Source organism: Lentzea sp. NPDC042327, assembly GCF_040647275.1.
Classification (GTDB): Bacteria; Actinomycetota; Actinomycetes; order Mycobacteriales; family Pseudonocardiaceae; genus Lentzea.
On sequence record NZ_JBEZBX010000010.1, the window covers coordinates 171661 to 227983 of the forward strand.

The window sequence follows — 56323 nt, forward strand, 5'->3', positions numbered from 1 at the left end:
CTCCGACGGCGTGCCGGACCGCGTCGACGACCGGCACCTGCGCGACACCTACGGCGCCGGCATGGACCTCTTCGCGCCGCACCCGACCGAGGAGTTCGCCCAGGTCGAGGACGACCTGCCGGAGCAGGACGAGCAGGAGCCCGTCGCCGTCGTCGAGCCGGACGACGAGCCCGAGGTGCCGACCGCGGGACCCGACGAGCCCGCGCTCTTCACGCACCAGCAGGAGGACGAGCCGGAGCTGTTCACGCACCACCGCGAGGAGGAGCGCACCGACAGCTTCGTGCCGGAGGCCGAGGACCGCCCGCGCGACGCCATGCAGGACACGATGGCGTGGAGCCCGGTCCCGGACGAACCGCTGGAGCACGCCACCGAGGTCACCGAGGAGCACCCGGTCGTCGCGGTCGAGGCCGACGAGCCCGACCTCGCCGAGGAGGAGCTGCGCACGACCGCGGAGCTCGACTCGCGCGACCTCCACCTCCCCGAGCGCCTTCCCGAACACCAACCCCAACACCAGACCCAGCACCAACCCGAGCGCCTTCCCGAGCCCGCGCCGGTGGTGCCGCCCGCACCGGTCAAGCCCGCCGTGCCGGTCGTCGAGGAGACCGCCCAGTTCGACGCGGCCCTCTTCGCCGACGACGAGCCGGAACCCGAGCCGGAGCCGGAGCCCCACCCGCGCCAGGTCACGCCGGAGGAGGACCGCGAGCTCGCGGGCACCCGCCGCGCGCTGGACGACCTGAACGTGCCGCACGGCGTCTACCGCATCGGCGGCGAACCCGCCGACCGCACCTGGAACCTGCGCCTCGACGGCGACAGCTGGGAGGTGTGCTGGTTCGACCACGGCCCGAAGAACCCGGTGCGGTTCGAGAAGGTCGAGGACGCCTCGGCGTACCTGGTCGGCCGGCTCGTGATGGGCAACTTCCGCACCATCCCGCCCCGCGGCCAGACCCCGCCCGCACCGCAGCGGCCCATCGCCAACGGCTTCCGCGAGGAACCGCGCCGCCCCGTGCCCCCGCAGCGCCCGCCGATGCAGGCCCCGCCGCTCCCGGCCCCGCTGCCCCCGGCCCCCACGGCCGTGGTCCCGGCACCCGCCCCCGCACCGGCACCCGTCGCCGTGCAGCAGGACGACCCGGCCAAGCGGAAGTTCCCGATCACCCCGCTGGCCGGCGAGCCGCCGCTGACGTTGTTCCGCCACAAGCAGATGTTCGAGCTGCCGGCGGGCACCGAGGTCGACCGCTACGGTGACCAGAGCGGCAACCTCGTGTACGTGGCGGGAACGCCGTTCCCGGAACGCAGCCTCGTGCCGTCGTGGATCAACCGCCCGTACCGGGTCTACCGCCTGCGCCGGCCGCTCGAGGTGCTGACCGGCGTGGCGGTGCCGTGGTTCGAGCAGCCCGGCGGCGGAACCGCCTACCTGCTGCCGAAGGCGGTCGAGGAGATGATCGCCGAGGGTGTGCTCGTGGAGATCACGGGCTCAGGAGACAACTAGGCCGTAGGCAGCCGCGAACGAGACCGCGGTGTCGATGTCGATCAGGGCTCCGGCGAGCTTCGCTTGCCGGAGCCCGTTCGCGTCGATCTGCGCCCCGCGCAGGTCCGCCCCGTCGAGCTTCGCGTCGAGCAGCCGCGCGCCCATCAGGTCCGCCCGGCTGAGGTCGGTGTTGCGCAGGTCCGCCTCGCTGAGGTTCGTCTCGCGGAACCGCTGACCGCCCAGCTTCAAGCCGTGCAGCGGTGCCTTCACGAACGACGCCAGCGTGAAGTCGACCTCGGTGAACGTGACCGGGCGCAGCACGCAGTCCGCGAAGTTCGACCCCAGCAGGCTGCACGAGGTGAAGCTGGAGCGCGTGAGCACCGTGCGGTCGAACGTGCACTGCCGGAACGCCGTCGCGTGGTGCCTCGACTCGCCCAGGTCGGTCCGGGTGAAGTCGCACCGGGTGAACGTGCACCCCGTCGTCACCAGCTCGCGGAGGTCCGCCTCGGTGAAGTCGCAGTCCGTGAAGGACCGCTTCTCCCAGTGCTGGTTCGGCATGTTCGCGTCGGCGTAGTCCTCGCCGACCTCTTCGACCGGGCCGGTTTCTTCGACGGGGTTGTCCACGGCCCCTAGTGTGCCGGAGCGTCGCTCACCTGTTCGACCGGTGCGGCCTTCTCCGACTCGCGCCGCGTCAGCACCAGGGGAGCGTCCTCGGTGATCGCGACGGTGTGCTCGGAGTGCGCGGTGCGGGAACCGTCGGCCGAGCGGATGGTCCAGCCGTCCGGGTCGTAGACGATCTTGTCGGTGGTGCGGGCGAGCCACGGTTCGAGCGCGAGCGTCAGGCCCGGCTTCAGGGTCATGCCGCGGCCGGCGTGGCCCTTGTTCGACACGTGCGGGTCCTCGTGCATGGTGCGGCCGATGCCGTGGCCGCCGAACTCGGTGTTGACCGGGTAGCCGTACGAGCGCGCCACCTGGTAGATCGCCGCCGACAGGTCGCCCAGCCGGTTGCCGGGGCGGGCCACCGCGATCGCCGCCTCCAGCGCCTCCTCGGTGGCGCGGACGATCCGCTGGTCCTCCTCCGCGGGCGTGCCGACGATGACGGTGCGCGCGGAGTCGGCGACCCAGCCGTCGATGCCCACGGCGATGTCGGCGGTGAGCACGTCGCCGTCGCGCAGCACGTAGTCGTGCGGCAGGCCGTGCAGCACGGCGTCGTTGACCGACAGGCAGATGACGTTGCGGAACGGGCCCTTGCCGAACGACGGCGCGTAGTCCCAGTAGCAGGACTCGGCACCGCGGTCGGAGATCATCCCGCGGACGTGGTGCTCCAGGTCCATGAGGTTGACGCCCACGTCGGCGAGCCGGCCCACCTCGGTGAGGACCTCGGCCACGAAGCGCCCGGTCACGTGCATGCGGTCGATCTCCGCAGGCGACTTCAGTTCAATCACGAGCTACCTCACTGGCTTGGTATAGTTATACCGGCACCCTAACACTTGTCGGTATAGTAATACCAACCTATCCTGGTGGCATGGTCCGCCAACCGCTCACGCCAGAGCAGATCGAAGCCGGCCGCCGACTCGGCGCCCTGCTGCGGCGCGCACGGGCGGGGCGGGACCTCGTGGAGGTCGCGCAGTCGGCCGGCATCTCGCCGGAGACCCTGCGCAAGATCGAGACGGGCCGTCTCCCGACGCCCGGCTTCGGCACGATCATCTGCCTCGGCGAGGCCCTCGGCGTGCCGGTGCAGGAGCTCGCGGACACCTGGCGCGGCGCCGACCAGCCGCTCGACGCCGTGTCCTAGCACCTCGGCGTGGTTGTCCACTCTCACACCCTCGGTCGCTCCCCGTGTTGGTAACGTGCGGGACGCCGGGCGACCTGCCCGACGTCAACGAGGACCGTCATTCGGGAAGGCTCATGACCCGCACGCCCGTGAACGTCACTGTCACCGGTGCCGCCGGCCAGATCGGCTACGCACTGCTGTTCCGCATCGCCTCCGGCCACCTGCTGGGCCCGGACACCCCGGTCAACCTGCGGCTGCTGGAGATCACCCCGGCGCTGAAGGCCGCGGAGGGCACCGCGATGGAGCTCGACGACTGCGCCTTCCCGCTGCTCAAGGGCATCACGATCACCGACGACGCGAAGACCGCGTTCGACGGCGTGAACGTCGCCCTGCTCGTCGGCGCCCGCCCCCGCACCAAGGGCATGGAGCGCGGCGACCTGCTGGAGGCCAACGGCGGCATCTTCAAGCCGCAGGGCGAGGCGATCAACGCCGGTGCCGCGGACGACGTGAAGGTGCTCGTGGTCGGCAACCCGGCCAACACCAACGCCCTCATCGCCCAGCAGCACGCGCCGGACGTCCCGCGCGAGCGCTTCACCGCGATGACGCGCCTGGACCACAACCGCGCCCTGTCGCAGCTCGCCAAGAAGCTGGGCGTCGCGGTCACCGACATCAAGAACATGACGATCTGGGGCAACCACTCGGCCACCCAGTACCCGGACCTGTTCCACGCCGAGGTGGGTGGCAAGACCGCCGCCGAGGCCGTGAACGACCAGGCGTGGCTGGAGAACGACTTCATCCCGACCGTCGCCAAGCGCGGTGCGGCGATCATCGAGGCCCGTGGCGCGTCTTCGGCCGCCTCGGCCGCCAACGCCGCCATCGACCACATCCACGACTGGGTCAACGGCACCGAGTGGACCTCGATGGCCATCCCGTCGGACGGCTCGTACGGCGTGCCCGAGGGCATCATCTCGTCGTTCCCGGTCAAGTGCTCCGGTGGTTCGTACGAGATCATCCAGGGCCTGGAGATCGACGAGTTCTCCCGCGCCCGCATCGACGCCTCCGTGGCCGAGCTGGTCGAGGAGCGCGACGCGGTCAAGGGCCTCGGCCTGATCTGATCCGCGGCGCGGATTTCGTGGCACTGTGGGGCACGTGCTGATTCCCTGGCCCGTGCCCCAGCCGCAGATCTCCGACGACGTGCACCCCGCGCTCGCTGACGCCGCCCGTGCGGCGTCGGCGGCGTACGGGCGTGCCCGTTCCGCGCACACCCGGCTCGAGCTCCGCGAGGAGGTCGCCGACGGTGCGGACGGAACACCGACGATGCGCGTCGACCGCATCGTCGAGGACGCGATCCTGGAGTCGATCCACCGCAGTCGCGTGAACCTCCTGTCCGAGGAAGCCGGGTTCGTCGACAACGGCTCGGCGGTCACCCTCGTCATCGACCCGGTCGACGGGTCCGCGAACGCCGCGTTCGGCGTTCCGCTCTCCTGCTTCGCCGGTGCCGTTGTCATTGACGACACGGCTACCGAAGCTTTGACCACATGGTTCGACACGGGCCGTGCGTGGCATGCGCGCGCGGGTGTCGACACGCCGTTCCGCACGACGGGGCGCACGTCGTTGGACGGTGCGTCGATCTGCCTGATGCGGCCCAAGACCGGCACCCAGGACGCGTGGCTGCGCATCGCGAACCGCGCCGACCGCATCCGGGTGCTGTGCACGACGTGCCTGGAGACCATGCTCGTGGCCGAGGGGACCGTCGACGGCTTCATCGATCCCGGAACCGATACACACCGGATCATGGACCTGGCCACGGCGCTGGTCACCGTGCCGGCCGCCGGTGGGGTGCTGGTCGACCTGCACGGCCGGCCGTTCACCTTCGACCCGGACCTGTCCCGCCGGTGGTCCGGTGTGGCGGCGGCGACTCCCCAGCTGGCCGAGGAGCTGATCGCGACCGCGCTGGCTTAGACGGTTCCGCGCGGCTCGACGACGCAGTCGGGTCCGGGGAACACGAGGCCCTCGTGGCCGTCGTTGAAGCGGACCAGGTAGGGCGGGGCACCGTCGGTGCCGCGGACCTCGAGGATCTCGCCGAGGCGTTCCTCGAGACCGATGGAGCGGCTGTGGACGTGGAGCCTGTCACCAACTGTTGCTTGCATGGCGCTGCGACACCTCCGGGAGCGGCGTGAGGTCAGGCGTCAAAGCCTAGGCCGCTTCCGGAGGTGCGCAACAGGGACTCGAGTGCTCATCCACCGCACGCGGCGGAGACCTTGGCGACCATGTCAGCCTTCTGCGTGACCCAGTCCGCCGCGGAACCGACGTTCTGCATGCCGTTCGCGGCCTCCTCGAGCGCCTTCTTCACCTGCTCGTCGGGTGCGGAGTTGGCCAGGTTCTCGAGGTCGGTCGCCTTGGCCTTGGTGTCCTCCAGCGCCTTCTGCGGGTCGCTCAGGTCCGGTGAGAACCCGACCAGCTGGATCGCGTCGGCGCACAGCTTCACCTTGTCCGCGGTGTCGCTGACTCCCTGGATCGTGTCGCAGGCCGTCAAGCTGCCCAACGCGATGACGGCTGCCGCCAGCGGTCCGATAAGGCGCATTCGCTCTCCCTCTGCCCGAAGTGTCCGTTTGTGTTGTCCCCGACTCTACCGACCTGCGGTTACCGGTGGGCGTGTTCTTCGACCTGGCGCTGGTAGAGCTTCCTGATGACGTCGTCGATCTGCGGCTCCACGACGGCGAGGTCGTGCACCTCCACCTGCGCGACGACCCTGGTGATCAGCTCGGCCGCCGTCGTCTCCGCTCTCCTGAACGTCAGGTGGTGGCGCGTCCCGCTCGCCTCGCTGCGCACGGCCGTCACTCCTGGGACGTCCGGCGCGGGGCCGGGTTCCCTGAGGTCGATGACCAGCTCGCGCTCCGGCGTGACCTCCTCGCGCAGCGCGTCGAGCGCCCCGTCGGCGAGCACCCGGCCGTGGTCGATCACCATCAGCCGCGGGCAGAGCCGTTCGATGTCGTCGAGGTCGTGCGTGGTGAGCAGGAGCGTGGTGCCGCGGCGGGCGTTGAGGTCCTTGAGGAACTCCCGCAGCCGTTCCTTCGACTCCAGGTCCAGGCCGATCGTCGGTTCGTCGAGGACCAGCAGCTCCGGCGCGTGCAGCAGGGCGGCGGTGATCTCACCGCGCATCCGCTGCCCGAGCGAGAGCTGCCGCACCGGCGTGAGCAGGAACTCCCGCAGGCCCAGCAGCTCGACGCACTCGTCGAGCCGGGTCCGGTAGTCCGGCGGCGGCACCCGGTAGATCGACCGGAGCAGGTCGAAGCTGTCGCGCAGCGGCAGGTCCCACCACAGCTGGCTGCGCTGGCCGAACACCACGCCGATCCGCTTGGCGAGGTCCCGCCGCTGCTTGGCCGGGTCGACCCCGCTGACCTGGACCCGGCCGCTGCTCGGCACCAGGATGCCGGTCAGCATCTTGATCGTCGTGGACTTGCCGGCCCCGTTCGGGCCGACGTACCCGACGGCCTCGCCCGCCGCCACGTCGAAGCTGACCCCGTCCACCGCGGTGACGGTCTTGTACTTGCGCCGCAGGCCCTTGGTGGTGGCGACCTTGAACTCCCTGCGGAGCTCCCTGACCTCGATCATGATCCCGTTCCCCGGTATCTCCCGACCGCGAACCGCCACACCAGCCCGGCGACCACGGCCGCCAGTGCCGCGACGAGCGGTGATGTCCAACCGACCCAGCCCGGCAGTCCGAGCGGGTCCTGCCTCCCGAGCAGCGCGAGGCTCGGGTAGTACGCGACGAACGCCCCCGGCACGACGAACGCCATGAACCAGCGCAGCGGCCGGGAGTAGACGTTGATCGGGTACGAGGTGAAGGCGCCGCTGCCGTAGGTGACCGCGTTCGCGAACTCGCGGCCGTCGACGATCCAGAAGCAGATCGAGCACGCGACCACCCACACCGCGCTGTAGATGACCGCGCCCGCCACCGGGGTCAGGACCACCAGCGCGACCTTCGCCGGCGACCAGTCGACCGCGACCCGGTTGAGCGCGTAGACCATGACCGCGACCGCGCCGAAGATCCGCCCGATCCGCCGCAACCGGATGTCGGACACCATGATCTGCGGCAACGTGCCGAGCGGGCGCATCAGCAGCACGTCGAAGCTGCCGGTGCGGATGTAGGTCGGCAGGTTGTCGAGCTGCCCCGCGAACAGGTCCGCGGCGCCGAACGCGGCGCCAGCGAACGCGTACATGAGCAGCACCTCGTCCCTGCTGAACCCGCCCAGCGCGTTGACCTGGCCGAACAGCACCAGGATCACGAGCAGCTCGTACCACTGCGCGATCACCTGCGTGACGAAGTCCAGCGCGAACGACGCCCGGTAGGACAGCTGGCTGCGCAGCCGCGCGCCGATGAGCCGCGGGTAGATGACGTCAGCCACCCTGCACCACCACCCTGCGCACCGCGCGCCGCAACGCGAAGTGGCCGAGCGCCAGCACCACGACGGCCCAGAACAGTTGGTACAGCAGGAGTCTCACGACACTGCCGTGGCCGAGGAACACGTCGATCGGCGCCTGCAGCAACGCCGGGAACGGGCTCATCCACAGCAGGTCCCGCGCCCACTGCGGGAAGAACGCGATCGGCACGGTCAACCCGCACAGCAGGCCGGACGTGACGTTCCAGAACCCGTACAGCCCGCGGTTGTCGAGCAGCCAGAACGCGCTGACCTCCACGAGGAACCGCACCCCGAAGCTGCACACCAGCGCGATGAGCGCGCTCACCAGGAACAGCGGCCACCGGAGGGGGCTGTCCGGGAACTGGAAGGGGAACAACAGCATGCCGAACAACGCGGGCGGCAGCAGCCGCACGAGGAACGCGTACCCGCCGCGCCCGACGTCCTGTGCGAGCAAGGCGCTCAACAGGTGCCAAGGCCGGTACAGGTCCACCACGACGTCACCGGATCGCACTCGCTCGGCGAGCTCGTTCGGTCCCCACAGCAGGACGAACCCGAGCAGCCCCTGCCCGATCCAGACGTACGTGTTTGTCGCGGCGATGTCGTAGTCGGCGATCTCGCCGTTCGCCGCCTTGAGGGCGGCGACGAGGACCGCGACCCTGAGCAGGCCGAAGACCACGTTCGTGGTCATCCCGGCCAGCATCGCCTGTCGGTAGGTCGAATACCTTCGGAACCCAGCAATGATCAAATCGGCGTGAACACGCACAGCGGTCCACGTTACGACCCGTCGCAAGTGGATTTGTTCAACTGCCGAAAGCGGCCGTGACCGTCTCACCCACGTCCGGCGGCGACCCGAGGCACAGGTAGTAGCTCCGCTCGCCGTCCTTGAAGCCGACGGCGACGATGTCCCAGCCGGTCGTGTCGACCCCGGCCTTCGTGTTCGCCTTCATCACCTCGGGTGAACAGGTCTTGGCGAGCTCCGGCGCCTTCGCCAGGTCCTCCGGGTCGGTCGTGGGGATCGGCCCCGACAGCCACCCGCCGGAGAACGCCTCCCAGAAGTGGTCCTCCGAGCAACTGCCGGTCCGCCGCGCCGTGGCCGCCGCACCACCGGCCTGCACGGTGCCGCGGAAGCACGTGGAGCTGTCGACGCAGAAACCGCTGTCGCACACCTTCAGGAACGGTGGCACGGACTCCAGCGCGACCTCGTTCGTCCTCTGCTGCCGGGGGTCCTGCGTGCTCGCCTGCGTCTTGTCACCATTGGAGCTCCACACCAGCACCCCGGCCGTGACCGCCACGACCGCCACGGCCGCCGCGACGAGCGGCCACCTCTTCGCGGCCTTGGGCTGCTGGGGCGTCAAGCTCCGCAGCTCGTCGCGCAGCTGCGCCGCAGTCGCCGTGCGCTGCGTCGTGTCCGGGTGCAACGCGCGGGCGATCGTGTCGTGCAACGCCGACGGCACCCCGTCGACCGTCGGCACCGGCTTCCGCAGCACCTCACCGAGGTGGTCGAAGCTGGTGATGGGCCACGGCACCGGTCGCGGCGGCTTCCCGGCCAGCAACGTGTAGAGCGTGGCGGCGAGCGAGTACACGTCCGCCTGCGGCGTCGGCGGCGCCATGGCGAACGCCTCCGGCGGCGCGAAGCTGGGGCTCAGCGCGTCCCTGGTGACCGTGCTCCCGCCCTGCGCGTCCAGCAGCGCGGCCAACCCGAAGTCGGCGAGCTTCGGCGTCCCGTACCGGTCGACGAGGATGTTGCCCGGCTTGATGTCCCGGTGCAGCACACCCTCCCTGTGCGCGGCGGCGAGCGCGTCCGCGAGCTTGATCCCCAGATCCCTGACCTGCTCGGCCGGCAACCGCCCCTGCTTCTCCAGCCGGTCAGCCAGCGACCCGCCGTCGCACAGCTCCATCACCAGGTAGGGCGTGCCGTTCTGCGTGATGTTCGCGTCGTGCACCCCGACGACGTGCGGGTGCCCGCTCAGCTTGGCCGCCGCGTGCGCCTCCCGCACGAACCTCCTGCGATCCCGCTCGTCGGCCAGCACGCGGTTGTCGATCTTGACGGCGACGTCGCGGTCGAGCTGGGCCTGGTGGGCGCGGTAGACGGTGGCGAAACCGCCGGAGCCGAGGGGTCTCAGGAGGGTGAGGCCGGGGATGTGGGGTGCGGTCACGGGCGGCACTTTAGGCGACGCCACCGACAATCCGGACCAGGTGGGGCGAGCACGACGAAGGCCGGGGACGCGCGTCCCCGGCCTTCACGACGTGGATCAGCTGCGGTGGGCCCGGTGCACCGCCAGCACCGCCTCGATCACCGCCCGCCGGTCCTCGATGTCCGGTCCGTCGTGGTCCGGTTTCGTGGGCATCAACCAGGGTTCGGGACTGACGAGCGCGATCCCGTCCCGGTCGTCGACCGTGCAGGAGAACTCGAGACGAGTTCCACCCGCGAGGAACGCGAGCTCGTAGCGGTTGCCCGGCATCGCGGTGATCTGGACCAGTTGCGCCTTGCTCATCGGAAGACCGCTCCCAACACGTGCCTGCGAACCCAGTCGGAGTCGACGGTGTAGGTCACGCCCGGATCCGGGTCCCGGATCAGCACCTTGCCGTCACCCAGGCCTTCGCCGACCACGAAGTGGCTGGTCGGGTGGCCCTTCGCGATCAGCTGGAGAATCGTCGAAGGGGCGTTGGTCGCGACCAGCACCGCATTGTCCTCGGACAGACCGCCACCTCTCCACTGCGGGTCGGCACCGCGGTTGTTCAACGCTCTCGTCAACGAGTCGATGTCGGTCCACTCGCCGAGCTCGTCGAGGAACTCGCTCTCCTTGACGGCGCCGTTCGTCACCATCTCACCGCATGCGGATCCGCACGAACCAGACTTGCTCTGACTCACCGCTCCGCCCGGTGTCACCCCGTGGTCGGGTACCCAGGGCCCGGACTTGCCGCCGGAACCCGCGGGGATCGACAGGGGCCTCAGCTCCGACGCGGCGTCGATGCCCTTCTTGAGCAGCTTCCCGCCGGTCGCCGCCATCCCGGCCAGCGGAACCAGCGCCGCCGCCGACAACCCTGCTTCGAGCCACTTCCCCTCGGCCGCGTACCACAGCGCGTTGATGCCGTCCGCGATCTCACCGAACCCCGGGATCAGTCCCAGCACGTCCAGCGCCGCGTGCCCGACGCCGTTCAGGAACCCGTTCGGGTCGGCCTTGAAGTCCTCCCACGTCTTCTTCAGCTGGGCCTGGAACAGGTCCCCGTCCGGCCGGTTCGGTTCGTTCAGCTCCAGCGAGCTGCCGAGCGCCACGACGTCCTTCATCAGCAGGACCTCGGCGCGCGTGATCGACTGCTCGATCTTCTGGTACGTCATCGCCACGCCGTCGACCGGGTCGACCTGGTCGGCGAACTGGTGTGACGGCGTCTGCGGCGACGACGAGACCGGCGGGTCGAAGCTGTCGCCGTAGAGCGGCTGGCCCAGTGCCGACGGGATCGGCATCGGGTTGTTCATCGCCGCGCGGCGGTTCTCCGCGCGGGCCGCGATCGCGGGGTCCGGCGGCGGTGGCGGCGCGTAGTTGTAGCCGTTGGGCTTGTTCGGGTTGCGGCCGCCGGGTTCGGTGTCGCCGTCACCGGAGCCGTTGACGCACGAGCTCCCGCCGCCGAACGACACCAGCAGGCTGGGGTCGCGGCCGGCGCCGTTGCACGGCGTGTCGCACCCGCCGCCGGAGAACGCCTTGCGGGCCGTGCAGTCGTCACCGCCCTGGCTGCTCGGCGGGTTGATCTTGTCGAACATCCCGGGAGAGGGCTTGCCCTCCGCGTGGTCGTTCTCGTAGCAGTACGGGTAGGGGCGCGGGTAGTCGCAGGTGACGTCGCGCGGCCTCATGCCGTTCGGGTCGACGAAGTTCGTCGGCGCGCCCGCACCGTAGTTGTAGCGGTGCGCGAACGACGACGGGTTCGCCGGCAGCGCGGCCGAGTCGCGGCTGGAGAACGCGCCGCGGGACGGGTCGTACCAGCGGGCCGACATGTTGACCTGGTCGGTCTCCTGGTCGGTCCAGTCGCCCTGGTAGCCCAGCGGGCGCTTGGTGCCGCCCACGACCTTGCCGAACGGGTCGTACGAGGTCGTGTCCGTCAGCGTGCCGGAGGCCGGGTCGAGGGACCCGATCACGTCGGAACGGCCGTTGGCCACCGCGAGCCGCTTGGTGCCGTTCTGCTGCACCGCCAGCAGGTCGGCGCCGGGACCGCGGCTGAACGTCGACGAGCCGTCGGAGGCCAGGTCGTTGCCCGTGCCGGAGTAGGCGAAGGTGGTCGAGTTGCGCTTGACCACCCGGTCGAGCCCGTCGTACGAGTACGTGGCCGCGCCCTGGGACGCCAGGCGGTTGAACGCGTCGAACTTGGACTGCTGCGCGCCCTTCGACACCGTGGTGCCGCGCGGGGAGTGGACGTAGGAGTCGGTTCCGTCGTTCAGCAGGCGGTTGCGTTCGTCGAACGTCGCCGTCTTGCCGGCCGCCGAGGTGCGGTTGCCCGCCGCGTCCCAGCCGTACGCGGTCTCGACCCCGTCGGACTTCCACGAGGTCAGCCGGCCGAGCGCGTCGTAGCCGTACTCCTGCAGCGCGGGGCCCGCGAAGCCGGCCGAGGTGGCCGTCTTGAGCTGGTTCCCGTTGTCGTAGGTGTACGTCTTCGAGGCGCCGCCGACCTTGTCGGCCTTGAGCCGCGCGAGGTCGTCGTACTCGAACTCCCGCTTGCGGCCTCCGCCGTACTCCATCGCCTTGACCTGGCCGACCTCGTTGTACGAGGCGACCTGCAGCGTGCCCGTCAGCGCGTCCTGCACGCTGCTCAGACGGCCGTTGAGGTAGGCGTAGGTCGAGGCACCGGAGGCGTCCGAACGCGTGGTCACGCGGCCGTCGGAGTCGTAGCCGAACGACGACGTGCCGGACGGGCCGTCGGCGGTCAGCAGCTGGCCGCGGTCGTTGTGCGTGAACGTGTTCGTGCCGCCGGGAGCCGACGCGGAGGTCAGCCTGCCGAGCACGTCGTAGGCCATGACCCGCTCGACGGTCGGGGCCTCGGCACCGGACCCGGTCTCGCGCGTCAGCTGCCCGCGCAGGTCGAACGTCCGCTCCCGCGCCACGCCACCGGGGGCGACCGCGCGAACCGGCAGCCCACCGGTGTCGTAGGAGGTCACCCACGTCCGATCGGCCGCGTTCGGGTGCGCGGCGGTCGACGGCTCGACCGTCTTCTCCGGCAACCCCAGCGAGTTGTAGGTGTTGTAGGTCGGGATCTGCTTGCCGTTGGTGTAGCGGGTGAGGTTGCCCGCCGCGTCGTAGCCGAAGCTGGTCGTGACCGACTCCGGCTCCGCCTGCTGCACCACGCGGCTCAGAGCGTCGTAGGTGAACGTCGTCGTCCGGTTCAGCGGGTCACGCGTCGTCTCGACGTTGCCGGCCGCGTCGTAGGTCACCGACGAACGGCGCAGCAGCTGGCCCAGTGGGTTCAGGTCGACGGAGTTCTTGACCCGGCCCGCCGTGTCGTAGTTGGTGCGCGTGGACCGGCCCAGCGCGTCCTTCACCGTGGCGGGGCGGCCCACCATGTCGTAGCCGTAGTGCGTGGGCACGCCGGCCGGGTCGACGACCTTGGTCAGCGCGCCGACCGCGTCGTAGCTGAACGTCGACCTGGAGCCGCCCGCGGACACCTTCTCCAGCAGGTCACCGGAGTCGGCGTACTTGAACCGGCTCGTGAACGTGCCCGGCTGGGGCCTGCGCTCCAGCTGGGTGGCCGTGACCAGGCGACCGAGGTCGTCGTACGTGCGCTCGGCACGCCCGCCGTCCGCGTTCACGCTCGACAGCAGCTCACCGACACGGGTGTAGGTGAACGACGAGGTGCCCTGCGACTCGCCCGGCGTCGTCGGGTGCGGGTGGGCCACCTCGACGACGCGGTTCATCTGGTCGTACCTCATCCGCGTCACGGCACCGCGGGCGTCGGTCACGGCGGCGAGGTTGCCGTCGCCGTCGTAGTCCCTGTGCGTGAGGCGCGGCGTGATCACCGAGGTGGAACCCGGTGGGGTGTAAGGAGGTGCGAACGCGTCGACCAGCCGGCCGAGCTTGTCGAACGTGGCCCGCGACGTCCTGCCCTGCGCGTCGACGGACTCGGTGGGCTGGCCGAAGGTGTTGTACCCGGCCTTGGTCTCCGGACGGGTGCGCACGGCGGCGCTGCCGTCACCGGCCTCGACCGACACCTCTGGTGCCCTGGTGCCGATCACCCGGCCGAGCACGTCGTAGCTGATCTCCGCCGTGGTCGAGGTGCCGCGCGGGTCGTGGATCGAGGTCAGCTGGTTCTGCGCGTTGTAGCCGCGCACGGTGGTCAGCCACTTGCCGTCCACCCACACGCGCTCGGACGTCTGGCGCCCGGCCGCGTCGTAGCCGAACTCGACGGTCTCCACGTCGGTCGACACCAGCTGGGAGCCGGTGTTGGACTCCAGGCCGGAGCGGACGACCTTGGTGACGTTGCCGTTCAGGTCGTACGTGAGCGCGGAGCGCCGCTTGAGGCCGTTCGGGTCCACCGTGGTGGCGGTGATCCGGCCGACCCGGTCGTACTCGGTGGTGGTGACCCGGTTCCCGGTGCCGACGACCTTGGTCAGGTTGCCGGCGTTGTCGTAGCTGAAGTCGGCGAGCACGATGTCGCGCGTGCTGCCGTCCTCGTCGTGGAAGCCCTTCGCGTAGGTCTGCTTCAACGAGCCGTCGGTGTAGTACCGGTAGCCGGTCTTGCGGCCCATCGCGTCGGTCTGCCCGACGAGCTCGCCCGCGAGGTCGTAGTTGTACGCGGCGACGACGAGGTAGTCGTCGGGGGAGACGGGTCTGGTTTCCTCGTCCGGTTCCGCCGGCCGCCACTGGTCGCGCCAGCCGCGCAGCCGCACCTCGGCGACCATGTTGCGCGCGGTGTAGGCGTACTCGTACTTCACGCCGTCCGGGCCGACCGTCCAGGTGCGGTTGCCGGAGCTGTCGTAGCCGAAGGTGGTCTCCAGGCCCTCGGCGTCGACCAGGCGGCGCACCCGGTTGCGGTCGTCGTACTCGGTCGTGGCGGTCCTGGTCGCGTCCCCGCCGGTGAGGTCCTTGGCCTCGACGCGCTCCGGGAAGCCGTCGACGGTGTAGTCGGTCCGCACCTGCAGCTGGTGCGAGACACCGGTGACCGGGTTCTTCACCACCGGCTGCGTGACGCTGTCCACTCTGGACAGCTGGTCGTAGGTGGTCGCGGAGAACACGCCGTTCTGGGTGGTGCGTTCCCTGCGCCCCAGCGCGTCGTAGGTGTAGGTCGTGACGAGACCCGCCGGCGTGGTCACCTCGGCGAGGTCACCGGTCGCGTGGTAGCGGTACCTCGTCACGGCGCCGCGGGCGTCGGTGCTCTCGCGCACCAGCCCGGCCGGTGCGTTGCCGCCGCCCACCGCCGGCTGGTTGCCGTCGGTGTAGAGGTGCCGCACCACGGCACCGTCCGGCGTGGTCTGGGTGTCCAGCTCGCCGAGCGCCGTGTAGGTGTAGCTGGTCTTGTAGGTGTCGTCGGTCGCACTGGCCGAACGGCCGTCCCGCGCCGCGATCACCTTGTCCAGCCGCGGGTCCGTCAGGTTCGACTCGTCGGCGAAGAACTGGAAGTACGACGTCTGGCAGTCCGACAGGCCCGAGCGGCAGGACGTCCGCGAGACGATGTTGCCGCGCTTGTCGTGCTGGAGCGTGACCCGGTTGCCGGTCTCGTCGGTGATCTTGCTCTGGAACCCGGCCTCGTCGTACTCGTAGGTGCGGGCGCCCTGCATCTCGACCGGCACGAACGAACCGGGCCCGCCGCCGATCGGCACCTCGCAGAACGAGCCGCCCGGCTGGCTGACGCACGTCGTGGTCGTCGTGGTGGTCGTCGGCTGGGTCGGCCGGTCCTCCGGCCTGACCTCCATGCCCAGCGGCGCGAGGTAGCGCAGGATGCGGCCGCGCAGCGGGTCGTAGTCGTAGAAGTGGGAGCGGTTGCCGGGGTCGATCACCCGCACCGTGCGGACCATCTTCTCCCGGCTGGGGCCGCTGACGACCGGTTCGCTCAGCGTCCACCTGCCGCCGTTGCCGTCGACCAGCGTGTGCATCCGGTCGCGCTGGACGTCGTAGCTGACCTCCGCCGCCACCTTGCCGCTCGGCAGCGCGACCTTGGTCAGCTGGTCGGCCGGGTCGAGCGCCGCGCGGTGCGCGTTGATCGCGAGCTGCCCCACCGTGTGCTGGTAGACGGCGACCTCGTCGATCTGGCCGGAGAAGTGCCTGCGCACGGTGCTGCCCCAACCGGCCCAGTCGGTCGTGTTGAGCTGCTGCGAGGCACCCACCAGGACGTGCGTCAGGGTGGAGTTGTCGATCGTGCCCGTCCGGTCGCCGACCGGCTGGCCGTCGAGGTACAGCCACTGCCTGTTCACCGTGCTGGTGAGCGCGACGTGGTGCCAGCGGTTGTCGTTGACCGCCGCGGTGGACGTGATCGGGTCGACCGCGCCGTGCCAGAACTGGCCGCGCAGCTTGCCGTCCGTGCCCACGTACAGCACCGGCACGGTGTTCGCGGGCGCGGTGCCGAGCGGGGTGTTCTGGGCGCCGACCAGCGGACCGCCGGCCCCCGTCTTGAACCACAGCTCGACGGTGACCTCGCGGCTCTTCTTGATCAGGCCCTGCGGCAGCGCCACCGCGGACGTGGTGCCGTTGAACGAGGCCGCGCGGTCACCCGCCCCGGCCACGCCCTCGCCCACCGCGGTGCGGGTGACGTCGGTGAGGCGGCCGGTGTCCTTGCCGAGGTTGGTCGCGACCTCGCTGCGGGCGTCGGTGCCGCTGTCCTCGCGGAACCGCCAGAAGCTGTCCGGGTTGCTGTCGATGACGGCGCTGCGGAAGTGCGTGCCCTGCTGGTAGCTGTACGTCGTGCAGTTGCTCAGCGGGTCGCAGACGGTGCTCAGCCGGTCGGTGCCGGTCTCGTAGTTGTAGCGCCACGTCGAGGTCTTGCCGTTCACCGCGTCGGTGGCGACGGTGCTGACGTGGTTGCCCGCCCACGTGAACGTGAGCGTGCGGTTGCTGGTCGTGTTCCTGGCGGTCTTCAGCTTGCCGGACTCGTAGGTCAACGCGACCGCGCGACCCGCGGCGTCCGTGGTCCTGCTCAGCGTGCCGTCCGCGGCGAACAGGTGCGTCGTGTTCGACTTGTCCGTCAGCAGCCAGCCGCCGCCGGTCTGCGGCACGAGCGTCGCCCACCTGCCCGGCGGGGGAGCGAGCCGGCCCCCGGTGGGCCTGCCCTGCGCGTCGAGGTCGGCGCCGAACCTGACCTGCTGGCCGTCGGGGTAGGTGACCACGACGTTGCCGGAACCGTCGTCGTCCGGCGTGATCCGCATGTCGTACCGGCTCGACCAGCCGGCGCCGAACAGGCCGGTGCGCCGCGGGTCGAGGCTGTTGTACGTGCGGTTGACCGTGAGCTCGGGCCCGACGGTCGTCACCGACGCGTCGACCGCGCCGGTGGTGTAGTTGCCGACCTGCGGCGAGAAGTCACCGCCGCTGCCGCTGTACGGCGCGGTGCCCAGGTGCGCGGTGATCTCCGGCTGTGGCACGGCGGTCAGCAGGGTGGCGAACCCGATCTTCGGGCTCTCCTTCTGGCCGTCCCAGGCGAAGATCTGCCACTTGTACTCGGTGCTCCAGCTCAGCCTGCCGTGCGGGACGGTCCAGGTCTGGCTGTTGATGCGGCCCGAGTCGAAGCAGTTCTGCTCGTTCTTGTCGCAGATCTCGAAGCGGTACTGCAGGGTGCCGCCGGTGGGAGGGGCATCGATGTCGATCGCCCTGGCCCAGAACGTCGGCGTGAGCGACGGTGACGAGTACCCGTTGGGCGGCCACTGCTCCTGCAGTGCGGGAGCGATCTCCTCCACCCGCAACGTGAGGCCCGCGGGCGGCACCTGCTCGTCGGTGAACATCGCGCCACCGCGGCGCAGCATCGAGAACTCGTACCGGTACGTGCCCGGTTCGGTCTTGAGGATGTTCGCGTCGAGCGTGACCGACGCGCCGCGGCCGACCGTGCCGGGCAGCGGCGCCGACTCGCTCCAGCCGAGGTAGGTGCCGTTCTCGCTGAACTGCCGGTACGCCAGCGCGAAGTCGTTGGAACCCCAGTCGACCGCGCTGCGGTTGGTGACGGTGATCTTGACCTTGCCGCCGTTGGTGCGGGTGACCGGCGGGTCCGGCACCGGGTTCTCGAACCGGTACCCGGCGTCGAACGGCGAGTGCGTGATCGCGAGCCGCGGCGGGTTGGCCGTGCCGGCGCCGGTGAACTTCTTCCAGCTGCGGCCGTCCGTCTCGGACGCGCGCACGCTGAGACCGAAGTTGGCCTGCTGGCCCGTGACCCAGCGCTGGATCAGCGAACGGCCGTTCTCGCCGAGCGTGACCAGCTCAGTCGCCGTGGGGCACTTGGACACCGTGGTGCGCGGAGCGATCCAGCCGTGCGCGAACTGCGCACTGCCCAGCACCGTGCCGTCGTAGCCGGGGCCGGGGAAGCTGTACCCGGTGCGCGCCGTCCAGTCCTGCGTCACCGCGTGCACCGTGATCGGCAGCGTCGCGGAACAGGACGTGGCGTGGTAGTTGGTGATCGCGAGCTGCGCACCGAGGATGCGGTGGCCCGCCAGGTCGTTCTGCACGTTCGGGAAGTGGAGGTACGACGCCGCCGTGAACGAGCCGCCGTCCACGACGTGACCGGCGCGCAGCTCACCGCCCGGCTGGCTGAACGTCGAGCCGTCCCCGTTGCGCTGCACGAACATCGACGCCGACGCGTCCTTGCGGTGCACCGGCGGGTCGACGACGACCGGGTAGACGCGGGCGGGGTCGCGCAGCCACGCGGAGTCGAGGCCGACCCGCAGCACCTGCCGGCCCTTGTCGCCCAGCAGCTCGTACGTGACGCCGCGCGACTCGGCCGTGATGCCGGAGATCTCGCCCTTCTTCGAGTCGGCCATGAAGCCGTGGGGGATGACGGCGCGCTCGTCGCCGTCCTCGTCCCTGAGGACGACGTCGCCGTCCCTGAGCTCGGCGGTGAGGCCGGTGAGCTTCAGCGGGAAGTCCCACACGTGCGGCGCGTCCTGGTTGTGCAGGACCAGGAACTCCTTGAAGCCGCCCGCTTCCACCTCGAACCGCAGGTCCGCGTTCGGCCGCACACCGGCGTAGGTGACCGAGCTGCCAGAGCTCGTGCCAGGCACCCGTGCCGCGCCGGCCAGCCCGAACTCGACCCGGTGGCCGGCGTCGAGCTGCAGCTCCGCGAGCTTCTGCGCGTCGGCCAACGGCGCGAACCGGCTGCGGACCGAGTCCGCGGCGTTGCGGAAACCGTTGTCCGCCACCACGTTCGTGTCGATCGGCGCCCAGCTGCCGTCCTGCTCGCGGAAGTTCAGCGGGTCCTTGCTGTACTCGGAGGTCAGCGTGCCGTCGGCGTTGCGGAACGTCCTGCTCCGCTCACCGCGCCGCTCGGCCACCTCCGTGCTGGTGGCGGCGTCGAAGCCCTTGACCTGCGCCTTCGCTGCCGCGTCGACCACCTGCGCGGCGTTCGCGGCCTTCGGCTTCGCGTTGAGCTCGACCGGTGGGTACTTCGACTGCAACGTCGCGGCCTCGGCGTTGTTGCGCTCGCCGGTCGCGCCCTCGGCACTCGCCGTGCCGAGCCGTTGATCAGGCCCGTGACCTGGTTCCCGCTCGGTAGCGGACCGGGCGAGCTGCTCGGACAGCACCTGCCCGAGAGCGGGCCCGAAGACGCCGAGGGTGACCGTTAGGACCAGGAAGAGGATGAGAGCGTGCCGTCTTTTGCGCACGCCGAACTGGCGGGCTCTGCCCATGGAACTCGTTCCCCCAAGTGTGAGTTCGTACAAACCCGCCGATGCCCTCCCTTGCACCAGCGGATCTCAGCCTGGGATGCGGACGACCCCGAGACAATGTGACCTGGGACACATTGTCTCGGGGGCGCCGTGGCTTTACGCGCAGTTCAACGCGCCACTGCGAAGGGCGTGCCCACCCGTGTTGTCGTCATCGGCCCACAGCACGACCTTCTTGCCGTTCACGCAGGCAGGAGCGATGGCGAACCCTTCGAGGTTCACGTTGGGCAGCTTGGCCGGCCGGTCGTAGGTCGCCGTGACCTTGAACCACCCATCGCGGATCGCGAGCGTCGTGGACCGCCCGTTGCAATGGTCGTCACACGCCGCCCACAGCCGGTTGCCCTCGAACTCGAGGTCCATCACCTGCGCCAGCCCACTCGCGAACCCGGCCACGAGCCGCGCCCCACCGTCCTGCAACGCGTACAGGAAGACGCCGCCGGTCGCCTCCAGCCCCACCGCGAACAACCCGCTGCCGTGCCCGGGGTAGTCGGCCGGGTCGTACCGCTTCCCGGTGTCGTCCTTGAAGCCCTGCCCGGTCAGGAACGAGTCCGGCACCCACGCGATGCCCTCGGGCCCGTCGTTGGGATCCACCTCCGGCATCCCCGGCAGCTCCCACGCCTTGGCGGCACTGCTCCCACTGCCGACCTTCAACACCGCCGGCGCACTCACATCGCCGTCGTCGTTGTCCCGCTCGACAACGACGAACAACCCGTCCGGCGTGCTCACGACCCCTTCGGCATCCGGATCACCCTGCCCGTCGGGGAACCGGAGCGACACCTTCCGGTCCACCTGCCACTTCCCACTCCCGCCCGGCACGAGCCGGTAGAGCGTCGAGGGCCCGTTCTTCACGGCCCACACGACCCCCGCACTCTCGAACGACACCCCGCTGAGGTTCGTGCCGAACACGTTCGAACCGTCCGCGGTCCTGGTGGCCGAGTCCCCCGGCCACGTGGACGCCGCCGACGCGGGTGTGATCGCCAAGCTGAGCGCGAGAACCGCGAACACGCCAATGGCCTTGATGCGCAACGCAACGCCCCTTCTCCCACGAGGCGCGAACGCACCTCGTTCGGGCTGGCGGCGTGCCCCCAGTGGACCAGACGACCGCCTCTGGCGCTACTTCGCTTTCGCCTTCTCCCTCGCTGCCTTCTTGAAGGCGCGCACCTCCAGCAGCGACTTCCGGTCCGTCACGTCCGCAACGCTGCGCCTGCTGCCCTCGTCGCCGTGGTGCCCAGCCGCCTTGCGCCACCCCTCCGGCGCCACCCCGGCCTGCTTGCCGAGCAACGCCAGGAAGATCTTCGCCTTCTGGTCCCCGAACCCCGGCAACGCCTTGAGCCGCTTGAACACCGCGCCCCCGTCCCCCTCGGACCAAATCCGCGTCACGTCCCCGTCGTACTCCGCCACCACGAACCGCGCGAGCGCCTGCACCCGCGTGGCCATCGAGGCGGGGAAGCGGTGCACCGCCGGCGGCGTCGCCATGACGGCGGCGAACTCCTCCGGGTCGGCCTCGGCGATGCGGTGCACGTCGAGACTGCCCATTCGGTCAGCGATGACCTTGGGGCCGGAGAAGGCCTTCTCCATGGGGATTTGCTGGTCGAGCGTCATGCCGAGGAGGAGAGCGAACATGTCCGACGCGAGGAGTGCGTCCGCGTCGGGGTTCTGCGCGAGGCACAGCGTGCGGGTCATGGCGAGAGCATCGCACGGTGGTATGAGAGGTGCTGGTCTGTGCAAGATCGATCTGCGACCGACGATGTCGGTTTGACTGCCGGTGGTACCCGAGTACCCTTGGGTACCGGAGGTGTGTGATGGCTGCTCAGTCCTCTCCTGTCAAAGTCGATCAAGAGACGCACGCTTTGATCGCGCATGGCGCGACCGCGCTGCACATGTCCCAGAAGGACCTGCTGGCTGCGGCTGTTCGTGAGTATCTGGGTGCGAGGCGGGAAGAGATCAACGCCGCGCTGCGCCGCACGATGGCGACGCTCGACGGCACTCGAAGCAGTCAGGTCACGGCTTTGACCGGCATGTCCAGGGAACGCCTCGATGAACTTGGTGGGGTCCACGAGTCCTGATGACCGTTCGTCCCACCATTCGGTGTCTTCGTGAAGATCTGGGCTTGACCTTGCCGCTCATCGACGAGCCGCTCGATGAGATCGACCACCCGTTGATCAGGAAGGCCAACGAGCAGTTCGCTCAGCCGACAGGCCCGCGTGAGCGGATCCGTTCGATCGACGACGTGGTCGTGTTCAAGGTCAAAGTCCAGCGTTGGCGCGGAGCTGTCGTCGAGGCGGGGGAGCCCGGTTGGATGGTCGCGGCTGGAGTCCGGGAAGCCGGAAGTCGTGACGACTTCTACGAGGCACTCGCGACTGCGGCCGTCGCCGCGCGTTCCAGGTACAACGCCGAGCACAGCCCGCCTTTGAAGTCGTCGACGTTCTGTGGTCAGTGGCTCGCGAACGAAGACGACCACGATCGGTACCAAGCCGAAGCGGCCGTTCGAATGCTGCGAGCCATGGATGAAACGGTGCGGCGCCTGGTGTGCGCATCGTTGCTGGACGGGCGCGAGCACGTCGGTGAGGTCGCCGGCGCGGAGCTCGGCGTGCTCGTTCGAGGTGTGGAGGACAGGGGCACCTACGTGGCCGTGTGGATCACCGGTTCGGTGCCGGACAACTTCGTGGCCATCGCCCTGGACATGGTTCCCGGCTGCGACAGGGACGGCTGGTACCCGGAGTTCGCGATGCCGGATCGGTCACTGCGTCCTGGTGAGCAGATCTACTCGAACATGATGGACCCCCAAGCCGCCGCTCAGCTGCTCGAAGAGAGCAGCTAGCCGTAATGCCCTGAGGCATTGTCGACGCGGCTGATGGGTGGGTGTCCGCCGAGCGCGGTGTGGCTTGAGGCGCTGCACCGAGTACCGGCAGGCCGGTCTGCCGATGCGAGAGGTGTGGGCGCGGTCGTGCTGGCGCGCGGCTCTGGCGCTCTACCGGTCGCAGAACCGCGTCGCCGACGTGGAGAAGGCGTTGCGGGAGCTGGACCTGCTCGCCGACCGGTAGGCCCGTCAGGCGCCGGCGACCCGGACCTCGGACACCACCTGGCGCACCAGCACGCGCAGCGCCTCGCGGTCGACCGTGGCCGGGTCGTCGGCCAGCCACTCGCCGATCTCGCGCACGAACTGCTCCGGCGTCATCGGCGGCACCTCGAAGTCGAGGTCGTCGTCGCAGGTGACCTCGCCCGCGCGGCTCGGGTAGATGATCAGCGCGCCGCGGACCTCCAGCGACGGCAACAGTTCCTGGAACCGCTCGACGCCTTCGAGCAGCTGGGTGCCACCGCCGCGGAACGGGTGGCCGTTGCGCCACAGCTCGCCGTCCTCGTCGCAGTAGTAGTGGCCGGGCAGCCACGACTTCGACTCGATCAGCACGAGCCGGCGCCCGCACAGCAGCGCGTGGTCGACGTCGGCGAACACCGAGCCGGGCCACGCGAGGCCGTGGAAGACGCGCACCCCCGGCAGCTGGGTGAGGTACTCGGTCAGCAGTCCGGCCGTCAGCCGTTCGCGTCTGTTTTCACCCGGACGGCCGAAGATGGTGTTCCCGTCGTACTCCCCGGCGAACGCCCGTTCGGCCCGCGCGACCGCGACGTACCGGCGGACCAGCCGGAACGCCCCGTAACCGGCGGCGGCCACGAGGGGCAGCCAGACGGCCAGCAGCAGCGGCGACAACGGCAGCGCCAACGGGATGAGCAGGACGAACCACCCGCCGATCGCGGCCGCCGCGGGGGCGTGGCCGAGGCCGGTGGCGGGGACGTAGCGGACCCGTTGACCGAGGTCGATCCGGTTCCACCAGCCCATCGAACCGAGGTCGACGCGCGGCTTGGGCGCCAGGTAGCTCGGGTCGTCGCCGAAGTCGCGCAACCGCCCGGTCCGGCCCGTTCGCCGAGGTCGCGGGCGTGCGGGCGGGCGCACCACGGACGGTGTGGGCGCTGCGGGACGGTCGTAGTCCGCTCGGCGGACCGGGTCCTTCAGCGTCTCGTAGGCCTCCTGGAGCAGCCGGAAGCCGCCCGAGGTACCACCCGCGTCGGGGTGCATGACCTTGGCGAGCGACCGGTAGGCCGACTTGATCTCCGAGGCGCTGGCGCCCCGGCTGACACCGAGCAACTCGTAGTAGTCGATCCCTGGCACGACACCGTCCAGTCCGAGGTTGTTGCACGAACCTTATGGGTCCAACACTTTCGCAGGGCATACGGCCCGCTGTTCACGGACTAGTGTTGTCGTACGCGGTGCGAAGGGGCCTGTAGCGCAGTGGTCGACGCGCCCTCCCACAGGGGAGGGAGAACGCCGGTTCGAATCCGGCCGGTCCCGCTCAGCCGAGGCGTCGTGTCCTCTGTGGACCTCTCATCGACCGTGTGCGACCTGACGTTTCGAGTTGCCGACCCGGCCGACCTGTCGCAGTCTTCCGCGCATGGCGACCTGTGACGTCTGCGGCAACGAGTACTGGATGGCCTTCGAGGTCCGCACGGTGGGCGGTGGTGTGCACACGTTCGACAGCTTCGAGTGCGCGATCCAGCGCCTCGCCCCGCGCTGCGAGCACTGCGACTGCCGGGTGATCGGGCACGGCGTGGAGGTGGAGGGCCGGTTCTTCTGCTGCGCCCACTGCGCGCGGTCGGCGTCCTCCGACCTCGGGGCGCAGATCCGCGACACCGTCGGCGCGCACCCCGGCTGACCCGGCGTCGAACGGACGGCGTTCTCCGCCCGCAACGGACCGGGCACACGACATCGCACCGTGACGCCCAAGGCCGGGTCACGGTGCGAGTGCGGCTGTAGGAACCCTTACCAGGCAAGCGATGCCAGGCGGCGGGGCTCCAGGAACGCGGCCAGCAGGTACGCGGCACCACCGAGCACCGCCAGCACCCCGAAGAACCCGGCGCCGGGCACGAACAGCGCCGCCGCGGCGACCAGGGCGAGCCACGTGCCGAGGTTGTGGTGCAGGGCGTTGCCGCGGACGGCGCCCTCGGCGAGGTAGATCAGGCCGACCACGATGGTCGAGCCCGCGGGCCAGAGCACGGCCTGCAGCTCCGGGCGGTCGAACACGGTGGTCAGGCCGGTGATCGCGAGGGCGAGCGCGGTGAACCCGATGACCCAGGCCGCGCCGACGAGTTTCTCCGCTCGTCGGCGGGCGGGGGCGGCGGCGCGCTGAGCCCGCAGCGCCGCGGTCGTGGCGAGCACCGTGGCGACGAGCATGCCGGCGGCGAGGAACGCGACCGGCAGCCACGACGGCAGCACCACGACCGGGTCGACGCCCCTGGACAGGGCCGCGCTGCCGTGGCCGAGGACGTAGGCGGTGGCGAAGCCCAGGTAGGCGGGGCGGTTGTCGATCTCGGTGGCGGGGACGACGGCGGTGGAGCGGATCGTGGTGGCGTTCACGGCAGGACCTCCTGGAAGTCAGACGAGCGAGGTGATGAGGCGTGGTGCGAGGACGGCGAACCGGGGTGAGCGCCGGGTCGTGGCGCGCTGGTCGGCGAGGCCGTGCAGCCCCAGCCACAGCACCAGGGCGTCGGCCGCGGGTTCGGTGCGGCGGGGGTCGGCGAGCACTCGGGTGAACAGGCGCAGCGCCGGTCCGGAGAGGTCCGCCGCACCGAACATCACGCGGTAGCGGTGCGGGTGCGCGACGGCGAAGTCGAGGTAGGCGAGGCCGGCCGAGCAGGCGTCGGCCGCGCCGAGCACCGCGGTTTCGAGCTCGCGGAACGACTCGTGGCACACGGCCAGCAGGATCGCCGGCGGATCGGGGAAGTGCGGGTAGATCGACGAGGTGGGCAGGCCCGCCTCGCGGGACACGGCGCGCAGCGTCACCGCGTGCCTCCGGTCGACCAGGGCGGTCGCCGCCGCCACGATGGTCTCGCGGCAGCCGGGCCTGGTCACGGCTGCGGGACGATGACGACCTTGCCGAGGACGGTGCGCGACTCGGCGAGCGCCAGCGCGGCGGCCGCGTCGGTCAACGGGACGCGCGCGGCGATCTGCGGCGTGAGCGCACCGCTGCCGACCAGGCGCAGCACCTGCGTGAGGTCCTCGCTCAAGCGGGCGCGGAACGCCGCGGTGCGGAACCGCTTGCCCGCCCAGAAGTTGTAGAAGCCCGCGCGCTTGCCGTTGGGCAGCGCGTTCCACACCAGCAGCCGCGCGAACAGCTTGAGCACCGGCACCATGCCGCTGCCCGGCTCGTCCTTCGTCGCCGCAGAACCGTAGTTGACCAGCGCGCCACCGCGGCGCAGCAGCTTCCAGGACTCCGCCAGGCCCGCGCCGCCGACGTGGTCGAACACCGCGTCGACACCGCCGGGGGCGAGCGCGCGGATGCGGTCGTACACCTCCGGGTCGCGGTAGTCGACCACCTCGGCGGCACCGAGCTCGCGCACCGCGTCGTGGTGGCGGGCAGAGGCCGTGCCGATCACCCTGATGCCGGCGTGCTTCGCCAGCTGCACCAGCGTCGAGCCGACGCCGCCGTTCGCACCGAGCACGACGATCGTGCCGCCGCGCTCCACCCTGGCGGTGCGGTACAGCATCTGCCACGCCGTGACGCCGTTGACCAGCACGGTCTCGGCGGCGGCGGAGTCGATGCCGTCCGGCACCGGCACGAGGTCGGCCGCGGCCACGGTCAGGTGGCTGGCCCAGCCGCCGACCTTGGTGACGGCGGCGTACCGGCGGCCCTTCATCAGCGGGTCCACACCGGGCCCGGTCGCGACCACCGTGCCGACGACGTCGTAGCCGGGCACGAACGGGAACGCGGGCTGGTCGTAGTACTTGCCCAGGCGCATCTGCTGCTCGGCGAACGAGACGCCGGTCGCCTCCATGCGCACGACCGCCTGGCCCGCACCCGGTGCCGGCAGGTCGCGGACCCGCACGTGCAGGCCGTCGGGCTCGACCACGCCGGGCAGGACGACCTCGGTGGCGCGGGTGGTGGCGGTGGTGGCGTTCATGTCGGTGTCTCCTCGGGTCGTTGTACTTACGGTCATAAGCTAACGGCCGTAAGTAAACGAGCGCAAGGCCTAACACCCATAAACTTTCACGTGTATGGTTACGATCGTGACGAACACCGGGTCGGCAACCCCCGCACGCAGGCGAAACCGTCGTGGCGAAGGGGGGAAGCTGCGCGAGGAGATCATCGCGGCGGCCGTCGAGATCCTCGACGAGGGCGGCGACGAACGCGCGGTCACGCTGCGGTCGGTCGCGCGCAAGGCGGGGATCGCGGCACCGTCGATCTACCCGCACTTCGCCGACCAGCCGTCGATCATGCTGGCCGTGGTCAGGCAGGAGATGGACCGGCTCGCCGTCGCCCTGCGCGAGGCGGACGAGCAGGCGGGCCCGGACCCGCGCGCGCGGCTGTTCGCCGTCTGCAACGCCTACCTGGACCTGTCCCGGGAGCACCCGCAGCGCTACCGGATCATGTTCGGCGGCCTGTGGACGCCGTCGGTCGACGACGCGTCGATCACCGACGACGACCTGGAGTCACTGGGCGCGGAGGCGCTCGCGGTGCTCGCCGACGTGCTCGGCGCGTGCGTGGAGGCCGGGATCGCGCACGGCAGCGACGACCTCTACGGCGACGCGGTGGCGTTGTGGCTCGGGCTCCACGGCCTTGCGCACCAACGTGCCGTGGTGCGCAAGATGCCGGGACCGGAGGACGTGGCGGAGCGCCTGATCACGGCGCTCGCGCATCTCAGGTAGGCACGTCTCAGGTGGGCGCGTCTCAGGGAGCTTCGAAGAGCGTCGACACCGACTCGCCGACGTTGATCCGGCGCATGGCCTCCGCCAGCGCCGGAGCGATCGACAGCACCTGCAGCTTCGGCACCTTCTTGTCGTCGGGGATCGGCACCGTGTTGGTGGCGACGATCTCCAGCACGTCGTCGAAGGCTTGGAGCCGTTCCAACGCGCCTGACGAGAACAGGCCGTGCGTGCAGGCGACCCTGATCGTCCCGACGCCGCGCTCGCGCAGCTTGTCCAGCAGCTCGATCACGGTCGAGCCCTTGGCGATCTCGTCGTCCAGCACGATCACGTCGCGGCCGGCCACGTCGCCGATGACCGTGGAGATCTGCACCTCGTCGTCGGCGAAGCGCTGCTTGGCACCGGCGGCCACGGGCACGCCGAGGATGCGGGCGAAGTGCGCCGCTTCCTTGGCGTTGCCCAGGTCCGGCGAGACGACGACGGTGTTGGTCAGGTCGTTGCGGGTGAAGTGCACCGCCAGCTCCCGCAACGCGTGCAGGTGGTCGACGGGCACCGAGAAGAAGCCGTGCACCTGCGGCGAGTGCAACGTCATCGCGAGCACCCGCGAGGCACCGGCGGCGACCATCAGGTCGGCGACCAGGCGGCCGCCGATCGAGATCCGCGGCGCGTCCTTCTTGTCCGACCGCGCATACGCGTAGTGCGGCAGCACCACGGTCGTGCGCGCGGCGGAGGCACCGCGGGCGGCGTCCAGCATCAGCAGCAGCTCCACCAGGTGTTCCTGCACCGGCGGCACGAGCGGCTGGATCAGGAACACGTCCCGTTCCCGGCAGTTCGCCTGCAGTTGCACCTCCAGGCAGTCGTTGGCGAAGCGGGTGACGCGGCTGGGGGAGAGGTCGACGCCGAGGTGACGGCAGATCTCGGCGGCGAGTTCGGGATGAGCGGTACCGGTGAAGACAGCGATGTCGCGCACGTGCGCAAACCCTAGTCGACCACCAGCACCAGCTTGCCGTTCTGGAAGAACGGCGTGAGGTTGCCCCGTGTGTCGACCGTGTGGGTTCCGCGCGGCAGCACGGCTTCTATGGCCGTGAACGCGAGGATGTCCGACACGCCGTGACGGCCGCGCAGCGAGCGCTGGCCCTGAAAACGCAGAGCGCGCCCCTCACGCCGGTATTGGTGCGCCTCGGCGGCAGCCGACGCGCCCGCGCGTAATGCCTCCGGGCCCACCAGCCGTCCGGACGACGCACTGCGCACGGCAACGCCGAAGCCCTGCTGGACCAGCGTGTCCACCTCGATGTCGGATGGGGGCTGCGGTACGAGGAAGGACATCGCGTGGTGGCCCTCGACCTCGTGGACGACGACCGTGCGCGCGGTCGTCAGCAACGTGTCGTGCAGCTCCAGCGCGATCTTCTCTGCTTCCCAGCGGTTTTCGTAACCGGCGTCGATGCCGACGAAGGTGCTGGTCACCTGACCTCCACGAAGATCGGGTTGGTGTGGCACCACAGGTCCTCCCACGGGTTCGCGGCTCCCGGAGTGTCCGCCTGCGGTTCGAACGCGCCGCGGTTGCCGTCGGTTCCGCGCAGTCTGAGGTGGAAAGGCTTCCGGACGTTGCGGAACGTGTGCGTGAAGACCGCATGGTGCCAGCGCGGCTCGAAGGATCGCTCGACGTTCACATGTGGCGTGGACAACGTTTCAGAAGTCGTTCGGCCGGTAACCGCGCCCTGGACGAGGTCAAGCCTACGCATCCCGGCCACGCGGCCGGCACTGTTCGGCGAGGTTGCCAGACGCACCGTGACCAACACCCTCCACGCGACCGGCCGGGGTCCGTGGAGGCTAGACCGTTCGGATGAGGCGGAGGTGGCCGCCGGGTGGACCGCCGGCGAACGTCAGATCGGCAGCAGGTCGATCCAGTCCAGGAACGGCAACGCGCCCGTGGCCTGCAACGCGGCCAGTCCCAGCCACAGCGACAGGCCTGTCACGATCGGCCCGACGACCGCCATCTCGACCACGCCGCCGGTCTTCATCCGCATGATCTTCGGCGGCGCCACCGGGTACCAGGTCTTGCCCATGATCGGCACCGGCCACAGGATCGGGCAGCCCTGCTCGGTGATCGCGTCCCCGACGTAGTGCGCGAAGCACCCGACGCCGACCGCGATGCCGGCCGCCGCCGCGGACGCGTTCGTCTGCGCCGTCCACGCGATCATCGCCCACGTGATCCCCGCGGACACCGCCGTGATCAGCAACGCGTCCTGCTTGGGGCACCAGTCGTTCATGATGCCGCGCACCGCGAGACCGGCGAACACGAACATGAGCACCGGCAGCGCCCACTTCTGGCTGTTCTGCACGACAGCGGTGGTGAACACGGCCGCGAACAACGCGAAGACGAGCGTGTGGGTCAGGCCGCGGTGGCCGCCGTCGCGCTTGGAGTCCTTCTTCGTCCTCGTGGTCCGGTAGACGAAGCCGCTCAGCATGTTGATGCCGGCGGACAGGCCGCCGCTCAGCGCGCCGAACGTGCGCGAGATGGTCGAGCCGGGGTGGTCGAGGTCGGGCAGCAACGCCGCACCGGTCGCCAGCACGGCCCCCACCGCCCAGCTCTGCGGGGACAGCTGGCCGATCGGGTGAGCGGAAGCGAACGCGGTGACGGCGGACCAGGCAAGCAGGCCGCTCATCGCGTGTGTTGGCCCAGTGGACACCGACGCCCCTCCTGAAGATCACCCGACAGTGTGAACAGTAGTCGCAGGTATCACGCGGTCGGTCGTGAACTCCATATCTGCGGACAACTGATCACTCGATGAAGGACGTGTGGACATGACGCAGGTTTGGCTCATCACCGGCAGCTCCCGCGGTCTCGGCCGCAAGACCGCGGAGGCCGTGCTCGCCGCCGGGCACCGGCTCGTCGCCACCGCGCGCAACCCCCGCGATCTCGACGACCTCGTCTCCCGGCACGGTGACCGGGTCCGGGCTGTCGCGCTCGACGTGCGCGACGCCGATCAGGCCAGACGGGCGGTGGAGACCGCGGTGGCGGAGTTCGGCCGGCTCGACGTGGTGCTGAACAACGCCGGCTCCGGGCACGTGACCTCGATCGAGCAGTGCTCGGACGCCGACTTCCGCGAACAGCTGGAGGTCAACCTCTTCGGCGTCGTCAACGTCACCCGCGCCGCACTGCCGGTGCTGCGGCGGCAGCGGTCCGGCCACTTCCTGATGACCGGCTCGACGGCGGGGCACGTGGCGTTCGGCGGCGGGCTCGGCCCGTACGTGACGGCCAAGTTCGCGCTGCGCGGCTTCTCCGAGTCGCTGGCGGCGGAGACCGCGCCGTTCGGCGTGAAGGTCACCCTGCTGGAGCTCGGCGGCTTCCAGACCGACTGGACGGGTCCGTCCCTGGTGGTGACCGAGCCGTCGGAGGACTACGTTCCGTCTGTCGGGGTACTGCTGGGCATGGTTCGCGGCGCGGACGGCAACATGCCGGGTGACCCGGCCGAGGCGGCGAGGGTCATGCTCGACGTGGTGGCCATGGACGAGCCGCCGCTGCGTCTGCTGCTGGGCAGTGACGCGGTGGAACTGGTCCGCCTGGCGGACCAGGCACGAACTGCGGAAATCGACAAGTGGGAGCACGTGAGCCGCTCGACCGACCGCAACCCCGAACCGGTGTAACCAGGGTCGCAGGCGCGTCGGAGCGGTTTACCAGTACGCTTGTCTTGCTTGCATCGTCGCGAGAGGAGCGCCCGGAGTTATGGGCAAGATCAAGGTTCAGGGCACCGTCGTCGAGCTCGACGGCGACGAGATGACCCGGATCATCTGGCAGTTCATCAAGGACAAGCTGATCCACCCGTACCTGGACGTCACCCTGGAGTACTACGACCTGGGCATCGAGCACCGGGACGCCACCGACGACCAGGTCACGATCGACGCCGCGAACGCCATCAAGAAGCACGGCGTCGGCGTCAAGTGCGCCACGATCACGCCGGACGAGGCGCGGGTCGAGGAGTTCGGCCTGAAGAAGATGTGGGTCTCGCCGAACGGCACGATCCGCAACATCCTCGGCGGTGTCGTCTTCCGCGAGCCGATCATCATCTCGAACGTGCCGCGCCTGGTCCCCGGCTGGACGAAGCCGATCATCATCGGCCGTCACGCCCACGGCGACCAGTACAAGGCCACCAACTTCAAGGTGCCCGGCGCCGGCAAGCTCACGATCACGTTCCAGCCGGAGGACGGCTCGGACCCGATCGAGCACGTCGTCACCGAGTTCCCGGCGGAGGGCGGTGTGGCGATGGGCATGTACAACTACAACAAGTCCATCGAGGACTTCGCCCGCGCCTCGTTCTCCTACGGCCTGCAGCGGGGCTACCCCGTCTACATGTCCACGAAGAACACGATCCTGAAGGCCTACGACGGCCAGTTCAAGGACATCTTCCAGCGCGTGTTCGACGAGGAGTTCAAGGCGAAGTTCGACGCCAAGGGCCTCACCTACGAGCACCGCCTCATCGACGACATGGTCGCCGCGGCCATGAAGTGGGAGGGCGGCTACGTCTGGGCGTGCAAGAACTACGACGGTGACGTCCAGTCCGACACGGTCGCGCAGGGCTTCGGCTCGCTCGGCCTGATGACGTCGGTCCTGATGACGCCGGACGGCAAGACCGTCGAGGCCGAGGCCGCCCACGGCACGGTCACCCGCCACTTCCGCCAGCACCAGGCCGGCAAGCCCACCTCCACGAACCCGATCGCCTCGATCTTCGCGTGGACCCGTGGCCTGATGCACCGCGGCAAGCTGGACGATACCCCCGAGGTCATCCGCTTCGCCGAGGCGCTCGAGTCGGTCGTCATCGAGACCGTCGAGTCCGGTCAGATGACCAAGGACCTGGCCCTGCTGATCAGCAAGGACCAGGAGTGGCTGACCACCGAGGACTTCCTCGCCGCCCTGGACGAGAACCTCAAGAAGAAGATGGCGTCGTTCTGACGTTCGCCTGAACGGTTCGTCGAAGGCCACCCCGGTCACGCCGGGGTGGCCTTCTTCGTTCCCGTGTCACCCGGTCGGTTCCTCTTGCGGGTGGTTGCCGCGCCGGGCCGTCCGGCGCATCCTCCCAGCCGCTATATCTGCTGATCGAAGGCAGTGCGGTGCGCGGGAGGCGACGATGCTGGGTGTTCCGGTCCGGGGCATGATCGTGATTGGCGTGCTCGGCGTCGCCGGGGTGATGTACGTCGCGAACGGCGGCAAGCCGATGGGCACCGACAAGGCCGACCAGGTCTGCAAGATCACGGTGACCGCGGACATCCTCAACGTCCGCTCCGGTCCCGGCGACATGCAGCCGATCGTCTCCACGATGCCCCGCGACGCCGTGACCGACGCCTCCGACCGCGTCGAGAACGGTTACCGCATGCTGAGCGACCGCCGCTGGGTCAACGGACAGTTCGTGGCGCTGACGAGCGACTCCACCTGCAGGTAGGCCCGGCTGGCACACTGGTGCCATGCTGCGCAACATGTTCCGGTGGGGCCGGGCGAAGTCCACGACCCGGTGCACCTGCACGCCGGAGTGGCAGGGCCTCTACACCGAGCTGGACGGCCAGCGCCAACTCGCGCTGCCCCGTGACGAGATGGCCACCTTGGTCGGCTACCTCGACCTGCGCGCCCACTGCGCCGGCTGCGGCGCCGAGTACCCGCACGCCTGGGGCCTGGCCTCCCAGTAGGCTCCCCGGTCGTGCTCACGGTCTCCACGGTCAACGTCAACGGTCTGCGCGCCGCCGCCAAGAAGGGCTACCTGGAGTGGCTCGCGTCCTCCTCGGCGGACGTGGTGTGCCTGCAGGAGGTCCGCGCGGAACCGGGTGACCTCGCAGCCGAGCTGCACACCCCTCCCGGTTGGTACGCCGTGTACGCCCCGTCGTCCCTGAAGGGCCGCGCTGGCGTGGGCGTGCTCTCGCGCGTTGAACCGTCATCGGTCCGCGTGGGCTTCGGCGAAGCGGAGTTCGAGTCGAGCGGCCGCTACGTGGAGGTCGAGCTGCCCGGCGTCGTCGTCGCGTCCCTGTACCTGCCCTCCGGTGACGTCGCCACGGAGCGCCAGGAGGAGAAGGACCGCTTCATGGCGTCCTTCCTGCCGTACCTGGTGTCGCTGCGGGAGAAGGCCGCCGTGTCGGGCCGTGAGGTGCTCGTGTGCGGGGACTGGAACATCGCGCACCAGCAGGCCGACCTGAAGAACTGGCGGACCAACCAGAAGGAGTCCGGGTTCCTGCCGTACGAGCGGGAGTGGATGTCCTCGGTGTTCGCCTCCGGGTACAACGACGTGGTGCGCGCGCTGCACCCCGATGTCGTCGGGCCGTACTCGTGGTGGTCGTATCGCGGGAAGGCGTTCGACAACGACTCCGGCTGGCGCATCGACTACCAGGTGGCGACGGACGGGCTGGCTGGGCGGGCGGTGTCCGCGGTGGTGGAGCGGGCGGCCACCTACGCGGAACGCTGGTCCGACCACGCCCCGGTGACCGTCGTGTACTCGGGCTGATCGCAGACTGCGGATCAGGCACAATCGTGCCCAGGAGGTGACGAGGGTGCACGAGGTCGTGGCCGCCAAGCTGACCGAGATCGAGAACCTGTGCCGGACGCTGGGCGTCCGCCGGCTCGACGTGTTCGGGTCGGCGGTCGGGGAGTCGTTCGACGTGGAGTCGAGTGACGTGGACATCCTCGTGGAGTTCGACGTCACCGACGGGTTCGACCACTTCGGCAGCTACTTCGCGCTGAAGGAGGGGTTGGAGCGGATCCTCGACCGGCCCGTCGACCTGGTGGTCGGCGCCGGCATCCGCAACCCGTACTTCCACCAGCAGGTGATGGACACCAAGGAAACCCTGTATGCGGCGTGATCCCCGTGCGTACCTGTGGGACGCGGTGCGCGCCACTGAGCTGCTGGCCGAGTTCAGCGACGGCAAGTCGTTCGCGGACTACGTCTCCGACGCCATGCTGAGGTCAGCGGTCGAGGCCAGTTCGAGATCATCGGTGAGGCGTTGAACAACCTGTCGAAGGTCGATCCGAAGCTTGCTGCCCTGGTTCCCGATCTGGCCCGCATCGTGGCTTTCCGCAACATCCTCATCCACGGCTACGCCACCGTGGACGACGCGTTGGTGTGGCAGGTGCTCACCGAGAAACGCCCGCGGTTGGAAGAGCACCTGCGCCAGTTGTCGGCCGGCTTGAGCTGACCGGCGTCACCCGGTTCACGTCCCAGCACCGCACCGCCGCACGGCCGGTCACCCGTTCCGCCGTCCGACCCAGCCCACCCGGCCTTTATCGCTCCCGTCACCCGACCGCCCGCTCGATTCGACCCGCCCGTTCCCCGAACATGAGCACGATTCACCATCGATGAATCGGGGTGGGCATGACGGGTTTCAACCGGCGCAACTTCCTGCTGGCCATGGGCGTGGGCGCCGCGGGCGTGCCACTGCTCGACCTGGACGCGCAAGCGATTGCGAGCACCGCGGGCACCACGCTCGACACCACCGCCGCACCCATCGGCACCAGCGGCTACCGCAGGCTCCAGGCGGGACCGGGCTGGCCGGTGGTCGTCCGCGGCGACCTGGTCGCGGCCAAGCCCGGCCGGGAGGCGCGGCGCCAGGCGCTCGCCAGCTTCGTGCAGTTCAGCGACATGCACATCTGCGACGCGCAGAGCCCGCTGCGGTTCGAGTACCTGCACCCGGTCATGGGGTCCAGCGCGCACCGGCCGCAGGAGACGCTCACCGCGCAGGGCTCGACGGCACTCGTCAAGCGCGTCAACGCGGTCCAGCGAGGTCCCGTCACCGGGCGGAAGTTCGACTTCCTCATGACCACCGGCGACAACACCGACAACCACGAGCACATCGAGCTCGACTGGTTCCTCACGGTCCTCAACGGTGGCCGGATCACGCCCAACACCGGCGACAGCCGGTACGAGGGCGTGCAGAACGCGGCGATCAGCACGTTCTGGCAGCCGGATCTGTCCGGCACCGACGACTACAAGGCCAAGGGCTTTCCGCAGCTCCCCGGGCTCCTCGACGCGGCCACCAGGACGTTCACCAGCCCCGGCCTCGACATCCCCTGGTACGCCACGATCGGCAACCACGACGACAGCGTGGTCGGGGCGTTGCCGGACGGGCTGCTCGACGGCTGGTACACCGGGCGCAAGAAGATCGTCGGGTTCGGTGACCCCGTGCAGAACGCGAAGGTCGCGCAGGCGTTCCACGACCCCGCCGCCGTCCCCGAGGCGATGGCCATCCTCGCGAGTGGTGGGGTCGTCAGGACCGTGACGCCCGATGACCGGCGCAGGCTGTTCACCACCGGCGAGTACGTGCGCAAGCATCTGCCGACGGGCGGACACGGTTACACGGACGCCAACGCGGACGGGGTGGACGTCTTCTACACGTTCCGGATGGCGCCGGGGGTGACCGGCATCAGCATGGACACCACGAACCTCGCCGGGTTCTCCACCGGCTCGATCGGGCTGCACCAGCTCAACTGGATCGAGCGGACCCTCCGGCGCAACAGCTCGCTCTACTACGACTGGCTCGGGCTGCCGCAGCGGCAGAACGTCACCGACGAGCTGTTCGTGCTGTTCAGCCACCACACCAGCCAGACGATGGGCAACGTCCTGCCCGACCGCAGGCGGCCGCTCGACCCGCGGATGAACGGTGAGGCGCTCGTGAACCTGCTGCACCGGTTCCCGAACGTGCTGGCGTGGGTCAACGGGCACACGCACCGCAACGTGATCACGCCGCACCGGCACGACACCCCGGGCAGGGGCTTCTGGGAGATCAACACCGCGGCGCACGTCGACTACCCGCAGCACGCCCGCGTCATCGAGGTGGCCGACAACGGTGACGGCACGTTGTCGCTGTTCACGACGTTGCTCGAAGCCGATGCGCCCTATCAGGTCGACTACGACGACCGCAGCGACGAAGCCCTCGCCAGCCTGTGCCGCGAGCTCACCTACAACGACCTCCACTCGCGGACGGACCCGCTGGGCACGCCGCTGGACCGGAACACCGAACTGCTCGTCTCGGTGCGCTGACGAGTGGGATGTCCCACAGCCCGTCACAACTGATCAGGAATTTCGGCGGCCTAAGGTCGTTGACGTGGCAGTGGACATCTCTCTGAACCCACCGCAGCCCCGTCCGAGCGCTGCGGCCCTGCGGCGTGCGCTGCGCCGGGCCGCCGACGGTGCCGTGCTGGACGCGACCGAGGCCGCGGTGCTGCTGCACGCGCGCGGGGAGGACCTGGACGCGCTGCTGGCCGCGGCCGGGCGGGTGCGGGACGCGCACCTGCTCGCCGAGGGGCGGCCGGGGGTCGTCACGTACAGCCGGTCGGTGTTCATCCCGCTGACCAGGTTGTGCCGGGACCGGTGCCACTACTGCACGTTCGCCACCGTGCCGCACAAGCTGCCCGCCGCGTTCCTGGAGCGCGACGAGGTGCTGGCGATCGCGCGCGCGGGAGCCGAGCAGGGCTGCAAGGAAGCGCTCTTCACGCTCGGCGACCGGCCGGAGGACCGGTGGCCGGCCGCGAAGGAGTGGCTGGAGGCGCGCGGCTACGAGTCCACTTTGGACTACGTGCGGGCCAGCGCCATCGCGGTGCTGGAGGAGACGGGGCTGCTGCCGCACCTCAACCCCGGCGTGCTGAGCTGGGAGGAGCTGCAGCGGCTGCGTCCCGTGGCCTCCAGCATGGGGATGATGCTGGAGACCACCGCGGAACGGCTGTGGAGCGAGAAGGGCGGCCCGCACCACGGCAGCCCGGACAAGGACCCCGCGGTCCGGCTGCGCGTGCTCACCGACGCGGGCCGGGTGAACGTGCCGTTCACGACCGGCATCCTGATCGGCATCGGCGAGAACCTGACCGAGCGCGCGGAGTCGTTGCTCGCCATGCGGCAGATCGCCAAGCAGTACGGGCACATCCAGGAAGTCATCATCCAGAACTTCCGCGCCAAGCCGGACACGGCGATGCGCGGCATGCCCGACGCCGACCTCACCGAGCTCGCCGCGACGATCGCCGTCGCGCGCCTGGTGATGCCGTCGACCGTGAGCGTGCAGGCACCGCCGAACCTGGTCGGCGGGGAGTTCGGCCTCATGCTGCGCGCGGGCGTCGACGACTGGGGCGGCGTCTCGCCGGTCACGCCCGACCACGTCAACCCGGAGAAGCCGTGGCCGCAGGTCGACGAGCTCGCCGGCATCACGCGTGCCGCCGGTTTCTCCTTGCGGGAACGGCTGAACGTCTACCCGCGCTACGTCCGCGCGACCGCCGGGCAGTGGATCGACACCCGGCTCACCGCCCACGTCTCCGCGCTGGCGCTGGAGAACGGGCTCGCGAACCCGGACGCCGAGGTCGCCGGCCGCGAGTGGCAGGAACCGGACGGCGGTCTCGACACCTACGGCCGCGCCGACCTCAACACCGCGATCGACACCGAGGGCCGCACCGGCGACCGGCGCGGCGACTTCGACGAGGTCTACGGCGACTGGGACGAGCTCAAGGTCCCCGTTGCGCCGCAACGACTTCCTGAAGACGTCCAACGTGGACTGAAGATCGCGGCGGACGACCCGGCCGCCCTGCTCGGCGACACCGACGCCGCCATGGCGCTGCTGACCGCCGACGGCGACGCGCTGGAGCACCTCGTCCGGCTCGCCGACGAGCTGCGCCGCGAGGTGGTCGGCGACGACGTCACCTACGTGGTCAACCGCAACATCAACTTCTCGAACGTCTGCTACGTCGGCTGCCGCTTCTGCGCCTTCGCGCAACGCGAGCGCGACGCCGACGCGTTCCGGCTCTCGGCGGAGGAGGTGGCCGACCGCGCGCAGGAGGCGTGGGACGCGGGCGCCACCGAGGTCTGCATGCAGGGCGGCATCGACCCCAAGCTGCCGGTGACCTACTACGCCGACGTCGTCCGCGCGATCAAGAAGCGGCTGCCGGACATGCACGTGCACGCGTTCAGCCCGATGGAGATCGTCTCCGCCGCGGCCAAGGCGGGCGTGAGCGTGCGCGAGTGGCTGACCGAGCTCAAGCAGGCCGGGCTCGACACCATCCCCGGCACGGCGGCCGAGATCCTCGACGACGACGTGCGCTGGGTGCTGACCAAGGGCAAGCTGCCGACCGCGACCTGGCTCGACGTCGTCGGCACCGCCCACGAGCTGGGCATCCGCTCGTCGAGCACGATGATGTACGGCCACGTCGACCACCCCGGCCACTGGCTCAGCCACTTCCGGGTGCTGGCGCAGCTGCAGGACCGCACCGGCGGGCTCACCGAGTTCGTCGCGCTGCCGTTCGTGCACCGCAACGCCCCCATCTACCTGGCGGGGGTCGCCCGGCCCGGCCCCACCCGCCGCGACAACCGGGCCGTGCACGCCTTCGCCCGGCTGGCGCTGCACGGCCGCGTCGACAACATCCAGTGCTCGTGGGTCAAGCTCGGCGACGAGGGCACCGCGGAGATCCTCAACGGCGGTGCCAACGACCTCGGCGGCACGTTGATGGAGGAGACGATCAGCCGCATGGCCGGGTCCGAACACGGGTCGGCGCGCACTGTGCGTGAGCTCAACACCATGGCTTCACTAGCAGGGCGTAACGCCCGTCAGCGAACTACGACATATGGGCGAGTGCGATCCGATCACCGGTGACCGATAGTCTGACTTGGCGCATGGACGCTACCGGTCCTCGGTAGCTTGGCGGCCAATCAGTCAGCAAGGTTCACCCGTTCCGGGGTGGTCTGTGCTTTGGGGAGGCTCGGCAAGTGCAAGGCGTGAGTTTTGTACTGAGCGCTGCTGTTGAGAGCAGTGTCTCGGGCACCGCTGCGGGTCCAGTCGGTCTGATCGCGGTCACGGCGGGCGTCGGTGGTCTGGTGTACGGCTTCGTGAAGCAGCGCCGCAAGCCGGCGGTGGTGTCGGCGCAGAACCAGCGCGTCGACCTGGTCCAGCAGGACACCCCGCTGAGCTGATTTCCCCGGTCTGAGAAGATTTCTCCCGTGTCCACGGAGAACGCACCCGCACAGCCCGTTCGTCGGCCGCGTGTCCTGTCCGGCATCCAGCCCACGGCAGGCTCGTTCCACCTCGGCAACTACCTGGGTGCGGTGCGGCAGTGGGTGGCCCTGCAGGAGGACCACGACGCGTTCTACTGCGTCGTCGACCTGCACGCCATCACCGTGGAGCAGAACCCCAAGGAGCTGCGGCAGAACACCCGCGTCTCGGCGGCCCAGCTGCTCGCGCTGGGCATCGACCCGGACCGCGCGACGCTGTTCGTCCAGTCCCACATCCCCGAGCACGCCCAGCTCGGCTGGGTCATGCAGTGCCTCACCGGCTTCGGCGAGGCCTCGCGGATGACCCAGTTCAAGGACAAGTCCGCACGTCAGGAAGCCGCCGTCGGCGTCGGCCTCTTCACCTACCCGATCCTGCAGGCCGCGGACATCCTGCTGTACCAGGCGCACTACGTGCCGGTCGGCGAGGACCAGCGCCAGCACCTGGAGCTGACCCGCGACCTCGCGACCAGGTTCAACTCGCGCTACGGCAAGACCTTCCGCCTGCCGGAGGCGTACATCGTCAAGGACACGGCCAAGATCTACGACCTGCAGGACCCGACCGCGAAGATGAGCAAGTCGGTCCCCGGCGGCGTCGTCGAGCTGCTGGAGGACCCGAAGCGGTCCGCGAAGAAGATCCGCTCGGCCGTCACCGACACCGGCCGCGAGATCGTCTTCGACGTCGAGAACAAGCCGGGCGTCTCCAACCTGCTCACCATCTTCTCGGCGCTGACCGGCCGCACGGTCGAGTCGCTGGTCGCCGACTACGACGGCAAGGGCTACGGCGACCTGAAGAAGGACCTCGGAGAGGTCTTCACCGAGTGGGTCACGCCGGTGCAGGACCGCGTCCGCACGTACCTCGACGACGTGGCCGGCCTGGACAAGATCCTCGCCACCGGCGCCGAGCGCGCCCGCGACGTCGCCGCCGGCACGCTGCGCCGCACGTACGAGAAGATCGGCTTCGTTCTGCCCGAGTAGTGCGGTTGCACTAGCGTCCTACCCGTGGACAAGTGGCGGCAGAAGTACGCGTGGCTCGACCACATCATCCGCGCGTACGAGCGGTTCGACCAGCGGTACGGCACCCAGCACGCCGCGGCGGTCACGTACTTCAGCGTGCTCTCGCTCGTGCCGATCCTGATGATCGGCTTCGCCGTCGCCGGTTTCGTGCTGCAGTCGCAGCCCGACCTGCTCGCGTCGCTGCGCGCCGGCATCGCCGAGGCCGTGCCGGACCAGCAGCTGCGCACCCAGATCAACGAGGCCGTCGACACCGCCCTGGAGTCGAAGGGCACCGTCGGCATCATCGGTCTGCTCGGCGCCGCCTACTCCGGTCTCGGCTGGATGAGCAACCTCCGCGACGCGCTGACCGCGCAGTGGGGTCAGGCCAAGGGCGACCTGCCGTTCCTGGGGACGCTGTGGCGGGACCTCCTGTCGCTGGTCGGGCTCGGGCTGGCGATCGTGCTGTCCTTCGGCATCACGGCCGCGGGCTCCGGGTTCGCCGAGCAGGTCCTGAAGTGGCTGGGGTTCGAGGACGCCGGCTGGGCGCACGTGCTGCTGCGGATCGGCACGATCGTGCTGTCGCTGCTCGCGAACTGGATGGTGTTCCTGTGGGTGCTCGCGCGCCTGCCCCGCAAGCCCGTCGGCTGGCGGAGCGCCGTGCGCGGCGCGCTGGCGGCCGCGATCGGCTTCGAGGTGCTCAAGCAGGCCGCCACGATCTTCCTGTCGTTCACGACGAAGTCGCCGACCTCGGCCGCGTTCGGGTCGGTCATCGGCGTGCTCGTGTTCGCGAACCTCGTGGCGCAGTTCATGTTGTTCATCACCGCGTGGACGGCGACCGCGAAGGAGAACCGGGAGCCCGAGGTCGTGCAGGCCCCGGCTCCCGCGGTGATCTCGCCGGTCGTGTCGGTGCGGCCGGGGCCCTCTCCTTCGCTGATGGTCGGGGTCGGCGCCGTGCTCGGCGCGCTGGTGGGGCTGAGGTGGAAGAGGCGGTAGCCGCTCACCACCCCCGCGGCGCGGCCGGGTCGTCCGGCGCGATCCGCACCGCAGGCCGAGGCCGGGCCCCGGCGGCCTCGTAGGCCCGTCTCAGCTCAGTCGCCACCTGGTCCGGGTGCGTTCTCAACCGCGCCGGCAGCGTCTGCACGACGAGGATTCCCGCCGCCGCGTACCTCGTGTTGCGGGCGAGCGTGCGCTCGTAGTCGCGAGCTCCGCAGTGGAACGCGCGCGAGTCGATCTCCCAGGCCAGTGCCACGTCGTCGAACCACGCGTCCGGTCTGCCGACGACCTGGCCGCGCGCGTCGACGACGGTGGCGTTCCAGTGCGGGGTGGTCAGGCGGATGCGGCGGGAGAGGCGGCGGGCGTCCCGTTCGGCCACCGACTCGGCCCGGCCCAGGTCGGCGAGGACCGAGCGGACCAGCTTCGCGCCGAAGCGGTGGGTGCGGGCCTCCTCGCGGAGGGACTCCGGGGTGCAGCGGCCCCTCTGGATCGCGGCGGCGACCAGGGCCGTCACCTCGTCCGCCGACCGGAGCTGACGGCAGGCGTCCACGACCGCGCGGGCCGGGCGCACCAGGGGGAAGCCGTCGACGGTCGTGGTCGGCGGCATCGGGGACGCGCGTTCGACGACCAGCCGGCCGCTGCCGCGGACCGGGGCCGGTGCGAGCAGGTGGAGCTCGCGGCCGCGGGCGGGCAGGCCGTGGCGGCGGCAGGCCTCCGCCCCCGTCACGGCGGCACCGGGGCCCGCGCGCAGCAGGGCCGCCGTGAGGTGCTGGTCCTGGGTGGGCGGGCCGTTGTGCAGCAGCACGACACCGGGGTACATGCGCTGCCACGGCCCGCCCGAGGCGCACCGGTGCCAGGGGTTCGAGACGCCCAGGGACTTCAGGGTCGCGGTGGTGATGACGCCGAGGTCGCTGCGTTCGCGCAGCTGGTCGATTCGCACGTCACCAGTGTGACGAGGACCACCGACAGTTCCGGAGCGGTCAGCGCCGGGCGGGCCTGGTGCGGTTCAGCAGGAGCAGGAGCGCGCCGGCGAGGAGCAGCAGCGTGCCCAGTGCGGCCAGCCAGCCGGTCGAGGCGCCGGTGGAGGCCAGGTGGCCCTCGTCGTGGCGCGGTGGCGCGGCGACGGGCTTGGTGGTCGTGGCCGGCGGCGTCGTCGCGTTCGTGGCGGACGTCGTCGTGGTGACCGGCGTTGTCGTCGTCACCGGCGTCGTGGTCGTGACCGGTGTCGTGGTGGTGCTGGACGTGTCGGTGGTGCTGGTCGTGCTCGACGGGGTGGTGGTCGTCGTCGAGTCCGTGGTCGACGTCGTCGTGGACGTCGTCGAGCCGGTCGTGGTGGTCGTCGAGCCCGTGGTCGTGGTCGTCGAACCGGTCGTCGTGGTCGAGCCGGTCGTCGTGGTCGTCGAACCGGTGGTCGTGGAGTCCGTGGTCGTGGTGGTCGCACCGGTGGTCGTCGTGGTCGAGCCGGTGGTGGTGGTCGTGCAGTCGGTCGTGGTCGTCGTGGGGGTCGTCGTGGTCGTCGACGGCTTGGTCCACGAGGTCTTGGTCGTGGGTTCGCCTCTTTCCACGGGGGCGAGGCGTTCCTGCGGGCACCACGAGGCGGCGCACACCTGGCCGTCGCCGGAGGCGGAGGCCTCCGGCGACGCGCCGTGCAGTCCGGCGAACGTCAGCACCGCGCCCGCGGTGAGCACACCGATGTAGGCGATACGAGACATGCCCGCGATCGTGTCGCCGCCCACATCGGGCCGCGCGTGATCTGGGACAACGTCACCCGCGAGTGAGCAGGACTTCCCTCGATCAGGTCCAGAAGACCGCGATGCCCACGTTCAGCACGACCAGCGAGGCGGCGGTCGGCAGCAGCCAGGACGGGGCCTTGGGCTTGTTGACGGTGATCGCGACGACCACCGCGATGGCGACGACGACGGCCAGCTTCACGCCGATCTTGACGTGGTCGTACTTCACCGAGTCGACGAGCGGGTCGATGCCGACCAGCGCCAGGCCGGTGAGCAGCTGCAGGGCGGCGCCGTGCAGCCAGCCCTTGTTCACCGGGGCGTCCTTGCCGGCCCTCGCCTGCAACATGATCATCGCGACGAGCATGCCCATGCCCAGCAGGTGCAGGAAGACCAGCACCAGGCGTACGAACTCCACAGCGTTTCCTTATCGACGTCGGGTAGCGAGGAAACCCCGCACGCCCAGCACGCCGATGACGGTGCCGAAGACGAGCGAGGCGATCACGAGCACGAGGTGCACCGTGAAGAACGGGGTCGGTCCGTCGCTGAACGAACGCGGGTCGTTCCAGATGTTCTTCAGGAACGTGGGCCAGATCACCCACGACCACACTCCGAAAGCCACCAGGAAGAGTGACATCGGGCGCGAGAGCTTCACGGCGACCAGTATCGGACGTGGTGCGTGCAAGACGTTGAACGGGGGTGGATAGCCTGGGGGCGTGCCCTTCACCCATCGGCTCATCGTCGCCCTGGTCCTCGCCCTGGCCACAGCCGCGTTCGCCGCACCGACCGGCACGGCACAGCAGAACCTCGCCGCCCAGTGCGCCAACCGCGAGACCCCGCCCCCGCCCGTGGACACCTCCGAGCAGCCGGCGCCCGGTCAGAAGGCCCCCGCACCGCTCGAGGTGCCCGAGAAGCCGATCGGTGGTGACCGGCTCGGCGAGTGCGGCCTGATCCTCCCGCCGAACTCGGCGCAGCCCCCGAGCGGCAACACCGCGGCCTCCTGGCTGCTGGCCGACATGGACAGCGGCGCCGTCATCGCCGCGTACGACCCGCACGGCCGTCAGCGCCCCGCGAGCGTCATGAAGGTCCTGCTCGCGCTCGTCGTGGCCAAGGAGCTGCGCGGCGACATGGTGGTGACCGCCTCCGCGGAGGACACGCAGCAGGAGTGCACCTGCGTCGGCCTGCGCGACGGCGGCCAGTACACCGTCCGCCAGCTGCTGCACGGCCTGCTGCTCACCTCCGGCAACGACGTCGCGCACACCCTCGCCCGCCAGCTCGGCGGCGTGCCGAGGGCGCTGGGCAAGATGAACGCCATGGCCCGCGAGCTCGGCGCCCTGGACACCCGCGCGGTCACGCCGTCCGGTCTGGACGGCCCCGGCACCAGCACGTCGGCCTACGACGTCGCCCTGATCTTCCGCGGCGCCATGAAGTACGACGAGTTCGCCAGCGCCATCAAGCTGAAGCAGTCGCAGTTCCCCGGCCGCAACGGGGGCACGATCATGCTGACCAACGACAACCGCCTCCTCTCGAACTACGAGGGCGCGATCGGCGGCAAGACCGGCTTCACCGACGACTCCCAGCACACCTACGTGGGTGCCGCGGAGCGCAACGGCCGCCGCCTCGTCGTCGTGCTGCTGCGCGGCCAGCAGACGCCGACCCCGATCACCACCCAGGCCTCGAAGCTGCTCGACTACGGCTTCGCGATGGGCCCCGGCGGCGTCGGCAAGCTCGTGGACGGCGCCCCGCAGCCCAAGCCGAGGGTGACCTCCACCCAGAACGCCGACGCGGACGCCGTGGCGGCACCCGGTGACAGCGCCAACGGCCGCCCGGCCCCGACCATGTTCGGCACCGTCGGCCTCCCCATCACGGCCGCCGCCGGCGTGGGCCTGCTGGCCGCCGTGTTCCTCTACCTCCGCAACAAGAGGGCCAAGGCGGCACGGGCACGCCGCCAGGCCGCCCAGGCCGCACAGGGCTTCTGAGAGCGTTCTCCCACGAGGGCCCCGGCGCACACCGCGCCGGGGCCCTCGTCGTCGGCACACCGGGTGCAACGACACGGCGCCGCGTCCCCGAGGGGGGAACGCGGCGCCGTCGTCGAACGGGGGAGATCAGGTGCGCTTGAACAGCAGCGCGCGCTTCACTTCCTGGATCGCCTTGGTGACCTGGATGCCACGCGGGCAGGCGTCCGTGCAGTTGAACGTGGTGCGGCAGCGCCACACGCCGTCGACGTCGTTGAGGATGTCGAGCCGCTCCTCGGCGCCCTCGTCCCGCGAGTCGAAGATGAAGCGGTGCGCGTTGACGATCGCGGCGGGACCGAAGTACGAGCCCTCCGTCCAGTACACCGGGCACGAGGTCGTGCAGCAGGCGCACAGGATGCACTTGGTGGTGTCGTCGAAGCGCTCGCGGTCGGCGACCGACTGGATCCGCTCCCGCGTCGGCTCGTTGCCGTAGGTCACGAGGTACGGCTTGACGGCGCGGAAGGCCTCGAAGAACGGCTCCATGTCGACGAGCAGGTCCTTGTTCACCGGCAGGCCCTTGATGGGCTCGATGGTGATGGTGGTCTGCTTGTCCTTGAGCAGCAGGTCCTTCAGCAGGACCTTGCACGCCAGGCGGTTGACGCCGTTGATGCGCATGGCGTCCGAACCGCAGATGCCGTGGGCGCAGGAGCGGCGGAACGTCAGCGTGCCGTCCACGTACCACTTGATGTGGTGCAGCAGGTTCAGCACGCGGTCCGACGGCAGCGCGGGGATCTCGAACGAGTCCCAGCGGGGCTCGTCGTCGACCTCCGGGTTGAAGCGCCGGATCTTGACGGTGACCGTGACAGCGCCGTCCGGAACCGGCGGCTGGGAGCCGCGCGAGCCAGCAGTGGTTTCAGCGGTGGCGGTCATCAGTACTTGCGCTCCATCGGCTTGTACCGGGTAAAGGTCACGGGCTTGTAGTCCAGCCGGATGTCCGCGGCCAGGCCCTCGCCCTGCTTGTAGAACATGCTGTGGCGCATGAAGTTCGTGTCGTCGCGGTTCGGGTAGTCCTCGCGCGCGTGACCGCCGCGGGACTCCTTGCGCGCGAGCGCGCCCACCACGAGCACCTCGGCCAGCTCCAGCAGGAAGCCGAGCTCGACGGCCTCCAGCAGGTCGGTGTTGAAGCGCTTGCCCTTGTCCTGCACCTGGATGTGCGCGTAGCGCTCCTTCAGGGCCTGGACGTCGTGCAGCGCCGTCTTCAGCGTGTCCTCGGTGCGGTAGACGGACGCGTTGGCGTCCATCGTGGCCTGCAGCTCGGTGCGGATGTCCGCCACCCGCTCCTGGCCGTGCTCCGACAGCGCCAGGGCGACCTGGGCCTCGACGGCGGCGGCCGGGTTCTCCGGCAGCTCGACGTGCGACTCGCGGGAGAGCGCGTACTCGGCTGCGGCGATGCCGGCGCGGCGGCCGAAGACGTTGATGTCCAGCAGCGAGTTCGTGCCGAGGCGGTTCGCGCCGTGCACGGAGACGCAGGCGCACTCGCCGGCGGCGTAGAGGCCGGGGACGACGTTGTCGTTGTCCCGCAGCACCTCGCCGTGGATGTTCGTCGGGATGCCGCCCATCGCGTAGTGCGCGGTCGGGTAGACCGGGACGGGCTCGACGACCGGGTCGACCGCGAGGTAGGTGCGGGCGAACTCGGTGATGTCCGGCAGCTTCGTCTCCAGGACCTCGGCACCGAGGTGCGTGCAGTCCAGCAGCACGTAGTCCTTGTTCGGGCCGGCGCCACGGCCTTCGAGCACCTCGAGGGCCATCGAGCGGGCCACGATGTCGCGCGGCGCCAGGTCCTTGATGGTCGGGGCGTAGCGCTCCATGAACCGCTCACCAGAGGCGTTGCGCAGGATCGCGCCCTCGCCGCGGGCACCCTCGGTCAGCAGGATGCCGAGACCGGCCAGGCCGGTCGGGTGGAACTGGTAGAACTCCATGTCCTCCAGGGGCAGGCCCTTGCGGAAGACGATGCCCATGCCGTCACCGGTCAGCGTGTGGGCGTTCGACGTGGTCTTGAAGACCTTGCCGAAGCCACCGGTCGCGAACACGACGGACTTGGCCTGGAAGACGTGGATCTCGCCGGTCGCCAGCTCGTACGCGACGGCACCGGTGCAGACCGGGCCGTTCTCCGTCTCGGTGAGGCAGATGTCGAGCACGTAGAACTCGTTGAAGAACTCGATGCCGTGCTTGACGCAGTTCTGGTACAGCGTCTGCAGGATCATGTGACCGGTGCGGTCCGCGGCGTAGCAGGCGCGGCGCACGGCGGCTTCACCGTGGTTGCGCGTGTGACCGCCGAACCGGCGCTGGTCGATCTTGCCCTCGGGCGTGCGGTTGAACGGCAGGCCCATCTTCTCGAGGTCGAGAACGGCGTCGATCGCCTCCTTCGCCATGATCTCGGCGGCGTCCTGGTCGACCAGGTAGTCGCCGCCCTTGATCGTGTCGAAGGTGTGCCACTCCCAGTTGTCCTCCTCGACGTTGGCGAGGGCGGCGCACATGCCGCCCTGGGCCGCGCCGGTGTGGGACCGGGTGGGGTAGAGCTTCGTCAGCACCGCGGTGCGGGCGCGCTGGCCGGACTCGATCGCCGCGCGCATACCGGCACCACCAGCGCCGATGATGACTACGTCGTACTTGTGGAACTGCATTGTGGTGGGCTCCCCGCGCGGGTCAGTTCGAGATGTTCGGGTCGAAGGTGAAGATCACGAACGTGCCGAGCGAGATGATCAGCACCATCGACACGTAGAGCAGCATCTTCAACCAGAACCGGGTGGAGTCCTTGCGCGCGTAGTCGTTGATGACCGTGCGCAGGCCGTTGCCGCCGTGGAGCTGAGCGAGCCACAGCATGGAGAGGTCCCAGAACTGCCAGAACGGGGACGACCAGCGGCCGGCGACGAAGGCGAAGTTGATCTTGTGGACGCCGCCGTCGAGGATGTTCATGATGAACAGGTGGCCCAGGACCAGGACCACGAGCAGCAGGCCGGACAGCCGCATGAACAGCCAGCTGCGGAGCTCGCCGTTGCCGCGGCGGGCCGCGGGGCGGCGCGGCGAGCGGGGCTTGTCGAGTGCGAGAGACATGTCAGTGACCCCCAACCAGGTCGGAGATCGTGCGCTCCATCATGAAGTAGAAGCCGGGGATCATCACGACGACCCAGACGGCCAGCACGACCCAGAGCATGACCCGCTGGTACTTGGCGCCCTTCTCCCAGAAGTCCACCAGCATGACCCGGATGCCGTTGAGCGCGTGGTAGAGCACCGCGCCGACCAGGCCGACCTCGAAGAGGTTCACGACCGGGTTCTTGTAGGTCTCGATCACCGCGTCGTACGCGTTCGGTGACACCCGCACGAGTGCGGTGTCGAGCACGTGGGTGAAGAGGAAGAAGAACGTGAGGACACCGGTGATCCGGTGGGCGACCCAGGACCACATGCCCAGATCACCGCGGTAGAGCGTCCCACCCCCTCGGGTGGTGCCCGACCGCTCGGGTGCGCCTGCGCTGGTCATGCGCCGCGGCCTCCAACGTCAGTGGTGGTGGTCGGCGAAACGGTTCATCCCGACCATGACCGGAAAATCGTAGTCCTGCACGTTGGGACGGACCCAGCAGGCGTACCCGCTCTGTGACTGACGAGACACGCTGTCGATCGGCCAAGCGGTCTTTATCGATACGGAAATGCGGTCCACGCCACAGCTACCGGCGAGTACGCCAGCTGGGCGGTGTGAAGCCGTAGCAGAAGTTTCACAGTTACCGGACCTCTCTTCGGGCCGCGCCACTGGGCCGTTGGGACGACGACCAAGGCCCGGAAGCGGCCGAAGCGGACTTTTCCGCCACGCGGCGAACACGGCTGATCACCACTCGTGCGGTCAAAGCGTCGAATGCGTAACCGATAGGGGTCTTTGTAGGTGCTGGCGGCAACGGGGTTGGTTACTAAGAGGTACGGTGCCGCGTCTAGGACCCAACAACGTCGTTGGGGAGGAACCTCAGGGAGGAGACGAGCCGTGCGTCGTCGTATGCGTGGTGTCGCGGTCGCCGCGATCGCGTTGACCAGCGTGATGACTATGGCCGCCTGCGCGAAGGACTCGGGTGGCGGAAGCAACAACTCGAGCGCTGGTACTGGTGCCGCCTGCGAGTTCGCCGCGGCTCCGCCCGCGCCCACCACCTCGAACACCAGCGCCGCCAACGGCGCCAAGGTGGATGCGAGCGCGCTGAAGATCGGTCTGGCCTACGACATCGGTGGCCGTGGCGACGCGTCGTTCAACGACTCCGCCGCCGCCGGTCTGGACAAGGCCATCTCGGACATGGGCGTGAAGAAGGAGAACACGCGCGAGCTGTCCGCCGCCCCGAACGAGGACGAGTCCGCCAAGCAGACCCGGCTGCGCCAGCTGGCCGCCGAGGGCTTCAGCCCGATCATCGGTGTCGGCTTCGCCTACGCCGAGTCGATGAAGCTCGTCGCCGCGGAGTTCCCGAACGTCAAGTTCTCGCTGGTCGACGGCTCCGTCGACGGTGCGGCCAACGTGACGCCGCTGCTGTTCGCCGAGCAGGAGGGTTCCTTCCTCGCCGGTGTCATCGCCGCGTACCAGAGCAAGAAGTGCCACGTGGGCTTCGTCGGCGGCGTCGAGATCCCGCTGATCCAGAAGTTCGAGGCCGGCTACTTCCAGGGTGCGCAGACCGCCGCCCCGAAGATCAAGGTCGAGAAGAAGTACATCACGCCCGCGGGTGACTTCACCGGCTTCCAGGACGCCCCGAAGGGCCAGGAAGCCGCGAAGGGCCAGATCGACAAGGGTGCGGACGTCATCTACCAGGCCGCCGGCGCGTCCGGCAAGGGCATCTTCTCCGCCGCCAAGCAGGCGGGCGTGCTGGCCATCGGCGTCGACTCCGACCAGTACAACCAGGCGACCGTCGCCGACACCAAGGACGTCATCGTGTCGTCCATGCTCAAGCGCGTCGACGTCGCGGTCTACGACTACATCGCCGCCGTCGCGAAGAACGACCTCGCGTCGCTGCCGAAGGTCTTCGACCTGAAGGTCGACGGCGTCGGTTACGCCACGACGGGTGGCAAGATCGACGCGAAGCTGCAGGGCATCCTCGAGGGCTACAAGGCCCAGATCATCGAGGGCAAGATCACGGTCAAGGACAAGCCGTAGTCCGGAAGCCACGAACACCGCCGGGCCCTGTGAGGTTTCGCCCTCACAGGGCCCGGTGCGTGGTAGGAGGAGCACTCGACGATGAGCAGTTCCACGTCCGTCGGCACGGACGAACACCCCGCGGTGGTGCTCACGGGCATCACCAAGCGATTCCCCGGTGTGGTCGCCAACAGCGACGTCCACCTGACCGTCCGCCGCGGCGAGGTGCACGCGCTCTGCGGTGAGAACGGCGCGGGCAAGTCGACCCTGATGAAGATCCTCTACGGCATGCAGCCGCCGGACGAGGGCACCATCGAGGTGAACGGCGAGCAGGTGCGGTTCCGCACCCCGTCCGACGCCATCAAGGCCGGCATCGGCATGGTGCACCAGCACTTCATGCTCGCCGACAACCTCACGGTGCAGGAGAACGTCGTCCTGGGCGCCGAGGCGCTGCACGGCATCGGCAAGAAGGCCCGCGCGCGCATCATCGAGCTCTCCGGCAAGACCGGTCTCAACGTCGACCCCGGCGTGCTCGTCGAGCAGCTCGGTGTCGCCGACCGGCAGCGCGTCGAGATCCTCAAGGTGCTCTACCGCGGCGCCAGGGTGATCATCCTGGACGAGCCGACCGCCGTGCTCGTGCCGCAGGAGGTCAACGAGCTCTTCGACACCGTCCGCGGCATGCAGGAGCAGGGCTACACGTTCCTGTTCATCTCGCACAAGCTCGACGAGGTCCGCGCGATCGCGGACTCCGTCACGGTGATCCGCCGCGGCACGACGGTGGGCAGCGCGGACCCGAAGACGGTGTCGTCGCGCCAGCTCGCGGAGATGATGGTCGGCAGCGAGCTGCCCAGCCCGGAGACCCGCGAGTCCACCGTCACCGACCGGGTTGTGCTGGCGGTCGAGGGCCTGCGGCTGATGACCCCGGACGGCGCGCGGCCGATCCTCGACGACGTCGACATGGTCGTGCGGTCCGGCGAGGTCGTCGGCATCGCGGGCGTCGAGGGCAACGGCCAGACCGAGCTCGTCGAGGCCGTCATGGGCATGCGCAAGGCCGGTGGCGGCACGATCACGTTGCAGGGCAAGGACATCACCAAGCTCGGGACGCTCGCCCGGCGCGAGGCGGGCATCGGCTACGTGCCGGAGGACCGCCACCGCCACGGCCTGCTGCTCACGCAACCCCTCTGGTACAACCGCATCCTCGGCTACCAGACCCGCAAGCCCACCTCCAGGGGCATGTGGCTCGACATCGACGGCGCCAAGAACGACACCGAGCGGATCGTCGCGGACTTCGACGTCCGCACGCCCGGCATCGACGTCCCCGCGGCGGCGCTCTCCGGTGGCAACCAGCAGAAGCTGGTCGTCGGCCGCGAGCTGTCCGGCGACCCGGTGCTGCTGATCGCCTCGCACCCCACCCGCGGTGTGGACGTCGGCGCGCAGGCGTTGATCTGGGACGAGATCAAGCGCGCCCGCGCCGCCGGTCTCGCCGTCCTGCTGATCTCCGCCGACCTGGACGAGCTGATCGGCCTGTCGGACACGATCAAGGTCATGCTGCGCGGCCGCCTGGTGGCCGACGCGGACCCGAACACCGTCACGCCAGAGGACCTCGGCAGCGCGATGACGGGTGCGGGCAGCACGAGTGCCGCGGTGCACGAAACCGCCGCGGTAGAGGAAGGCGAGCACTGATGGGACACCTGCGCGGCAAACTCCTGCCGCCCGCGTTGGCGATCGTCTTCTCGATGCTGTTGTGCGGCGTGGCGCTCGTCATCTCCGGTGCCAACCCGCTCAAGGCGTTCGGCGTGATGGTGACGCAGGTCGGCAAGGGCACGACGTTCGTCGACATCATCAACTCGACGGGCATCTACTACATCGCGGCGCTCGCGGTGGCGATCGGGTTCCAGATGAACCTGTTCAACATCGGTGTCGAGGGTCAGTACCGCGTCGCCGCCGTCATCGCGGCGGTCGTCGGCGGCTCGATCGTGCTGCCGCCCGGCATCCACACGCTGGTGATCATCATCGTCGCCGCGCTCGCCGGTGCCGCCTGGGCCGCGATCCCCGCGATCCTCAAGGTGACGCGCGGCGTCAACGAGGTCATCTCGACGATCATGATGAACGGGCTGGCGATCGGCCTGTCCGCCTACCTGATCCGCCGCGACGTCTTCGGTGAGCTGCGCGGCAACAACATCCGCACCGCCGAGATCCCGGAGTCCGGCTGGATGCCCGGCATCTCGTTCGGCGGCAGCGGCACGATGTTCGGCTTCATCTTCGTGGCCATCGCGCTGGGCGTCGGCTACTGGGTGATGATGAACAAGACCCGGTTCGGCTTCGAGCTGCGCGCGTCCGGCGAGTCCTCGACCGCCGCGTCCGCCGGTGGCGTCAACGCCAAGAAGATGGTCCTGGTGTCGATGCTGCTCTCGGGCGCCATCGCGGGCCTGATCTCGCTGCCCGAGCTGCTCGGCCGCGACCACACGTTCAGCCTGAACTTCACCGCCGGCATCGGCTTCTCGGGCATCGCGATCGCGCTGCTCGGCCGCAACCACCCCGGTGGCATCGCGTTCGGCGCGCTGCTCTGGGCGTTCCTCGACAAGTCGGGCCTCGCGCTCGACAACGTCGGCGTGCCCAGGGAGATCGTCACCATCATGCAGGGCTCGATCGTCCTGTCGGTCGTCGTCGCCTACGAGGTGGTGCGCCGCTTCGAGCTCGCCGCCGAACAGCGCCGCGTCGGCCGTGAGCTCGGAACCGTTGGAGGTGCCGCGTGATCTCGACGTTGGAGGAGAAGCCGCACATCCCGGCAGCGCCCCGCAAGCGCAGGGTTCCCGGGTGGGCCGTCGGCATGCTCGGCGTCGCCGGTGCGATCGCGCTGCTGTCGATCACGTCGATGCAGACCGGTTTCCCGCAGCTCACCTCGTCCGGCACGACCCAGACGGCGGTCCGCCTGGGCCTGCCGATCCTGCTCGCCGGCCTCGGCGGCCTGTGGGCGGAACGCGCCGGCGTGGTCAACATCGGCCTCGAAGGCATGATGATCATGGGCACCTGGGGCGCGGCGTGGGCCGGCTACCAGTGGGGCCCGTGGGTCGCGGTGCTCGCGGCCGTCGTGTTCGGCGCACTGGGTGGCCTGCTGCACGCGATCGCCACCGTCACGTTCGGCGTCAACCACATCGTCTCCGGTGTGGCGATCAACCTGCTCGGCGCCGGTCTGACGAAGTACCTGTCGACACTGGTGTTCTTCCCGCTGTCGAACAACCCGCGGCAGTCGCCGCCGGTGCAGCCGTTCGACACGTTCTCCGCGGCGGGCCTCGACGACTGGCTCGGCGAGCTGGAGGCCGGTCAGCGCCTGTTCATCTCGGACGTCGCGGGCATCTTGCGCGGCCTCGTCACCGGCGTCTCACCGCTGACGATGCTGGCGATCCTGCTGCTGCCGCTGTCGTACTACCTGCTCTGGCACACCCGCTTCGGCCTGCGCCTGCGCTCGGTCGGCGAGAACCCGCACGCGGCGGACTCGCTGGGCGTGAAGGTGTACTTCCACAAGTACGTCGCCGTGATCGTCTCCGGTGGTCTCGCCGGTCTGGGTGGCGCGGCGCTCGTGCTGAACCCCGGTCAGCTGTCCTACCTGGAGGGCCAGACCGGCGGCCGCGGCTACATCGGCCTCGCCGCGATGATCTTCGGCAACTGGCGGCCCGGTGGCCTGCTCGGTGGTGCGGCGCTGTTCGGCTACGCCGACGGCCTGCAGCTGCGGTCGGGTGGCGACACGGTGCTGGCGCTGGTCTACGGCGTCGTGCTGCTGCTCGGCGTGATCGTGGTGTGGCAGCTCATCCGCCGCAAGTGGTTCTCCGCGGCGGCGGCCATCGTCGTGGCCGTGCTCATGTACCTGCTCTACATCAGCCTCGACGAGATCCCGAGCGAGTTCGTGGCCTACGCGCCGCACATGGTGACGCTGGCCGTGCTCGCCGTCGCCTCGCAACGACTCCGCATGCCGGCGGCCGACGGTGAGGTGTACCGCCGTGGCTGAGGTCGACTGGGACGTGCTGCGGGCACGGGCGGTGGAGGCGGCGCAGTCCGCCTACTGCCCGTACTCGGGGCTGCGGGTCGGTTCCGCGGCGCTGTGCGACGACGGCCGGATCGTGACGGGCTGCAACGTCGAGAACGCCTCGTACGGCGTGGGTCTGTGCGCCGAGTGCGCGATGGCCGGTCAGCTGCAGCTCACGGGTGGCGGCCGGTTCGTCGCCGTGGCCTGCCGGTCCGGTGCCGGTGAGCTGCTGATGCCGTGCGGCCGGTGCCGCCAGGTGCTCTACGAGCTGGGTGGCCGGGACTGCCTGGTGGACACGCCGTCCGGGGTCCTGCCGATGTCGTCGGTGCTGCCGGACGCGTTCGGACCGGAGGACCTGCCATGAGCTTCTCGGCGGTGGACGTCATCCGCGCCAAGCGCGACGGTGCGGCGCTGACGTCCGAGCAGATCGACTGGGTGATCGACGCCTACACGCGCGGCGCGGTCGCCGACGAGCAGATGTCCGCGCTGGCCATGGCGATCTTCCTGAACGGCATGACGCCCGCGGAGACCGCGCGCTGGACGCAGGCGATGATCGCCTCCGGCGAGCGGTTGTCGTTGCACGTCGACCGCCCCACCGTCGACAAGCACTCGACCGGTGGCGTCGGCGACAAGATCACACTGCCACTGGCACCGCTGGTCGCCGCCTGCGGTGCCGCGGTGCCGCAGCTGTCCGGTCGCGGGCTCGGGCACACCGGCGGGACGCTGGACAAGCTGGAGTCGATCCCCGGGTGGCGGGCCGCACTGTCCACTTCGGAGATCCTCGACCAGCTGTCGTCGGTCGGTGCCGTGGTGTGCGCTGCCACGGAAGGACTTGCTCCCGCCGACCGCAAGCTCTACGCGTTGCGCGACGTCACCGGGACGGTCGAGGCGATCCCGCTGATCGCGTCCTCGATCATGTCGAAGAAGATCGCGGAGGGCGCCGAGTCGCTGGTGCTCGACGTGAAGGTCGGCTCCGGTGCGTTCATGAAGGACCTCGCGTCCGCGCGGGAGCTGGCCTCGGCGCTCGTGTCGATCGGCGTTGAGCACGGCGTGCGGATCTCGGCGCTGCTGACGGACATGTCGGTGCCGCTGGGCCGGGCCGTGGGCAACGCGGTCGAGGTGGCCGAGTCCGTGGACGTGCTGCGCGGTGGCGGTCCGGCCGACGTGGTCGAGCTGACCGTCGCGCTGGCCGCGGAGATGCTGTCGCTGGCCGGGATCTCCGCCGACCCGGCCGCCGTGCTGGCCTCGGGTGAGGCCTACGAGGTGTGGGCGCGGATGATCAGCGCCCAGGGCGGCGACCCGGAGGCCGCTCTGCCGGTGGCCGCGCACAAGCACGTCGTGACGGCACCGGCCGCCGGTGTGCTGTCCACGTTGGACGCCTACGGCGTGGGTGTCGCGGCGTGGCGGCTCGGTGCCGGCCGCGCGCGCAAGGAGGACCCGGTGCAGGCCGGTGCCGGCGTCGTGTGCCTGGCCAAGCCGGGTGACGTCGTGGAGGCCGGTCAGCCGTTGCTGGAGCTGCACACCGACACCCCGGACGCGATCACCGGTGCTCTGCAGGCCCTCGAAGGTGCCTACAGCGTCACGGACTCCGCGCCGGAACGGTCACCGCTGGTGATCGACACCATCCGCGGCTGACTGACAACCCCGCCCCTGGCTTCCACGGCATCTGCAAGTACCGAGTACTTGCAGATGCCTGGGCCAGCAGGGGGAGGTCAGTTGACGAGGGAGCCGGCCAGGGGGGACCTGTCCTGTTTCCAGAGCACGCACAGGACCTCCTGGCGGCCCGGTGCGGTGGCGTCCTGCCAGGCCTCCACTCCTTCTGGGTGGGCACGAGGCCGGTGAAGCCGAGCGGCTCCTGGATCTTCGGCTCGACCACCCTGAACTGCTCGGTGCAGTAGTCCTTCGTGAAGTCGGCCAGCCACTTCGTGCCGGGGTACGGCGTCTCCTTGGGCTTGTCCCACAGCGGCGTCGCCGCGGAGAACAGCTGGATTCCGTGCGGTCCGTCGCACGGCACGTTCGTGCGCACCGGCGAGCCCTGCGTGAGGAAGTCCTTCCCGCACTGCGTCCCCGACAGGTTCCACTCGGGCACGTCACCACCACGGCCGAACGTGGCGATGCGGCGGGCCGGCAGCGGGGCGCCCACCGGGAGCTGCGAGGCCTCCGCCCACTCAGTGGAGCTCTGCCCGCTGGGTGCGGAGCCCGTGGTGCCGTCGGGCTTGAAGGCCTGGTAACCGGCGAACGCCGCCCCCGCGAGCACCAGCGCACCGAGCGCGACCGCGCCGGCCACG

58 protein-coding genes and 1 tRNA gene (2 of these 59 running past the window's edge) are annotated in these 56323 nt (G+C 69.9%); 31 read left to right on the top strand and 28 right to left on the bottom strand.

All coding sequences use genetic code 11. The annotated features are described in order from the left end of the window. On the top strand, window positions 1-1486 hold the 3' portion of the coding sequence (locus AB0A63_RS25825; RefSeq protein ID WP_360395899.1) for a TNT domain-containing protein. It extends 1157 nt beyond the left edge of the window; only the last 1486 of its 2643 coding nucleotides appear in the window; its start codon lies beyond the left edge, outside the window; its stop codon occupies window positions 1484-1486. On the opposite strand, the gene AB0A63_RS25830 is transcribed toward AB0A63_RS25825, so the two are convergent. Both AB0A63_RS25830 and map read right to left on the bottom strand, forming a co-directional pair. Further along, a complete protein-coding gene (locus AB0A63_RS25830; RefSeq protein WP_360395900.1) occupies window positions 1472-2089 on the bottom strand; it encodes a pentapeptide repeat-containing protein in 618 nt (205 codons plus the stop codon). The genes AB0A63_RS25825 and AB0A63_RS25830 overlap by 15 nt on opposite strands. Window positions 2090-2094: 5 nt before the next feature. After that, window positions 2095-2910: a type I methionyl aminopeptidase gene (gene map, locus AB0A63_RS25835; protein ID WP_360395902.1), complete on the bottom strand. Its 816-nt coding sequence runs from the start codon at window positions 2908-2910 to the stop codon at window positions 2095-2097. A gap of 80 nt (window positions 2911-2990) precedes the next feature. Between map and AB0A63_RS25840 the strand changes: the two genes are divergently transcribed. The 3 genes from AB0A63_RS25840 (at window position 2991) to AB0A63_RS25850 (ending at window position 5201) form a co-directional block, all read left to right on the top strand. Then, window positions 2991-3260, top strand: coding sequence for a helix-turn-helix transcriptional regulator (locus AB0A63_RS25840; RefSeq protein ID WP_360395904.1), 270 nt, complete (start codon window positions 2991-2993; stop codon window positions 3258-3260). Between the two features lie 113 nt (window positions 3261-3373). Continuing rightward, complete coding sequence (locus tag AB0A63_RS25845) at window positions 3374-4354, top strand: malate dehydrogenase (protein ID WP_360395905.1); 981 nt, start codon at window positions 3374-3376, stop codon at window positions 4352-4354. Between the two features lie 34 nt (window positions 4355-4388). Continuing rightward, window positions 4389-5201: an inositol monophosphatase family protein gene (locus AB0A63_RS25850; protein WP_360395907.1), complete on the top strand. Its 813-nt coding sequence runs from the start codon at window positions 4389-4391 to the stop codon at window positions 5199-5201. Here AB0A63_RS25850 and AB0A63_RS25855 read toward each other — a convergent pair. The 10 genes from AB0A63_RS25855 to AB0A63_RS25900 all read right to left on the bottom strand — a co-directional run bounded on the left by AB0A63_RS25855 (window position 5198) and on the right by AB0A63_RS25900 (window position 21182). After that, complete coding sequence (locus AB0A63_RS25855) at window positions 5198-5389, bottom strand: DUF1918 domain-containing protein (protein WP_360395909.1); 192 nt, start codon at window positions 5387-5389, stop codon at window positions 5198-5200. The genes AB0A63_RS25850 and AB0A63_RS25855 overlap by 4 nt on opposite strands. Window positions 5390-5475: 86 nt before the next feature. Further along, a complete protein-coding gene (locus tag AB0A63_RS25860; RefSeq protein WP_360395911.1) occupies window positions 5476-5823 on the bottom strand; it encodes a hypothetical protein in 348 nt (115 codons plus the stop codon). Window positions 5824-5882: 59 nt separating this feature from the next. Beyond that, complete coding sequence (locus AB0A63_RS25865) at window positions 5883-6854, bottom strand: ATP-binding cassette domain-containing protein (RefSeq protein ID WP_360395912.1); 972 nt, start codon at window positions 6852-6854, stop codon at window positions 5883-5885. Continuing rightward, the gene (locus tag AB0A63_RS25870; RefSeq protein WP_360395914.1) at window positions 6851-7648 is read right to left on the bottom strand and encodes an ABC-2 family transporter protein; all 798 of its coding nucleotides are present in this window, start codon (window positions 7646-7648) and stop codon (window positions 6851-6853) included. The genes AB0A63_RS25865 and AB0A63_RS25870 overlap by 4 nt, the downstream gene beginning before the upstream one ends. Next, window positions 7641-8351, bottom strand: coding sequence for an ABC-2 family transporter protein (locus AB0A63_RS25875; RefSeq protein ID WP_360395916.1), 711 nt, complete (start codon window positions 8349-8351; stop codon window positions 7641-7643). Before AB0A63_RS25875 ends, AB0A63_RS25870 begins: the two co-directional genes overlap by 8 nt. A gap of 112 nt (window positions 8352-8463) precedes the next feature. Further along, window positions 8464-9819 carry a serine/threonine-protein kinase gene (locus AB0A63_RS25880; RefSeq protein ID WP_360395918.1) on the bottom strand — a complete coding sequence of 452 codons (1356 nt, stop codon included), beginning with the start codon at window positions 9817-9819 and terminating at the stop codon, window positions 8464-8466. A gap of 96 nt (window positions 9820-9915) precedes the next feature. After that, on the bottom strand, window positions 9916-10158 hold the full coding sequence (locus AB0A63_RS25885) for a hypothetical protein (RefSeq protein WP_360395919.1): 243 nt from the start codon (window positions 10156-10158) through the stop codon (window positions 9916-9918). Next, a complete protein-coding gene (locus AB0A63_RS25890) occupies window positions 10155-19463 on the bottom strand; it encodes a LamG-like jellyroll fold domain-containing protein (protein ID WP_360395921.1) in 9309 nt (3102 codons plus the stop codon). The genes AB0A63_RS25885 and AB0A63_RS25890 overlap by 4 nt, the downstream gene beginning before the upstream one ends. Window positions 19464-19598: 135 nt before the next feature. Then, entirely contained in the window at window positions 19599-20504 is a 906-nt protein-coding gene (locus tag AB0A63_RS25895) for a hypothetical protein (RefSeq protein WP_360395923.1), read from the bottom strand. Window positions 20505-20612: 108 nt separating this feature from the next. Continuing rightward, window positions 20613-21182, bottom strand: coding sequence for an HhH-GPD-type base excision DNA repair protein (locus AB0A63_RS25900; RefSeq protein WP_360395924.1), 570 nt, complete (start codon window positions 21180-21182; stop codon window positions 20613-20615). 119 nt (window positions 21183-21301) lie between these two features. Here AB0A63_RS25900 and AB0A63_RS25905 point away from each other — a divergent pair, with 119 nt between their 5' ends. The 3 genes from AB0A63_RS25905 to AB0A63_RS25915 all read left to right on the top strand — a co-directional run bounded on the left by AB0A63_RS25905 (window position 21302) and on the right by AB0A63_RS25915 (window position 22543). Continuing rightward, complete coding sequence (locus AB0A63_RS25905) at window positions 21302-21565, top strand: hypothetical protein (RefSeq protein ID WP_360395926.1); 264 nt, start codon at window positions 21302-21304, stop codon at window positions 21563-21565. Then, window positions 21565-22320 (top strand): hypothetical protein, encoded by a 756-nt coding sequence (locus AB0A63_RS25910; RefSeq protein ID WP_360395928.1) that lies wholly within the window; start codon window positions 21565-21567, stop codon window positions 22318-22320. The genes AB0A63_RS25905 and AB0A63_RS25910 overlap by 1 nt, the downstream gene beginning before the upstream one ends. A gap of 64 nt (window positions 22321-22384) precedes the next feature. Further along, window positions 22385-22543, top strand: a complete 159-nt coding sequence (locus tag AB0A63_RS25915) for a hypothetical protein (RefSeq protein ID WP_360395929.1) — start codon at window positions 22385-22387, stop codon at window positions 22541-22543. A 5-nt stretch (window positions 22544-22548) separates the two neighbouring features. Here the strand turns inward: AB0A63_RS25915 and AB0A63_RS25920 are convergent, their stop codons facing one another. Next, entirely contained in the window at window positions 22549-23664 is a 1116-nt protein-coding gene (locus AB0A63_RS25920) for a DnaJ domain-containing protein (protein WP_360395931.1), read from the bottom strand. 105 nt (window positions 23665-23769) lie between these two features. On the opposite strand from AB0A63_RS25920, the gene AB0A63_RS25925 reads away from it, so the two are divergent. Both AB0A63_RS25925 and AB0A63_RS25930 read left to right on the top strand, forming a co-directional pair. Further along, window positions 23770-23844, top strand: a tRNA-OTHER gene (locus tag AB0A63_RS25925). Between the two features lie 100 nt (window positions 23845-23944). After that, a complete protein-coding gene (locus tag AB0A63_RS25930) occupies window positions 23945-24205 on the top strand; it encodes a Prokaryotic metallothionein (RefSeq protein WP_065916091.1) in 261 nt (86 codons plus the stop codon). A 107-nt stretch (window positions 24206-24312) separates the two neighbouring features. Here AB0A63_RS25930 and AB0A63_RS25935 read toward each other — a convergent pair whose 3' ends face one another. The 3 genes from AB0A63_RS25935 to AB0A63_RS25945 are packed head-to-tail and all read right to left on the bottom strand — an operon-like array spanning window position 24313 to window position 26450. Next, window positions 24313-24906: an ABC transporter permease gene (locus tag AB0A63_RS25935; protein WP_360395933.1), complete on the bottom strand. Its 594-nt coding sequence runs from the start codon at window positions 24904-24906 to the stop codon at window positions 24313-24315. A gap of 18 nt (window positions 24907-24924) precedes the next feature. Next, entirely contained in the window at window positions 24925-25401 is a 477-nt protein-coding gene (locus tag AB0A63_RS25940; protein ID WP_360395935.1) for a WHG domain-containing protein, read from the bottom strand. Beyond that, on the bottom strand, window positions 25398-26450 hold the full coding sequence (locus AB0A63_RS25945) for a medium chain dehydrogenase/reductase family protein (protein ID WP_360395937.1): 1053 nt from the start codon (window positions 26448-26450) through the stop codon (window positions 25398-25400). Before AB0A63_RS25945 ends, AB0A63_RS25940 begins: the two co-directional genes overlap by 4 nt. Window positions 26451-26556: 106 nt before the next feature. Between AB0A63_RS25945 and AB0A63_RS25950 the strand changes: the two genes are divergently transcribed. Then, a complete protein-coding gene (locus AB0A63_RS25950) occupies window positions 26557-27195 on the top strand; it encodes a TetR/AcrR family transcriptional regulator (protein WP_360395939.1) in 639 nt (212 codons plus the stop codon). Between the two features lie 22 nt (window positions 27196-27217). On the opposite strand, the gene AB0A63_RS25955 is transcribed toward AB0A63_RS25950, so the two are convergent. From AB0A63_RS25955 to AB0A63_RS25970, 4 genes are all read right to left on the bottom strand, one after another. Further along, window positions 27218-28162 (bottom strand): ribose-phosphate pyrophosphokinase, encoded by a 945-nt coding sequence (locus AB0A63_RS25955; protein ID WP_360395940.1) that lies wholly within the window; start codon window positions 28160-28162, stop codon window positions 27218-27220. Window positions 28163-28173: 11 nt separating this feature from the next. Beyond that, window positions 28174-28656 (bottom strand): hypothetical protein, encoded by a 483-nt coding sequence (locus AB0A63_RS25960; protein ID WP_360395942.1) that lies wholly within the window; start codon window positions 28654-28656, stop codon window positions 28174-28176. After that, on the bottom strand, window positions 28653-28979 hold the full coding sequence (locus AB0A63_RS25965; protein WP_360395943.1) for a hypothetical protein: 327 nt from the start codon (window positions 28977-28979) through the stop codon (window positions 28653-28655). The genes AB0A63_RS25960 and AB0A63_RS25965 overlap by 4 nt, the downstream gene beginning before the upstream one ends. 96 nt (window positions 28980-29075) lie before the next feature. Next, a complete protein-coding gene (locus tag AB0A63_RS25970; RefSeq protein ID WP_360395945.1) occupies window positions 29076-29882 on the bottom strand; it encodes a metal-dependent hydrolase in 807 nt (268 codons plus the stop codon). Window positions 29883-29997: 115 nt separating this feature from the next. Between AB0A63_RS25970 and AB0A63_RS25975 the strand changes: the two genes are divergently transcribed. The 13 genes from AB0A63_RS25975 to yhjD all read left to right on the top strand — a co-directional run bounded on the left by AB0A63_RS25975 (window position 29998) and on the right by yhjD (window position 41174). Beyond that, entirely contained in the window at window positions 29998-30840 is an 843-nt protein-coding gene (locus AB0A63_RS25975; protein WP_360395946.1) for an SDR family NAD(P)-dependent oxidoreductase, read from the top strand. Window positions 30841-30919: 79 nt separating this feature from the next. Beyond that, complete coding sequence (locus tag AB0A63_RS25980; protein WP_360395948.1) at window positions 30920-32143, top strand: NADP-dependent isocitrate dehydrogenase; 1224 nt, start codon at window positions 30920-30922, stop codon at window positions 32141-32143. A 199-nt stretch (window positions 32144-32342) separates the two neighbouring features. Then, the gene (locus AB0A63_RS25985) at window positions 32343-32630 is read left to right on the top strand and encodes a hypothetical protein (protein WP_360395950.1); all 288 of its coding nucleotides are present in this window, start codon (window positions 32343-32345) and stop codon (window positions 32628-32630) included. A 22-nt stretch (window positions 32631-32652) separates the two neighbouring features. Next, complete coding sequence (locus tag AB0A63_RS25990; protein ID WP_360395951.1) at window positions 32653-32871, top strand: hypothetical protein; 219 nt, start codon at window positions 32653-32655, stop codon at window positions 32869-32871. Between the two features lie 11 nt (window positions 32872-32882). Beyond that, on the top strand, window positions 32883-33677 hold the full coding sequence (locus AB0A63_RS25995; RefSeq protein WP_360395953.1) for an exodeoxyribonuclease III: 795 nt from the start codon (window positions 32883-32885) through the stop codon (window positions 33675-33677). 46 nt (window positions 33678-33723) lie between these two features. Next, window positions 33724-34032 carry a nucleotidyltransferase domain-containing protein gene (locus AB0A63_RS26000; protein ID WP_360395955.1) on the top strand — a complete coding sequence of 103 codons (309 nt, stop codon included), beginning with the start codon at window positions 33724-33726 and terminating at the stop codon, window positions 34030-34032. Further along, on the top strand, window positions 34022-34177 hold the full coding sequence (locus AB0A63_RS26005; protein ID WP_360395957.1) for a hypothetical protein: 156 nt from the start codon (window positions 34022-34024) through the stop codon (window positions 34175-34177). Before AB0A63_RS26000 ends, AB0A63_RS26005 begins: the two co-directional genes overlap by 11 nt. Continuing rightward, window positions 34174-34365 (top strand): HepT-like ribonuclease domain-containing protein, encoded by a 192-nt coding sequence (locus AB0A63_RS26010; RefSeq protein WP_360395958.1) that lies wholly within the window; start codon window positions 34174-34176, stop codon window positions 34363-34365. The genes AB0A63_RS26005 and AB0A63_RS26010 overlap by 4 nt, the downstream gene beginning before the upstream one ends. Window positions 34366-34541: 176 nt before the next feature. Then, window positions 34542-36206 (top strand): TIGR03767 family metallophosphoesterase, encoded by a 1665-nt coding sequence (locus AB0A63_RS26015; protein ID WP_360395959.1) that lies wholly within the window; start codon window positions 34542-34544, stop codon window positions 36204-36206. A gap of 64 nt (window positions 36207-36270) precedes the next feature. Continuing rightward, window positions 36271-38793 carry a bifunctional FO biosynthesis protein CofGH gene (locus tag AB0A63_RS26020; RefSeq protein ID WP_360395961.1) on the top strand — a complete coding sequence of 841 codons (2523 nt, stop codon included), beginning with the start codon at window positions 36271-36273 and terminating at the stop codon, window positions 38791-38793. Between the two features lie 122 nt (window positions 38794-38915). Then, window positions 38916-39110, top strand: a complete 195-nt coding sequence (locus AB0A63_RS26025; RefSeq protein ID WP_360395962.1) for a hypothetical protein — start codon at window positions 38916-38918, stop codon at window positions 39108-39110. 27 nt (window positions 39111-39137) lie between these two features. Continuing rightward, the gene (gene trpS / locus AB0A63_RS26030) at window positions 39138-40163 is read left to right on the top strand and encodes a tryptophan--tRNA ligase (RefSeq protein ID WP_360395963.1); all 1026 of its coding nucleotides are present in this window, start codon (window positions 39138-39140) and stop codon (window positions 40161-40163) included. 24 nt (window positions 40164-40187) lie between these two features. Then, entirely contained in the window at window positions 40188-41174 is a 987-nt protein-coding gene (gene yhjD / locus AB0A63_RS26035; protein WP_360395964.1) for an inner membrane protein YhjD, read from the top strand. 4 nt (window positions 41175-41178) lie between these two features. On the opposite strand, the gene AB0A63_RS26040 is transcribed toward yhjD, so the two are convergent. Further along, complete coding sequence (locus tag AB0A63_RS26040; RefSeq protein WP_360395966.1) at window positions 41179-42114, bottom strand: hypothetical protein; 936 nt, start codon at window positions 42112-42114, stop codon at window positions 41179-41181. 104 nt (window positions 42115-42218) lie between these two features. Between AB0A63_RS26040 and AB0A63_RS26045 the strand changes: the two genes are divergently transcribed. After that, window positions 42219-42872: a hypothetical protein gene (locus AB0A63_RS26045; protein WP_360395968.1), complete on the top strand. Its 654-nt coding sequence runs from the start codon at window positions 42219-42221 to the stop codon at window positions 42870-42872. 96 nt (window positions 42873-42968) lie between these two features. Here the strand turns inward: AB0A63_RS26045 and AB0A63_RS26050 are convergent, their stop codons facing one another. Continuing rightward, the gene (locus AB0A63_RS26050) at window positions 42969-43319 is read right to left on the bottom strand and encodes a hypothetical protein (protein ID WP_360395969.1); all 351 of its coding nucleotides are present in this window, start codon (window positions 43317-43319) and stop codon (window positions 42969-42971) included. A 9-nt stretch (window positions 43320-43328) separates the two neighbouring features. Beyond that, complete coding sequence (locus AB0A63_RS26055) at window positions 43329-43556, bottom strand: SCO4848 family membrane protein (RefSeq protein WP_053737542.1); 228 nt, start codon at window positions 43554-43556, stop codon at window positions 43329-43331. A gap of 61 nt (window positions 43557-43617) precedes the next feature. Between AB0A63_RS26055 and AB0A63_RS26060 the strand changes: the two genes are divergently transcribed. Beyond that, on the top strand, window positions 43618-44880 hold the full coding sequence (locus tag AB0A63_RS26060; protein WP_360395971.1) for a D-alanyl-D-alanine carboxypeptidase family protein: 1263 nt from the start codon (window positions 43618-43620) through the stop codon (window positions 44878-44880). Between the two features lie 126 nt (window positions 44881-45006). Here the strand turns inward: AB0A63_RS26060 and AB0A63_RS26065 are convergent, their stop codons facing one another. From AB0A63_RS26065 to sdhC, 4 genes are read right to left on the bottom strand one after another with little or no spacing between them, the layout of a single operon-like run. Next, entirely contained in the window at window positions 45007-45786 is a 780-nt protein-coding gene (locus tag AB0A63_RS26065) for a succinate dehydrogenase iron-sulfur subunit (RefSeq protein ID WP_360395973.1), read from the bottom strand. Further along, window positions 45786-47540 carry a succinate dehydrogenase flavoprotein subunit gene (gene sdhA, locus AB0A63_RS26070; protein ID WP_360395975.1) on the bottom strand — a complete coding sequence of 585 codons (1755 nt, stop codon included), beginning with the start codon at window positions 47538-47540 and terminating at the stop codon, window positions 45786-45788. The genes AB0A63_RS26065 and sdhA overlap by 1 nt, the downstream gene beginning before the upstream one ends. Before the next feature lie 22 nt (window positions 47541-47562). After that, complete coding sequence (locus AB0A63_RS26075; RefSeq protein ID WP_360395977.1) at window positions 47563-47970, bottom strand: succinate dehydrogenase hydrophobic membrane anchor subunit; 408 nt, start codon at window positions 47968-47970, stop codon at window positions 47563-47565. Window position 47971: 1 nt separating this feature from the next. Next, the gene (sdhC, locus tag AB0A63_RS26080; protein WP_053737536.1) at window positions 47972-48394 is read right to left on the bottom strand and encodes a succinate dehydrogenase, cytochrome b556 subunit; all 423 of its coding nucleotides are present in this window, start codon (window positions 48392-48394) and stop codon (window positions 47972-47974) included. 504 nt (window positions 48395-48898) lie between these two features. Here sdhC and AB0A63_RS26085 point away from each other — a divergent pair. The 6 genes from AB0A63_RS26085 to AB0A63_RS26110 all read left to right on the top strand — a co-directional run bounded on the left by AB0A63_RS26085 (window position 48899) and on the right by AB0A63_RS26110 (window position 55670). Continuing rightward, window positions 48899-50032 (top strand): BMP family ABC transporter substrate-binding protein, encoded by a 1134-nt coding sequence (locus AB0A63_RS26085; protein ID WP_360396071.1) that lies wholly within the window; start codon window positions 48899-48901, stop codon window positions 50030-50032. 81 nt (window positions 50033-50113) lie between these two features. Next, window positions 50114-51694: an ABC transporter ATP-binding protein gene (locus AB0A63_RS26090; protein WP_360395978.1), complete on the top strand. Its 1581-nt coding sequence runs from the start codon at window positions 50114-50116 to the stop codon at window positions 51692-51694. Continuing rightward, entirely contained in the window at window positions 51694-52767 is a 1074-nt protein-coding gene (locus AB0A63_RS26095) for an ABC transporter permease (protein ID WP_360395979.1), read from the top strand. Before AB0A63_RS26090 ends, AB0A63_RS26095 begins: the two co-directional genes overlap by 1 nt. Continuing rightward, entirely contained in the window at window positions 52764-54017 is a 1254-nt protein-coding gene (locus AB0A63_RS26100) for an ABC transporter permease (RefSeq protein WP_360395981.1), read from the top strand. Before AB0A63_RS26095 ends, AB0A63_RS26100 begins: the two co-directional genes overlap by 4 nt. Next, window positions 54010-54399: a cytidine deaminase gene (locus tag AB0A63_RS26105; RefSeq protein ID WP_360395982.1), complete on the top strand. Its 390-nt coding sequence runs from the start codon at window positions 54010-54012 to the stop codon at window positions 54397-54399. The genes AB0A63_RS26100 and AB0A63_RS26105 overlap by 8 nt, the downstream gene beginning before the upstream one ends. Beyond that, window positions 54396-55670, top strand: coding sequence for a thymidine phosphorylase (locus AB0A63_RS26110; RefSeq protein WP_360395984.1), 1275 nt, complete (start codon window positions 54396-54398; stop codon window positions 55668-55670). The genes AB0A63_RS26105 and AB0A63_RS26110 overlap by 4 nt, the downstream gene beginning before the upstream one ends. Here the strand turns inward: AB0A63_RS26110 and AB0A63_RS26115 are convergent. Then, window positions 55615-56323: the 3' end of a serine/threonine-protein kinase gene (locus tag AB0A63_RS26115; protein WP_360395985.1), read on the bottom strand. 857 nt of this gene lie beyond the right edge of the window; only the last 709 of its 1566 coding nucleotides appear in the window; its start codon lies beyond the right edge, outside the window; its stop codon occupies window positions 55615-55617. The genes AB0A63_RS26110 and AB0A63_RS26115 overlap by 56 nt on opposite strands.

What these genes read in the sequence shown, in the direction of transcription:
- AB0A63_RS26065 (WP_360395973.1), bottom strand. Translation starts at nt 45,786, where the DNA reads ATGACCGCCACCGCTGAAACCACTGCTGGCTCGCGCGGCTCCCAGCCG.
- AB0A63_RS26095 (WP_360395979.1), top strand. Translation starts at nt 51,694, where the DNA reads ATGGGACACCTGCGCGGCAAACTCCTGCCGCCCGCGTTGGCGATCGTC.
- AB0A63_RS25900 (WP_360395924.1), bottom strand. Translation starts at nt 21,182, where the DNA reads ATGACCCGCACGCTGTGCCTCGCGCAGAACCCCGACGCGGACGCACTC.
- AB0A63_RS25990 (WP_360395951.1), top strand. Translation starts at nt 32,653, where the DNA reads ATGCTGCGCAACATGTTCCGGTGGGGCCGGGCGAAGTCCACGACCCGG.
- AB0A63_RS25845 (WP_360395905.1), top strand. Translation starts at nt 3,374, where the DNA reads ATGACCCGCACGCCCGTGAACGTCACTGTCACCGGTGCCGCCGGCCAG.
- AB0A63_RS25875 (WP_360395916.1), bottom strand. Translation starts at nt 8,351, where the DNA reads ATGACCACGAACGTGGTCTTCGGCCTGCTCAGGGTCGCGGTCCTCGTC.
- AB0A63_RS25975 (WP_360395946.1), top strand. Translation starts at nt 29,998, where the DNA reads ATGACGCAGGTTTGGCTCATCACCGGCAGCTCCCGCGGTCTCGGCCGC.
- sdhC (WP_053737536.1), bottom strand. Translation starts at nt 48,394, where the DNA reads ATGACCAGCGCAGGCGCACCCGAGCGGTCGGGCACCACCCGAGGGGGT.
- AB0A63_RS26005 (WP_360395957.1), top strand. Translation starts at nt 34,022, where the DNA reads ATGCGGCGTGATCCCCGTGCGTACCTGTGGGACGCGGTGCGCGCCACT.
- AB0A63_RS26090 (WP_360395978.1), top strand. Translation starts at nt 50,114, where the DNA reads ATGAGCAGTTCCACGTCCGTCGGCACGGACGAACACCCCGCGGTGGTG.
- AB0A63_RS25855 (WP_360395909.1), bottom strand. Translation starts at nt 5,389, where the DNA reads ATGCAAGCAACAGTTGGTGACAGGCTCCACGTCCACAGCCGCTCCATC.
- AB0A63_RS25890 (WP_360395921.1), bottom strand. Translation starts at nt 19,463, where the DNA reads ATGGGCAGAGCCCGCCAGTTCGGCGTGCGCAAAAGACGGCACGCTCTC.
- AB0A63_RS26085 (WP_360396071.1), top strand. Translation starts at nt 48,899, where the DNA reads ATGCGTGGTGTCGCGGTCGCCGCGATCGCGTTGACCAGCGTGATGACT.
- AB0A63_RS26075 (WP_360395977.1), bottom strand. Translation starts at nt 47,970, where the DNA reads ATGTCTCTCGCACTCGACAAGCCCCGCTCGCCGCGCCGCCCCGCGGCC.
- AB0A63_RS25865 (WP_360395912.1), bottom strand. Translation starts at nt 6,854, where the DNA reads ATGATCGAGGTCAGGGAGCTCCGCAGGGAGTTCAAGGTCGCCACCACC.
- AB0A63_RS25930 (WP_065916091.1), top strand. Translation starts at nt 23,945, where the DNA reads ATGGCGACCTGTGACGTCTGCGGCAACGAGTACTGGATGGCCTTCGAG.
- AB0A63_RS25840 (WP_360395904.1), top strand. Translation starts at nt 2,991, where the DNA reads ATGGTCCGCCAACCGCTCACGCCAGAGCAGATCGAAGCCGGCCGCCGA.
- AB0A63_RS26015 (WP_360395959.1), top strand. Translation starts at nt 34,542, where the DNA reads ATGACGGGTTTCAACCGGCGCAACTTCCTGCTGGCCATGGGCGTGGGC.
- AB0A63_RS25945 (WP_360395937.1), bottom strand. Translation starts at nt 26,450, where the DNA reads ATGAACGCCACCACCGCCACCACCCGCGCCACCGAGGTCGTCCTGCCC.
- AB0A63_RS25885 (WP_360395919.1), bottom strand. Translation starts at nt 10,158, where the DNA reads ATGAGCAAGGCGCAACTGGTCCAGATCACCGCGATGCCGGGCAACCGC.
- AB0A63_RS26110 (WP_360395984.1), top strand. Translation starts at nt 54,396, where the DNA reads ATGAGCTTCTCGGCGGTGGACGTCATCCGCGCCAAGCGCGACGGTGCG.
- AB0A63_RS25980 (WP_360395948.1), top strand. Translation starts at nt 30,920, where the DNA reads ATGGGCAAGATCAAGGTTCAGGGCACCGTCGTCGAGCTCGACGGCGAC.
- sdhA (WP_360395975.1), bottom strand. Translation starts at nt 47,540, where the DNA reads ATGCAGTTCCACAAGTACGACGTAGTCATCATCGGCGCTGGTGGTGCC.
- AB0A63_RS25910 (WP_360395928.1), top strand. Translation starts at nt 21,565, where the DNA reads ATGACCGTTCGTCCCACCATTCGGTGTCTTCGTGAAGATCTGGGCTTG.
- AB0A63_RS25860 (WP_360395911.1), bottom strand. Translation starts at nt 5,823, where the DNA reads ATGCGCCTTATCGGACCGCTGGCGGCAGCCGTCATCGCGTTGGGCAGC.
- AB0A63_RS25905 (WP_360395926.1), top strand. Translation starts at nt 21,302, where the DNA reads ATGGCTGCTCAGTCCTCTCCTGTCAAAGTCGATCAAGAGACGCACGCT.
- AB0A63_RS25985 (WP_360395950.1), top strand. Translation starts at nt 32,343, where the DNA reads ATGATCGTGATTGGCGTGCTCGGCGTCGCCGGGGTGATGTACGTCGCG.